The sequence below is a fragment of the Coprococcus sp. LG101-27 genome (genome assembly GCF_027695515.1).
Taxonomy (GTDB): Bacteria; Bacillota; Clostridia; order Lachnospirales; family Lachnospiraceae; genus Allocoprococcus; species Allocoprococcus comes.
Map to the genome: position 1 here is coordinate 58,987 of NZ_JAQEUJ010000002.1, position 57,671 is coordinate 116,657.

At 42.6% G+C, this 57,671-nt stretch carries 52 protein-coding genes and 5 pseudogenes (2 of these 57 only partly in view); 5 read left to right on the forward strand and 52 right to left on the reverse strand.

Going from position 1 to position 57,671, the window contains the following annotated elements:
* The 34 genes and pseudogenes from PG766_RS02795 to PG766_RS02960 form a co-directional block, all read right to left on the reverse strand.
* Positions 1-1,435, reverse strand: the 5' portion of a protein-coding gene (locus tag PG766_RS02795) for a relaxase/mobilization nuclease domain-containing protein (RefSeq protein WP_270590378.1). The gene continues 188 nt to the left of window position 1, outside the view; 1,435 of the gene's 1,623 nt are visible here — the first part of the coding sequence; it begins with the start codon at positions 1,433-1,435; its stop codon lies off the left edge, out of view.
* Positions 1,407-1,802, reverse strand: a complete 396-nt coding sequence (locus tag PG766_RS02800; protein ID WP_109056364.1) for a plasmid mobilization protein — start codon at positions 1,800-1,802, stop codon at positions 1,407-1,409. The genes PG766_RS02795 and PG766_RS02800 overlap by 29 nt, the downstream gene beginning before the upstream one ends.
* A gap of 418 nt (positions 1,803-2,220) precedes the next feature.
* Entirely contained in the window at positions 2,221-2,640 is a 420-nt protein-coding gene (locus PG766_RS02805; protein ID WP_173821045.1) for a winged helix-turn-helix domain-containing protein, read from the reverse strand.
* Positions 2,641-2,846: 206 nt separating this feature from the next.
* Positions 2,847-5,009, reverse strand: a complete 2,163-nt coding sequence (locus PG766_RS02810) for a HelD family protein (protein WP_117500820.1) — start codon at positions 5,007-5,009, stop codon at positions 2,847-2,849.
* Positions 5,010-5,695: 686 nt separating this feature from the next.
* On the reverse strand, positions 5,696-6,070 hold the full coding sequence (locus PG766_RS02815; protein WP_002591345.1) for a hypothetical protein: 375 nt from the start codon (positions 6,068-6,070) through the stop codon (positions 5,696-5,698).
* A 156-nt stretch (positions 6,071-6,226) separates the two neighbouring features.
* Positions 6,227-7,366, reverse strand: a pseudogene (locus PG766_RS02820) (ABC transporter transmembrane domain-containing protein); the annotation flags it as partial.
* A 10-nt stretch (positions 7,367-7,376) separates the two neighbouring features.
* Positions 7,377-7,715 (reverse strand): nitrous oxide-stimulated promoter family protein, encoded by a 339-nt coding sequence (locus PG766_RS02825; protein WP_117527746.1) that lies wholly within the window; start codon positions 7,713-7,715, stop codon positions 7,377-7,379.
* Position 7,716: 1 nt separating this feature from the next.
* Positions 7,717-8,121, reverse strand: a complete 405-nt coding sequence (locus PG766_RS02830; RefSeq protein ID WP_118198594.1) for a YbaN family protein — start codon at positions 8,119-8,121, stop codon at positions 7,717-7,719.
* A gap of 38 nt (positions 8,122-8,159) precedes the next feature.
* Positions 8,160-8,651 (reverse strand): annotated as a pseudogene (locus PG766_RS02835) (ABC transporter ATP-binding protein); the annotation flags it as partial.
* Positions 8,641-8,775 (reverse strand): annotated as a pseudogene (locus PG766_RS17045) (iron chelate uptake ABC transporter family permease subunit); the annotation flags it as partial. The pseudogenes PG766_RS02835 and PG766_RS17045, both read right to left, overlap by 11 nt.
* A gap of 102 nt (positions 8,776-8,877) precedes the next feature.
* Positions 8,878-9,045, reverse strand: a pseudogene (locus tag PG766_RS17050) (NEAT domain-containing protein); the annotation flags it as partial.
* A gap of 329 nt (positions 9,046-9,374) precedes the next feature.
* On the reverse strand, positions 9,375-10,211 hold the full coding sequence (locus PG766_RS02850) for a hypothetical protein (RefSeq protein ID WP_118198593.1): 837 nt from the start codon (positions 10,209-10,211) through the stop codon (positions 9,375-9,377).
* A gap of 19 nt (positions 10,212-10,230) precedes the next feature.
* Positions 10,231-11,049 (reverse strand): metal-dependent transcriptional regulator, encoded by an 819-nt coding sequence (locus tag PG766_RS02855; protein ID WP_118198592.1) that lies wholly within the window; start codon positions 11,047-11,049, stop codon positions 10,231-10,233.
* 38 nt (positions 11,050-11,087) lie between these two features.
* Positions 11,088-11,531: a hypothetical protein gene (locus tag PG766_RS02860; protein ID WP_118198581.1), complete on the reverse strand. Its 444-nt coding sequence runs from the start codon at positions 11,529-11,531 to the stop codon at positions 11,088-11,090.
* A 189-nt stretch (positions 11,532-11,720) separates the two neighbouring features.
* Positions 11,721-12,008, reverse strand: coding sequence for a class B sortase (locus tag PG766_RS02865; RefSeq protein WP_243014346.1), 288 nt, complete (start codon positions 12,006-12,008; stop codon positions 11,721-11,723).
* Positions 12,009-12,546: 538 nt separating this feature from the next.
* The gene (locus PG766_RS02870) at positions 12,547-12,846 is read right to left on the reverse strand and encodes a type II toxin-antitoxin system RelE/ParE family toxin (protein ID WP_243014344.1); all 300 of its coding nucleotides are present in this window, start codon (positions 12,844-12,846) and stop codon (positions 12,547-12,549) included.
* A 13-nt stretch (positions 12,847-12,859) separates the two neighbouring features.
* A pseudogene (locus PG766_RS02875) lies at positions 12,860-13,078 on the reverse strand (prevent-host-death protein).
* A gap of 36 nt (positions 13,079-13,114) precedes the next feature.
* Complete coding sequence (locus tag PG766_RS02880; protein ID WP_118198578.1) at positions 13,115-13,990, reverse strand: YitT family protein; 876 nt, start codon at positions 13,988-13,990, stop codon at positions 13,115-13,117.
* Between the two features lie 322 nt (positions 13,991-14,312).
* Positions 14,313-16,208 (reverse strand): ABC transporter ATP-binding protein, encoded by a 1,896-nt coding sequence (locus tag PG766_RS02885; protein ID WP_055157235.1) that lies wholly within the window; start codon positions 16,206-16,208, stop codon positions 14,313-14,315.
* Complete coding sequence (locus tag PG766_RS02890; protein WP_117835661.1) at positions 16,208-17,959, reverse strand: ABC transporter ATP-binding protein; 1,752 nt, start codon at positions 17,957-17,959, stop codon at positions 16,208-16,210. Before PG766_RS02890 ends, PG766_RS02885 begins: the two co-directional genes overlap by 1 nt.
* Positions 17,956-18,423 (reverse strand): MarR family winged helix-turn-helix transcriptional regulator, encoded by a 468-nt coding sequence (locus PG766_RS02895; RefSeq protein ID WP_022220303.1) that lies wholly within the window; start codon positions 18,421-18,423, stop codon positions 17,956-17,958. Before PG766_RS02895 ends, PG766_RS02890 begins: the two co-directional genes overlap by 4 nt.
* A gap of 125 nt (positions 18,424-18,548) precedes the next feature.
* Positions 18,549-19,319 (reverse strand): YibE/F family protein, encoded by a 771-nt coding sequence (locus tag PG766_RS02900; protein WP_055246697.1) that lies wholly within the window; start codon positions 19,317-19,319, stop codon positions 18,549-18,551.
* On the reverse strand, positions 19,313-20,395 hold the full coding sequence (locus PG766_RS02905) for a YibE/F family protein (RefSeq protein WP_118198591.1): 1,083 nt from the start codon (positions 20,393-20,395) through the stop codon (positions 19,313-19,315). The genes PG766_RS02900 and PG766_RS02905 overlap by 7 nt, the downstream gene beginning before the upstream one ends.
* Before the next feature lie 54 nt (positions 20,396-20,449).
* Positions 20,450-21,025, reverse strand: coding sequence for a hypothetical protein (locus tag PG766_RS02910; RefSeq protein ID WP_117556994.1), 576 nt, complete (start codon positions 21,023-21,025; stop codon positions 20,450-20,452).
* A gap of 1 nt (position 21,026) precedes the next feature.
* Positions 21,027-21,866, reverse strand: coding sequence for a metal ABC transporter permease (locus PG766_RS02915; RefSeq protein ID WP_118198576.1), 840 nt, complete (start codon positions 21,864-21,866; stop codon positions 21,027-21,029).
* On the reverse strand, positions 21,863-22,573 hold the full coding sequence (locus tag PG766_RS02920) for a metal ABC transporter ATP-binding protein (protein ID WP_270590381.1): 711 nt from the start codon (positions 22,571-22,573) through the stop codon (positions 21,863-21,865). Before PG766_RS02920 ends, PG766_RS02915 begins: the two co-directional genes overlap by 4 nt.
* An 8-nt stretch (positions 22,574-22,581) precedes the next feature.
* A complete protein-coding gene (locus tag PG766_RS02925; RefSeq protein WP_118198574.1) occupies positions 22,582-23,574 on the reverse strand; it encodes a metal ABC transporter substrate-binding protein in 993 nt (330 codons plus the stop codon).
* A gap of 95 nt (positions 23,575-23,669) precedes the next feature.
* Entirely contained in the window at positions 23,670-23,969 is a 300-nt protein-coding gene (locus PG766_RS02930; protein ID WP_117556986.1) for a hypothetical protein, read from the reverse strand.
* A gap of 42 nt (positions 23,970-24,011) precedes the next feature.
* On the reverse strand, positions 24,012-24,428 hold the full coding sequence (locus tag PG766_RS02935; RefSeq protein WP_118198573.1) for a Fur family transcriptional regulator: 417 nt from the start codon (positions 24,426-24,428) through the stop codon (positions 24,012-24,014).
* 430 nt (positions 24,429-24,858) lie between these two features.
* Entirely contained in the window at positions 24,859-26,100 is a 1,242-nt protein-coding gene (locus tag PG766_RS02940) for a M20 family metallo-hydrolase (RefSeq protein WP_182438584.1), read from the reverse strand.
* 217 nt (positions 26,101-26,317) lie between these two features.
* Positions 26,318-28,690 carry a trans-4-hydroxy-L-proline dehydratase gene (hypD, locus tag PG766_RS02945; protein ID WP_117556981.1) on the reverse strand — a complete coding sequence of 791 codons (2,373 nt, stop codon included), beginning with the start codon at positions 28,688-28,690 and terminating at the stop codon, positions 26,318-26,320.
* A 4-nt stretch (positions 28,691-28,694) separates the two neighbouring features.
* Complete coding sequence (locus PG766_RS02950; RefSeq protein WP_195250478.1) at positions 28,695-29,603, reverse strand: trans-4-hydroxy-L-proline dehydratase activase; 909 nt, start codon at positions 29,601-29,603, stop codon at positions 28,695-28,697.
* Between the two features lie 232 nt (positions 29,604-29,835).
* Entirely contained in the window at positions 29,836-30,675 is an 840-nt protein-coding gene (locus PG766_RS02955) for a C39 family peptidase (protein ID WP_118198570.1), read from the reverse strand.
* A gap of 226 nt (positions 30,676-30,901) precedes the next feature.
* Entirely contained in the window at positions 30,902-31,639 is a 738-nt protein-coding gene (locus PG766_RS02960) for a peptidylprolyl isomerase (protein WP_118198569.1), read from the reverse strand.
* Positions 31,640-31,815: 176 nt separating this feature from the next.
* On the opposite strand from PG766_RS02960, the gene PG766_RS02965 reads away from it, so the two are divergent.
* From PG766_RS02965 to fucO, 3 genes are all read left to right on the forward strand, one after another.
* Positions 31,816-33,165, forward strand: a complete 1,350-nt coding sequence (locus tag PG766_RS02965; RefSeq protein WP_118198568.1) for an MATE family efflux transporter — start codon at positions 31,816-31,818, stop codon at positions 33,163-33,165.
* A 12-nt stretch (positions 33,166-33,177) separates the two neighbouring features.
* Positions 33,178-33,738, forward strand: a complete 561-nt coding sequence (locus PG766_RS02970; RefSeq protein ID WP_008374533.1) for a TetR/AcrR family transcriptional regulator C-terminal domain-containing protein — start codon at positions 33,178-33,180, stop codon at positions 33,736-33,738.
* Between the two features lie 116 nt (positions 33,739-33,854).
* Positions 33,855-35,000 carry a lactaldehyde reductase gene (gene fucO, locus PG766_RS02975; RefSeq protein ID WP_117556971.1) on the forward strand — a complete coding sequence of 382 codons (1,146 nt, stop codon included), beginning with the start codon at positions 33,855-33,857 and terminating at the stop codon, positions 34,998-35,000.
* Positions 35,001-35,303: 303 nt separating this feature from the next.
* Here fucO and yihA read toward each other — a convergent pair whose 3' ends face one another.
* From yihA to PG766_RS03010, 7 genes are all read right to left on the reverse strand, one after another.
* A complete protein-coding gene (yihA, locus tag PG766_RS02980; protein ID WP_008374529.1) occupies positions 35,304-35,906 on the reverse strand; it encodes a ribosome biogenesis GTP-binding protein YihA/YsxC in 603 nt (200 codons plus the stop codon).
* Positions 35,896-38,235, reverse strand: coding sequence for an endopeptidase La (gene lon, locus PG766_RS02985; protein WP_118198567.1), 2,340 nt, complete (start codon positions 38,233-38,235; stop codon positions 35,896-35,898). The genes yihA and lon overlap by 11 nt, the downstream gene beginning before the upstream one ends.
* A 79-nt stretch (positions 38,236-38,314) precedes the next feature.
* Entirely contained in the window at positions 38,315-39,565 is a 1,251-nt protein-coding gene (gene clpX / locus PG766_RS02990; RefSeq protein WP_008374524.1) for an ATP-dependent Clp protease ATP-binding subunit ClpX, read from the reverse strand.
* A 64-nt stretch (positions 39,566-39,629) separates the two neighbouring features.
* Positions 39,630-40,214: an ATP-dependent Clp endopeptidase proteolytic subunit ClpP gene (gene clpP, locus PG766_RS02995; protein ID WP_008374523.1), complete on the reverse strand. Its 585-nt coding sequence runs from the start codon at positions 40,212-40,214 to the stop codon at positions 39,630-39,632.
* Positions 40,215-40,254: 40 nt separating this feature from the next.
* The gene (gene tig, locus PG766_RS03000; protein ID WP_055246719.1) at positions 40,255-41,541 is read right to left on the reverse strand and encodes a trigger factor; all 1,287 of its coding nucleotides are present in this window, start codon (positions 41,539-41,541) and stop codon (positions 40,255-40,257) included.
* Positions 41,542-41,624: 83 nt separating this feature from the next.
* Positions 41,625-42,305 (reverse strand): hypothetical protein, encoded by a 681-nt coding sequence (locus PG766_RS03005; RefSeq protein WP_195502343.1) that lies wholly within the window; start codon positions 42,303-42,305, stop codon positions 41,625-41,627.
* The gene (locus PG766_RS03010; protein WP_117557029.1) at positions 42,295-42,846 is read right to left on the reverse strand and encodes a DJ-1 family glyoxalase III; all 552 of its coding nucleotides are present in this window, start codon (positions 42,844-42,846) and stop codon (positions 42,295-42,297) included. The genes PG766_RS03005 and PG766_RS03010 overlap by 11 nt, the downstream gene beginning before the upstream one ends.
* A 132-nt stretch (positions 42,847-42,978) precedes the next feature.
* On the opposite strand from PG766_RS03010, the gene PG766_RS03015 reads away from it, so the two are divergent.
* Positions 42,979-43,428 carry a CYTH domain-containing protein gene (locus PG766_RS03015; RefSeq protein ID WP_117556965.1) on the forward strand — a complete coding sequence of 150 codons (450 nt, stop codon included), beginning with the start codon at positions 42,979-42,981 and terminating at the stop codon, positions 43,426-43,428.
* A gap of 68 nt (positions 43,429-43,496) precedes the next feature.
* Here PG766_RS03015 and PG766_RS03020 read toward each other — a convergent pair whose 3' ends face one another.
* From PG766_RS03020 to PG766_RS03070, 11 genes are all read right to left on the reverse strand, one after another.
* On the reverse strand, positions 43,497-44,705 hold the full coding sequence (locus PG766_RS03020; RefSeq protein ID WP_008374509.1) for an aspartate kinase: 1,209 nt from the start codon (positions 44,703-44,705) through the stop codon (positions 43,497-43,499).
* 26 nt (positions 44,706-44,731) lie between these two features.
* Positions 44,732-45,949 carry a homoserine dehydrogenase gene (locus PG766_RS03025; protein ID WP_118198566.1) on the reverse strand — a complete coding sequence of 406 codons (1,218 nt, stop codon included), beginning with the start codon at positions 45,947-45,949 and terminating at the stop codon, positions 44,732-44,734.
* An 8-nt stretch (positions 45,950-45,957) separates the two neighbouring features.
* Positions 45,958-46,398: an ACT domain-containing protein gene (locus PG766_RS03030; protein WP_008374505.1), complete on the reverse strand. Its 441-nt coding sequence runs from the start codon at positions 46,396-46,398 to the stop codon at positions 45,958-45,960.
* Positions 46,391-47,501, reverse strand: a protein-coding gene (gene prfB, locus PG766_RS03035; protein WP_118198565.1) for a peptide chain release factor 2 whose coding sequence is annotated in 2 segments (ribosomal slippage) — positions 46,391-47,425 and positions 47,427-47,501 — 1,110 coding nt in all. Because the reading frame shifts where the segments join, the coding sequence is not laid out codon by codon here. Before prfB ends, PG766_RS03030 begins: the two co-directional genes overlap by 8 nt.
* A 50-nt stretch (positions 47,502-47,551) precedes the next feature.
* The gene (gene secA, locus PG766_RS03040) at positions 47,552-50,119 is read right to left on the reverse strand and encodes a preprotein translocase subunit SecA (RefSeq protein ID WP_022220283.1); all 2,568 of its coding nucleotides are present in this window, start codon (positions 50,117-50,119) and stop codon (positions 47,552-47,554) included.
* A 115-nt stretch (positions 50,120-50,234) separates the two neighbouring features.
* On the reverse strand, positions 50,235-51,008 hold the full coding sequence (gene hisA, locus PG766_RS03045; RefSeq protein ID WP_118198564.1) for a phosphoribosylformimino-5-aminoimidazole carboxamide ribotide isomerase: 774 nt from the start codon (positions 51,006-51,008) through the stop codon (positions 50,235-50,237).
* 125 nt (positions 51,009-51,133) lie between these two features.
* Positions 51,134-51,406 carry a hypothetical protein gene (locus PG766_RS03050; protein ID WP_117556957.1) on the reverse strand — a complete coding sequence of 91 codons (273 nt, stop codon included), beginning with the start codon at positions 51,404-51,406 and terminating at the stop codon, positions 51,134-51,136.
* 162 nt (positions 51,407-51,568) lie between these two features.
* A complete protein-coding gene (locus PG766_RS03055) occupies positions 51,569-53,521 on the reverse strand; it encodes a fructose-1,6-bisphosphatase (protein ID WP_117824291.1) in 1,953 nt (650 codons plus the stop codon).
* 34 nt (positions 53,522-53,555) lie between these two features.
* A complete protein-coding gene (dapB, locus tag PG766_RS03060) occupies positions 53,556-54,314 on the reverse strand; it encodes a 4-hydroxy-tetrahydrodipicolinate reductase (RefSeq protein ID WP_022220287.1) in 759 nt (252 codons plus the stop codon).
* A 119-nt stretch (positions 54,315-54,433) separates the two neighbouring features.
* A complete protein-coding gene (dapA, locus tag PG766_RS03065) occupies positions 54,434-55,324 on the reverse strand; it encodes a 4-hydroxy-tetrahydrodipicolinate synthase (RefSeq protein ID WP_008374488.1) in 891 nt (296 codons plus the stop codon).
* A 56-nt stretch (positions 55,325-55,380) separates the two neighbouring features.
* The gene (locus PG766_RS03070) at positions 55,381-56,025 is read right to left on the reverse strand and encodes a single-stranded DNA-binding protein (protein ID WP_117556951.1); all 645 of its coding nucleotides are present in this window, start codon (positions 56,023-56,025) and stop codon (positions 55,381-55,383) included.
* A 218-nt stretch (positions 56,026-56,243) separates the two neighbouring features.
* Here PG766_RS03070 and typA point away from each other — a divergent pair, with 218 nt between their 5' ends.
* Positions 56,244-57,671, forward strand: partial view of a translational GTPase TypA gene (gene typA, locus PG766_RS03075; RefSeq protein ID WP_117556949.1) — the 5' portion only. The gene runs 399 nt beyond the window's last position; 1,428 of the gene's 1,827 nt are visible here — the first part of the coding sequence; it begins with the start codon at positions 56,244-56,246; the stop codon falls past the right edge of the window.

Here is a 57,671-nt window from a genome sequence, read left to right on the forward strand (position 1 = left end):
AAATGCCGTTCTCCCTGAAATAGCGGGCGGCTGCGTCTGCTATGATAAAGTCGCTTTCGTACTTCTGACGGTAGGCTGCTTTTGCTTTGGCGTTTTTCTGCTGTTTCAGCCCGTCCCGGACAGGGCGGGTCTTGGAATAGGCAAGCACCTGTCGTTGCAGCTCCTTTTTCCCGTTCAGCGTCTTTTCCACCTGCTTCAGCTCTGCAAGGCTTTCCTGCATGGCGGCATAGGCGGCAGAACAGGCTTCGTCCAGTTCCTCCGGGGAAGAAAAGCCGTACTGCTGGTAGGCGGTAACGGTAGCCGCCATTTGCTTTAGATTGTACTTTGCCGCCCAGCGGTCATAGCCCACGCCCTTGCCCTCGGCTCGCTTGGCTTCCCGGTCAACCATGCGCTGCAAGGTGTTGTCTGCCGGGGTGGTTTTTGTGGTTTTTTCCCCTTGTGACGGCTTTTTAACTGCGGCAGGGTATTCGGGTATGGCTTTGGTCTGTTCGGCGGCTCTGCGGGCGTTCTGTGTAAGCAGGGCAAGGACAGCAGCCTTGTCAAAATCGTCCCCCAGCTTCCGGGCTGTGATAGGCTTTGTCCTGTCCGGCGTGAGGTAGGAAAGCCGCCCTCGGCTCTCCTTGACGGTCACACCCTCACGCAGCAAAAGGGAAGAAAACTCGTCAAAGCTGGTAGCTTGAGAAAGTGTCTGCCGTATCGTCCGGCGCAGCTTCGCCTTGTCCGTTTCAAACTTGGTGGGCTTGGTCGGCTGTCCGGCGGCTTCTCTGGCGGCGTTCTCTTTATCAAGGGCAAGCTGCCCTTTCTTTGCCGCCCAGTATTCCCGTTCCGTTATCCGTTCCTTGCTGCCGCTTAGGAGGTCGATTTGGTAAAGCCCCTCCCGGTGGCACATCTCCATGACTTCACTCTTGAAATATTCCATAGCGGCGTTGGTGCAGCGGTGCTTGCAGCCCTCCCGTGTATCGGCTGGTCTGTCCATGTAGGGCAGAAGCGGGACTTCATAAATCCGCAGGGAGTTGATGACGATATGCACATGGATATTGCCGCTGTGGTTATGCCCGTCCGGGTGGGTGCATACAAGGGCTTGGTGTCCGGGGAAATGCTCTTTACAGAACTTCTCGCCCAGCTCCTGCGCCTGGTCTACGGTCAAGCCGTTGTCTGTCCCGTCCCGTGGGTCAAAGCTGATGATATAGTGGTGGCTTTTCACATCTTCCCGTTTTTGATTTTTCTCATAGCGGAGATTCGCCCGCATACAGGCAACAGCGAAATCCTCGCCCCCGCAGTTGAGGGAAGAAATGCGGTAATCCTCCCTCGGTATCAGCCGCCCGTTTCCATCAAGGGTGGGCTTCATGGTAAACTCGTCATGCTCAAATGTGAGGTAGGCTTCCGCTGCGCCATAGTCGGCATTTTTAGAGCTGATATGTTTGAATGTTGCCAACAGCGTCACCCACTTTCTGCAAGATTTCAAACTTTAGGGCAGCAAGGTCGGAAACCGCCGCCCGTACCTCCCCGGCAAGCTGCGGGTAGGGGCTGTGCCACTCGTTCAGCGTCCGGGCTATCTGGTTTAAGTTGCCGCCGATCCTGCCGTATTCGGCGGTCAGCTTCCCAACAGCGGCAAGCAGCTCATCATTGACGGGAGAAACGGTTATGATGGGGCGTATGGCTGCCCCGGTTATGGCTTGCCGGATAAACTCGGCTTGGCTCATGTTGTAGGCAGAAAGCCTTTCTGCAAACTCGGCGTATTCTTCCTCGGTCATGCGTGTTTTGACTACCCGGCTGCGGTGCGGTGTGTTGTATCGTTTCATGGTCGACAGACCTCCTTTCTGTGTATGGTGTCCTCTCACTAATAGGAGAAAAACAGGGTGTGAAGCGGAACTGTTTTTGAAAAATCCGAAAAAATATTTTGAGGGATTTTTAAGCGGCGTAAGCCGCATGGCAGGGTTTGGGGAAGGCACTCCCCAACAAGATTCCCGCAGGGGCAAAATGAGCGATAAGCGAATTTTGGTACTGCGGTAGAATCTTGCTCTAAGAAAACGGCGAAACTCCCCCTTTACTCCTTACTACGCAGAGAAATGCAAATATGGCAAAGTTTTGAAAAACTTTTTGATAAAACTTTTCGACAAAGCTGGAAAATCAGCGCGGTTTTTGGCGCAAAAAAACAGGAAACCTTTTCTGATTTCCTGTCATGGTATGCCGCTGTAACGGGCGGCGGTTATTCTGTTGTCATTCCCCGGAAGCAAACTTGTAGCCCATACCTAAAACGGTTTTTATGTAAATGGGCTTGCGGCTGTCCGGCTCTATTTTTTTCCGCAGGTTGTAAATCACATTTGCAACGCTTGACTGGCAGCTTTCACTTTCCATGTTCCAAACGGCTTCAAATATTTGTGTCCGTGTGAGGACAATGCCGGGGTTGGAAGCAAGATATACAAGGGTACTGTATTCAAGGCGGGTAAGGCTTACTTCCTCCCCGTCTTGAAATACCCGGCGTTGGTTCTGCTTTATTTCCAGTCCCGGAAAAGATAACACGGAAGCGGTTGTGATCTGCATGGGTTCAATCTGTATATAATCAGATATTGCCGATATGATTTTGTCAATCGCTGTTTCCTCTTGTTCGTTAAGTGTCAGCAGTAGTAATTTCCCCATGTTCATTACCTCTTTTATCCGTTGAATTTAAACTATATTTTTCTGTCGTGTTTTTGACAGTAAGCAACAAATATATATGATAGAGAGCGTAATGTCAATTTAATGCCATTAAAAGAGAAAGATGGTCTGTCTAATTATTATCATTTTGTTCATATGCACTTACGCTGCGTTTGGCATTTAGGCAATTCAATATATTGTAAATTTATCTATATCAGCGGGCTAACCTCATTTTCACAAAATAAGCTAAGTTTGTGAAGCGCTCTTGTGCAGGCAACATATAAGAGGTTTTTATCATCTTCATCATGGTAGTTTTGGCTATCTGCATCACAAATTAAGACAGTATCAAATTCTAATCCCTTTGACATATATACTGGTAAGATAAACACGCCTTGTAAATCTGATACGCTCCCATTTTTAATTAATTGAATATCAAGTTTGTGTTTAATTTTATTAAATAGATAGGTTGAATTTTTTTCGGTTTTACAAATTAAGCATATCGACTGAAACCCTTTCTCTTGGCATAATTTTATTTCCTTAACAATTTCATCAATGAAGATTTCGGAATTATCAGCAATATATACTTTTGGGCTATCGCCATTCCGATTAAAACTTTTTATCTGTGAACTTTGTTCAATGAACTTTAAACTAAAATTTAAAATTTCATTCGTACAACGGAAACTTTTATCCAACATAATAAGAGAAGATTTTTTCTTGTTCAATATTTTTTGAATTTGTTCGTAGAAAGAAATATCTTCTTTTTTGGCAAGAGTCTGTTTCATATCTCCTAAAATAGTAAATTTGGCATTAGAAAAAAGCAAATTAAATATTTCATATTGGAGAGGGTAGTAGTCCTGTGCTTCATCAATGACTACCTGCTTAATATTTTTATATTTATTTGTTCCGTATATTTTTAAATACAAATAAGCGATTGCTATTGCGTCATCATAATACAAGCTGTCTGCTTCCAAATTTTCCTTAGTATATTTCCAAATATTTTTTATGTTTTGTGACGGATTGCTATTTTGCAGCAGGCTATAAAAATAGGCTTCATTGCTAAATAATATTTTATATAATTCAACAATGTCAATTTTTATAAATTTCTGTATTTCCTGCTTGATTAGATTTTTTTCTTCTTTATGCCCCCGCCCTTTTCCTGTTCCAAATATTTGTTCTAAAATATAATCTTCTAATTGTTCTAATTTTATGCCTAATGGTGTTTCTGGTCTTCCTAATATCTTGTCTTTTAGAATTTGCCCGCTTACAACGCATTTTCCCTCATAATAAACATCTTCAAATTCTATCCACTGGCGGGGTATATCAATGAGAAATTGGTCTAAAATTTCCCTAAAAAAACTTGACGTTTTAAATTCTATACTATTTCTTGAAATTTCCTTGTATTTTGAATTGACAATCAAGTTTTCTAAAAAATCATTTCTTGACTGAATTTTCCTGCCATTTAATAACTCACTAAGTATATCTTCAAACACGGAAGAAATAACATTATCTTCTCCCAATTCGGGCAATACATTTGAAATATATTGCTCAAATATAGAATTTGGGGAAATAATCATAATGTTATTTGCGGACAGCTTTGTTTGTAAACCTTGATACATAAGATAAGCAGCCCGGTGGAGAGCAATAGAGGTTTTTCCACTTCCCGCTACACCCTGTACCATTAGCAGGTCATTTTCCATATCTCTAATAACCACGTCCTGTTCATGCTGAATTGTTTCAACAATAGCTTTCATTTTAGCAGTAGTGTTTTGTGACAGTAATTGCCTTAAAAATTCATCAACAATCTGAACATCTGAATCAAAAAAATATTCCAGTATTCCGTTTTTTATTTCATATTGGCGTTTCAAATTGAGTTCACCTGTTACTCGTCCACATGGAGCGTCATAAAACGCTTCGCCTGTCATAAAACGATAGAAAACACTGGCAATCGGCGATCTCCAATCATAAACATACATCTCTTGATAGCTGTTTTTTCGTAGAGAAGAACGTCCAATGTATATTTTTTCAAATTCGTCCTCATCATCAAATTTAAAATCAATTCGGGCAAAATAGGGCGATTTTATCATCTTTTCTAACAGAAGTATTTTATGTTCTTCTTCTTCATAATCTATAATTTTGTCTGTAACAGGATTGATATATTGGCTTAATTCAACAAGTGCCTCGAAACCGTCTGATGTGTACAGTGATGTAATGCCGTGTTCTGTATTTTCACGCACATCTTTTTTGGCTTCGATAATTTCTGATTTCTTTTTGTCTGCCGCTTCTTTTGCCTGCTTTAATTGTTCCTCGGCTAAAGAGATTGTTTGTGCTAATCTTTTTTCTTCAAACGCTTTTTCTGTCTGATTATTCCCCATAATGATTATGACCTCCTTGAAAAATGAAAGAAAGTTTTACTGAAACATTGCTAGGCTAGTTTAGCATGTGTCAGCTTATATAAACAGTCTTGTATTTATAAAATTTGTATGGTATTATTATAGTGGGAAGAAGTATGTTAGATATTTGATTTCTGCAAGCATATCAATTCTAATACGGACGTGTAATTTAAGCAATAAACAAATTGGGACAAAGCAGTTATACCGCTATGTCCCAATTTGCTATTACTCCATATCTTCAGCAGACAGAAACACAAGCCCGACAAATTCTTCCTCAATCAGTTTCTTCAACTTTTCCACTGTGCTCTATGCAGGCTCCCGTATCTCCATTCCAACCTATAATCTCTTTCTGTAAAAGCAAATCTTGTTCTGTGAAAAAATGAGTTGGATTCCGTAGTAGTCGGCATTGTGCGTAATGTGTATAACTGACTGTATCATGGAATTGTGGGTAACTCTGTTTGCAGGACGTGGGAAAGCTGCACTTTAGCTTTTCCATGTGCTGTGAATAGAGTTATCCATGATTCCATAGCCTGTTATGCACATTTCCACAATGTTTGTCTTTTGGTCGTTGGTTCGGAAAAGAAAAGCCCTGTATGTTATTATATACAGAGCCATTCTAATCTTTTTTTATCCACTACATAGAGCGTTTCCTTTCTGCAAAATTCATTTTACAGAGTGATACCCGCCTTTTTTGCAAAGTAGTCTTTTCTCCCGGTAAGCTCTGACTGTTTTTCCTTTGGAAGATTGTTGAATAAATCATCATAAAGAACATCAGCTAACTGCATTTCTCTCGCAAGCAAAAATACATTTAGACTAAGCCATTCCTCCCAAAGCCCCTCAAATAAGCTGTTACTGTCTGTATAGGTGTCAAGCTCCTCAAAGCCATGTGACGCTGTATAGCATTGCAGTTTAACAAAGCCATACCTACCAACATCAACCAACAAAATATCTTCGTCCTCTATTTCGTACAGTTCCTCAAACACATCAATCACTTTGCGACACTTTTCCCGTTCTTCCTCTGTGATATATACTGTTTTTTCCATGCTCAATTACCTCTATCCTTTCAAATTGTGGAATACTGTTTTCAGTTTTCTTCTACTTCTGAACCACATATTTGAAATGCCATATATGCCATTTTATACGGAATAGAGGTTGGCTGTCTGCATTTATCAGTGTGTTACTTTATGGCACATGAGCATTGCTGCAAGGATTCCTGCAATCGTACTCTTACCACATCCGGATTCACCAACCAGAGATACAAAACTTCCTGCCGGAAGATTCAGATTGATTCCTTTTAAAATCTCTCTGTCCTCTTCATAAGAAAAGTGCACATCTTTTAATGTAACATCTAACGCGACCTCCGGCAGTATTTTTTCTCCAGCCTGTGGTTCCGGTAAATCTAAAATCTTGAAAATCTTATCACTCGCTGCCATACCATTCATTGCGATATGGAAGAATGAACCAAGCAGTCTGAGCGGCAGGAAAAACTCGCTGGCAAGCAGAACGATACATAACGTTCCTGCCACGCTGATATTTCCTTTTAAGAATTCGGACACCGCGACTGCCATACCGATCGCTGCTCCACCATACGCCACAATATCCATCACGCTGGTTGAATTGAGCTGCATGGTCAGCACCTTCATCGTAATCTTACGGAAGTTCTGGGATTCCACATCCATCTCGTCTGCTTTCTGCTGGTCTGCCTGATAAATCTTCAGTGTGGTAAGTCCCTGTAAATTTTCAAGGAACGAATCTCCCAGTCCAGTATAGATGCTCCAATACTTATTCAGTAATTTCTTTGCAATCTTCTGTACCACCACGATAGAAATCGGGATCAGCGGTACACAGATCAGCAGGATCACACTCGCTTTCAGGCTCACTCTGCAAAGAATGATAAATAATGTCAGTGGTGCGATCAGGCTATAAAATAATTGTGGAAGATATTTTCCAAAGTATGTTTCCAACTGCTCCACACCCTCAGTTGACACCTGTACGACCTCCGAAGAGGATACCTGCTCACTGTAGGAAGCTCCCAGCTTTAACATTTTCTCATAAATCTTTTCACGTAGAATTCGCTTTACATCCACACATGCCAGATAGGAAGACCTTGCTCCCATCCGTTCACATACGAACCGGATCACCACAACCAGGACTAAAATCAGTATCGTCCGTTCAATGATCGGTACGGTTACTGCCCGGTACACGACCCGTTCCAGTAAATCTGCGATAGAAAAGACTGCCAATACCTGCGACAGGAGGGCTGCCCACTGCCACAAAATCGTATACACGATATACTTTTTTGCGTGGGACAACAGCCCCACCAGTCTTGTTTTAATCATAAGTAACTCCTTACTTTTTCTTCTCTTTGTTGCTACACACCAGATGCCAGATAGCAAGCACCGGATGATACAACAGCATCCTTGGTCCTGAAAACCGCATAACCTGCCTGATCTGTTCTCTCATCTCCGGCTTATAACAATGTACCTTACAATTCGCACAAAACGTCTTTTCTTCCATAAATGGACACTTTTGACTTCTTTGTTTTGCATAATCCGAAAGTTTTTGACAGTCAGGACACATCTGCCCTTCCTGTCTTTTTTCTTTCGGATGTTTTTTTCGGCAATACAGCCGGATCATCTCTTCCACGACATACTGTTCTTTCTGCCGTTTCTTTTCTACTTTGTCCATCTTACTCTACGCTTTCTGCCATTTCAGCTTCAGGCTTTTCTGTCTTAACTCTTAAGAAGAAGTAAAACAGGTGGCATACCCACACAACTGCGATACAGATTCTTCCGATTGGTACATTCTTCATACAGATAAAGCCGATTGCCATGACTACCGTTACCATTCCGATAATCTTGCATTTTGTTCCCATTGTCATGGCTCTTTTCTGAACAAAACTGTCCAGATGTTTCTTATAAAGATTCGTTCCTATGAACCAGTCGTGCAGTTTCTTAGAACTCTTTGCAAAACAAAACAGTGTTGCCATATAAAACGGAACGGTTGGCAGGATAGGAAGTACAATTCCTATCGTACCAAGTCCCAGACAAAGAAATCCAAGCACGATCCATACTACTTTTAAAGGATTTTTCATCTTCTTACACCGCCAATACAAATTTTCTGCCATCAACCCTTGTCACGATATTCTGTCAGATTGGTTACTTCCAATGCCCACTGGATCATACGCTCATCTTCGGCACTGTCTCCCTGCATCATTTTCTTATGAGGGGTTCTTCCGAATGCCACCAGATTCTCAACAGTGATATCGTCTGATGCACTGTTATACTGTTGAACAATCGCAACCTTTCTGGCAAATTCTTTTAAATTCAGGTTCTGGATGTTTTTACCCTTAAGGAAAATGTTCCCCTTTCTCGGATAGAGGTTCTTTGTCATCAGGGAAAACAGTGTGGATTTACAGCATCCGTTTGCTCCCATAATCGTTGTTATTTTACCTTCTTCAATCTTCAGGGATACGCCCTTTAAGACTTTATTTTTTCCATAGGAAAAATGCAGGTCTCTGACTTCCATCGCAGGCTTGTCTGCCCACTTATCCGCTTTTTTCACTTTCTTTACTGCTTCATTTTCTGTAGAAGTCAAATCCATATTCTTTTCTTTACTTCCCATACTTCTTAGACCTCCTTAACAGAATGATGAAGAATGGACCTCCGACCACACTCATAATGATGAATGCAGATACCTCATACGGAGCGGCTATCGTTCTTCCGATGGTATCTGCCAACAGGAATGTAACTGTAACATCAGCAAGTGTTCCATGCGGATTTCCATACTTATCAAGTGTATAACCTGTTGTGAAATATTTCAGCTGACTTAAATATCCAAGTTTCTGTCCCACCGTCAAACCATTGAAGTTCAAAGTAATATAATATTTACCATTCTTTACAGTCAATTTAATAGTATGATCAATCGCTGCATCCGACATAGAAGCTGTTGTTTTATCAACTTTCACCATATTTCCGGTAATAGAATATACACCATCTGCAAGATTGCTAATATTCAATCTACTATTATTTCCATTAGCTTTTTGCTAATAAATCTTTAGTTATGATGTTTAGAGTTCTACGAGAATATTTCCGGTTGCTCGTTCCTAACTCCTTGTCTGAAAGATACCATAATTTGCCATCTGATGTCAATACAATTTTCGCACAAGTTTGTTGTCTGAATTGCAACAAATGAGCCGTTATTTCCTTTGATTTTGTTGCTATTCAGACAACAACAGACGCAAAAGTGCTGTTATTGATAGCATTTTATCAACAACAGCACCTTATTGAAATTTTTTCTTATTTTGTTACATGATATGCGTAAATGAGAATTTTTCTCACTTCTTATTTATACCCAGAAATATAATAATGCAGTACTTTCCGGCATGTGAACCGGTCCTACACTACAGGTTACGGTAACTGGTACAATTCCCATTGTGCCGATTCCCGTCCATCGGTGGATTCTACACGCTTCCATCGGGATTTTCACAATATTATTCTCTATTCTTGCTTCTTCCAAAACTTCATTATGCTCATACTTTAATGTTTTCAGTTTTCCAGCCATCATTTCACCGTTCGCTCTGGAGTGTGCAGCCATCTCTTTCAGCTTTAATTCCAGATAGCTTTCTCCATTCTCCTGAACGATTTCGGCTATATCTTCAAATCCTCTCATCGCCATAGAGTCTCTTCCCTGCCCCTGCTTTTTATTCATCCGGTAAAGCCGGAACACTACCGGATGCCTTTCACATTTCTGCAAATTGTGCTGTATCTCCTGATCCAGTTCATTCTCTTTTTTCTTGTATACTGATTTTTTCTCTGCATAGGCGTTAATCATCAGTTCCAGCATGTGGATGTCGATATTCTCCACCATAACATCCAGTGATTCCCCGATTTCTTCCGGTTTTGCACCGATTTCTTCCAGATATTTTTCAAGATTCTCATACAGGTTGGAATATCGTTCCAGCCATTCTTCTCCTGCAGGAGTAAATTCCAGTGATTCTGTCAGAATTCCTCTTTCTATGCAGTTCTTAAAATAGCGGTTCACCGTTGAACGGTTCACGCCATAATATTCTGCGATACTTCCCTGAGCTCCACGTTTCTTTTCTACTTTTGACAGGCCTTGTAAATATTGCAGTTGCAGCATTGTAGGTCTGTTCTGTCTCTTTAGATGTTCACCTTTTTCCATTTTCTTTGTCCTCTCTTCGTCACCATACATGAATATTCAATTCCCGATAATCGATTGGCAATGGCTTCTGTTCAAAACGGGTAATCGCAATAATTGCCACTGCTTCTGTGACCGGAATTCCTGTATTCGCAGTATAGGTAAAGATGTCTGTCGGCAACTGATAAACACCTTTTTCTTCTTTCGCCTGTATCCATTCTTCATCTCTTCTATACCATACACATCCGATAGATTCATCTTTTTTTGTCTTGAGCCGGAAGCAGTTCTGGGACTTTTTCACTCTCAATATGACGGAGTGTTCCAGTTTCTCATACTCTGTTGCAAGGAATCTCGGATTGCGTCGCTCCGGTTCATACAGTCCGAATGCCATCGGGAAATCGCCATCCTCATAAAAGGTATACAAGTCCATATCGTCATAAATTCGATCGTATACATCACCGTACTGCAGAAAGTTTTCAATTCCTTTTAATCCTTCCGGACTGATATAATGTTCCACTCTACAGGCATCTTCCTGCGCCCTCTTCTGATCCATTCCGCTTACCATCTGGAAGAACTGTGTCAGTTTCTCATGACGTGCAAGGCACTCCATACCTTCCAGTTTTCCCTTATCGCTCAGTTCCAGATGTCCGTTTTCCGGCTCACACAAAAATCCTTTTTTCACCAGACTCCGCACCAGGCCTGCCGCTTCATATCCGGTTATGTTCACTTCTCTGGCATACTCTTTCGATGTGATCTGTCTGCCCTGCCTCCATGTCCGGTAGACATATTCCAGAAGATCTTCTTCTAATTCGCCTCTGGCTTTTGTTACATCAATATTTCTGTTTTCAATCTTCTTTACCATTTTACCTTTCCCACCTGTCTTTTTTATATATTTGTCCGTTACACGATATCCGGTATTTTCTGCAAAAGCCTTCCATCCAGTAAGCATATCGTTTTTTTCTTGGAGCCTTCCTTTTTCTCTGCGACAAACCCCAGATTACAGGTGAAATGTATTTCACCCAACCACTGCTGTTCGTACTCTATGTGAAATGCTGTGGCAGGTATTTTGATGCTGTGATCATTTACTTCTGCCTTCTTCCAGATTCCATGCATATCCTGATACCAGATCGTTCTGTCATCCTCATTTTCTGGATGCTCCGTTAGTTCCAACCAAATTTCCCAAGGTTCTATGTGCAGCCAGCCATCCCTTTCAAACCGCATATCTTCAATAGCTGCTTTTCTCTCTTTTCCGATCTCTGTGGTGTAAAAGGAATACCACATCTGAAAAATCGTCCGCAGAATATCCTTTTGCAGGTATTCTTTTGCCACTTTCTTTGTTTCCATTACTTTTTTCCTCTGTTTTGTTTACCGATTACGCTTTGGTTAGTTTGCTCAAACTATGCAATTTTAATTATATTGTCCTTTTTTCAGGTTTGTCAATGCATTTTCCGCTACAACATTATAATTCCATATAAAAATATCCAAAAATATGTTTTTATTTCTTTTTTCACATACTTTTGGATATTTTCACTCTTAATTTCCTGTTTCCTTTAATTTTGACTCATCCGTAGTCTGTACGTCAACGCAGACTGCATGGATGGCAAGCCGCTTGCTGTATCCGTTCCCTGTACAGGTAGAAAGTGTCAGTATCTTGTTACTGGTCTGCGGCTTTACTCCTGTATCAACAGAAGTATTGATTCTCTTTCCAGAAACCGTCATCCTTATATTTTTCAGGCTCCCGAACATGCTTCCGTCATTCATATTGTGACCGTAGATAATGTTGTAATAATCCGAAAAATCAGATTTGTTAAGGCCTTCCAAAAAGATACACTCTGCGATGTGGCTGTTGCCATGCAAGTCGGTTCTCAGATATTTCTGATTGTCACCTGAATACAGAATTGGATAGTTGATGCCAAGTTCATCCTGATTATCAAACCGTATCCATCCGATAACATCTGAATTTTCAGCTTTCAGTTTGTCAAATTCTACTTTTACATCTGTAGCCCACCAGTCTTTTTTCTTCTGTCGTACTGTCTGTTGCCTATCATGTCCGGCTCTGCCTAAACTTCCATGAAAGTTGTTCTTTCGGCTGGTTGGTAAAAGATGGCATACGGTGCGGCGGTTCTTGGGTTTTTAAAGATTGTGACGCTGTATCGGGATTTGGTGATGATGTCTTTTTTAGTATAAAAAATTACTACTTTTTGCAATATTCATAAATATTAAACGGTTCTTCTCTTTTTTCAAATAAGATATCAGCTTCTTTCCTTTGATGAAAATCTGATTTCTGACACTCTTGGTCTCCTTTTTCCTGCACTAAAAAACGCCACAAATTGTGACGTTTTTTAGTACCCTTTATATTTCAGTGAGATTTCTTGATTCTAAAACTCACTTTTCCATATTTTATAGTTACCACTGCAACAACTTTTTCATTCTCAAACACTTCATAAACGATAATATAGTTTTCTACAGTCAACTGCCTATATCCTTTAAAAGCATAAAATCCATATTTTCTTTCTGCCTCTCGATATGGCTGTTCTTCCAAACTTAAAATTGCTTTTTCAAGTTTTTCTGCCAGTGCAATTGCATTATCAGCATAATTACTAACAAGAAGTGCCTGCTCGTATATCTTATCAATATCTCTATATGCCTGTGGAAACATTTTTACGGTATATTTATCCCAAATGTTTCCTCCTGAGTTCTCCCAATGCCTCACGTGCATCTAATAATTCTGCACCTTCTGCGACTTCCCGTTCTGCTTTAAAAATTGCCTTATCAATCTGATTTGTGCTGAGTAATTCTTCATAAGTTTCCATACTCATAACTACTAAATCTCCATAACCATTTTTTGTAATAAATACTGGTTGCTATTGTTTGTGACATATTTCAGATATTTCATTTGTATTTCTTAAACCTGATGGAGTAGATCACTAACTTCTTTCTTCATTTTCCAAAACCTTCTGCTGATATCTCATGTCTGCCACCGTGTACACTGTGACGAAAGCCTTCGGATCAAGATTATTGATATAATTCATGAGTTTCTGATACTCATTTTTATCTACGATCGTAATGATCTCGTGTCTTTTATCTAAATTGTACGCTCCGATGGCATCATAAATGGTTGCTCCACTATGAAGCTCATGCAGAATAAAATTCCGAAGTTCTTCTTCATACTTTGTAATAATACATACTCTTCGTTTCAGATTCTGCCCGAAGATAAAATGGTCTACCACCATCCCATTAAAATAAGTACCAAGAACGCTTAAAACCACCGTCTTCTTATCATATACAAGTGCTGCCGAAAGCGCCACACACATACCGGCTAAAGACATGGCTTTCCCCAATTCGATGTGCAGATATTTATTCATGATCTTAGCCACAATATCAAGTCCGCCGGAAGAAGCATTCATATTAAAGAGAATACTGAGTCCTACACTGACTACCAGAACATAACAGAGGACATCCAGTTCCTGGGTTTTTGTCAGGGAACCGATATTCGGGAAAATCCGTTCAAAAATACCGATAAATACCGGCAGTAAGATACTGGTATACACGGTTTTCGTACCAAATTCCCGTCCACATGTTATGAATCCGATGATCAAAAGAACAACATTCAGGACCATCGTGATCACTGAAAGCGGTAAAGGTATAAAATTCGTAAGAATAATTCCAAGACCGGAAATACTGCTGACCGATGCATGGCTCGGCACCAGAAAGAAATAAACCGCTGCAGCGATAATTGCCACTGCAGCGGTAAGTGTAAATAGTTCCCATGCAACTTCTTTGCAATTGATTTGTTTTTTCATCCCCAAACCTACCCTATCATGACATTTTTATAGAACTGCTATTTTACTTCTCTGCTCGGAAGGACTTGCAGTGCTATATATACAAGTATAGCGTATGCACAAAAAAATTGATAGTATTTTTTAATTTATGTAAATTTTTATGTAAATTTTGTTGAATCCTGCTGTTACTGTTCACTCCCGTGTCAATCACTACGCTGATTGGCACGGAGGATGCACGTTTTATCTTGAACGGCATCTCGCCCATCGCCAAAGGCGATTTAAAATGGCGAGATGCGTTGCTGGTCACAGGTACTGTGAACAGTAACATCCTGTCTTTTGAATCTTATTCAGCAATTGCATTCCCGGTGTACAACTGATAATATTTTCCCTTTTCTGAAATCAGTTGGTCATGGGTACCTCTTTCGATAATGCGTCCCTGTTCCAGAACCATGATACAGTCGGAATTCCGAACCGTAGACAGACGGTGTGCGATCACAAACGTAGTACGTCCATGCATCAGTCTGTCCATGCTTTCCTGAATAATACGTTCAGTACGCGTATCAATAGAGCTTGTAGCCTCATCCAGGATCAGTACCGGCGGATCTGCAACTGCTGCTCTGGCAATTGCAAGAAGCTGTCTCTGTCCCTGGCTTAAGTTTGCTCCATCCCCGGTGATGACCGTATCATATCCTTCCGGAAGTCTGCGGATAAATCCATCTGCATTTGCCAATTCTGCTGCTGCAAAAATTTCTTCATCTGTTGCATCCAGTTTTCCAAAACGGATATTGTCTTTTACCGTTCCTGTGAACAGATGTGTATCCTGCAGTACAATTCCAAGGGAACGTCGCAGATCCGCTTTCCGAATCTTGTTTATATTAATTCCATCGTAGCGGATTTTTCCATCCTGAATATCATAAAACCGGTTGATCAGATTTGTAATAGTTGTTTTTCCTGCTCCTGTCGAACCTACAAAGGCAATTTTCTGTCCTGGCTCTGCATACAATTTCACATCATGAAGCACGATCTTGTCATTATTGTACCCGAAATCCACACCATCAAATACTACATTTCCCTTAAGCTCAATATAATCTACCGAACCATCTGCCTGATGTGTATGCTTCCATGCCCAGCATCGGGTATGTTCCTTACATTCTATAAGTTTTCCATTTTCTTTTTTCACATTGACCAGAGTCACATACCCGTCATCTACTTCCACTTTCTCATCCAGAAGGGTAAAGATACGCTCTGCTCCTGCAAGTGCCATTACAATAGCATTCATCTGCTGGCTGACCTGGTTGATCGGCATACTGAAGCTTTTATTGAATGTCAGAAAGCTTGCCAGTGCACCCAGTGTAAATCCTCCCACACCATTCAGCGCAAGGGCACCTCCGACAATCGCACAGACTACATAACTGATATTTCCGATCTGCGCATTCAAAGGTCCGAGGTAGTTTGCATAGGTATTCGCACGGTCTGCGCTTACAAAAAGTGCCTCATTCAGCTCTTTAAATTCTGCCTTACTTTCTTCCTCATGGCAGAAGACCTTGACAACCTTCTGTCCATTCATCATTTCTTCAATATAACCATTGACTTTTCCAAGATTTTTCTGCTGTTCCAGGAAATATTTCCCGCTCTGTCCGGCGGCTTTCTTGGTACCAAATATCATAATTGCAACCATGATCATCGTCACAACCGTAAGTGGAATATTTAAGATCAACATACTGACAAATACACTGATGATCGTAAATCCGCTGTTGATGATCTGCGGAATACTCTGGCTGACCATCTGCCGCAGGGTATCGATATCGTTCGTGTAAATTGACATGATATCACCATGTGCATGGGTATCAAAATATTTGATTGGCAGCTTTTCCATATGTTCAAACAGCTCATTACGCATATTCATCATCATTCCCTGTGTCACATTGATCATGATACGGTTATATGCGTAAGTCGCAACGATTCCGATTCCGTAAAATACCGCAACCCTTTCAATTGCATGTGCAAGCGGTGAAAAGTTCGGTGTACCGTCAGACAGCAAGAACGGTGTAATATATTTGTCGATCAGATCTCTTGTAAACATCGTTCCCTGCACATTTGCGATAACTCCTACAAATATAAGGATAAATACTGCAATACAATGAACTTTATAATCACGGAAAATGTAGTTTATCAGACGCATCAAAAGTTTCCCCGGATATTTCACTTTATTCTGTGGTCTTCCCATCGGTCTTGGCATTATGCTTCACCTCCGTTTTCATCAAAATCTCCTCCGCCCTGAGTCTGCGATTCGTATACTTCGCGGTAAATTTCATCGGTCTTCAGCAATTCTTCGTGTGTACCAAATCCATGAACCTGCCCTTCATCCATAACGATGATACGGTCTGCATCCTGCACACTGGATACACGCTGTGCAATGATCAGCTTTGTTGTATCCGGGATTTCTTCACGGAATGCACGGCGGATCTTCGCATCTGTAGCAGTATCTACCGCACTGGTACTGTCATCCAGGATCAGGATCTTCGGTTTCTTAAGCAGTGCTCTTGCAATACACAGTCTCTGCTTCTGACCACCGGATACGTTATTTCCTCCCTGCTCAATGTGGGTATTATATTTATCCGGGAAACGCTCAATGAATTCATCTGCACATGCAAGCCGACATGCTTCCATACATTCTTCGTCGGTCGCCTCTTTGTTTCCCCAGCGCAGGTTATCCAGAATACTTCCGGTAAACAGTACATTTTTCTGCAATACAACAGATACCTGGTTTCTCAGTACTTCCAGATCATAATCCTTAACATTCTTTCCGCCAACCAGGATTTCTCCGCCTGTCACGTCATACAGACGACTGATCAGATTCACCAGACTCGTCTTCGCACTTCCGGTTCCTCCAATAATGCCAATCGTCTCACCGGAATGGATGTCCAGATTGATATTCTTCAGGACTTTCTCTGCACTGTCTTTTTTGTAAGCAAAATCTACATTCTTAAATGAAATACTTCCATCTTCCACTTCATAAAGCGGATGTTCCGGATTATGGATATCGCTGGTTTCACCCAGTACTTCTGCTATACGCCGCATACTTGCCATACTCATGGAAATCATGACAAATACCATAGACAGCATCATCAGACTCATCAGAATGTTCATACAGTATGCAAGAAGACTCATCAACTCTCCTGTTGTCAACGATTTCACTACGATCATCTTTGCACCAAACCAGCTGATCAGGATGATGCAGGTATAAACAGTGAACATCATGATCGGTGAGTTCCATATAACATTTTTCTCTGCTCTTACAAAAATATCGTAAATATTCTTACTTGCATACTGAAATTTACTTGTTTCCTGTTCTTCTCTTACATATGCTTTTACTACACGGATCGCAGATACATTTTCCTGAACGGATGCATTTAAAGCATCATATTTTGGAAATGCCTGCTGGAAATAAGCCGTTGCATGACGAATGATAAAGAAGAGAATCACTCCCAGGATCACAACTGCCACAAGGTAAATACTTGCCAGTCTGGCATTGATCATAAATGCCATCACCATTGCACAGATCATACTTGCCGGTGCTCTCATCATCATACGCAGCATCATCTGGTACGCATTCTGCACATTGGTCACATCTGTTGTCAGACGTGTAACCAGACCTGCTGTACTGAAATGATCAATATTTGCAAACGAATAGGTCTGGATCTGATCGAACATCTTATTTCTCAAATTCTTCGCGAACCCGGTCGAAGCCTTTGCTCCGTATCGTCCTCCTGCCATTCCGGCAAGCAGGCCACAAAATGCAGCCACGATCATAATTCCACCAACTTTGTAAATATGGTGAATATCTCCGGTATTGACACCCTTATCGATAATAGATGCCATCAGAAATGGAATCAATGTCTCAAACAATACTTCCAGAATCATAAAAAACGGTGTTGCGATCGATGCCGCTTTATATTCTTTTACTTCTTTTAATAAAGTCCGAATCATGAATTCTCTCCTTTCATTTTTTCCATATTGTAATAAACTTTATCGATCACATGCATAAATGCATGTAATTCTTCTTCTGTAATGCCTTCTTCCAACTGCGCATCCATTTTCTGAAAAATTTCTCCCAGTTTTTCATGGTTTTCCCGTCCTTTTTCTGTCAGCATTACTTTTTTCAGACGCGCATCATTTGCAACCGATGCACGGCAGATGTACCCTTTTTTCTCCAGAGTCTGGATAATATTTGTTACCGCTGAACGGCAGATACCAAAATACTTTTCTATATCTTTCTGATAAATTTCCTTATCCTGATGTTCATATAGATAACGTAAGATCCAGCCATGCATCAGGGCAATCTCATCCAGTCCTTCTTCTTTTACACGCATTTCCAGCAGTTTTGAAATCGAACGGTCTATCCGGTGCACCTGATGTCCTACGTGGATTCGCTCTTCACATCCTTCACACAAATGACTTTCCTCCTTCCACTTTTTGCTTCTTCAAAAAAAGAAAACTGTTCACGAATAAATTGTTCATTCGTAAACAGTTTAATCTTAAACAAGTTTATCACAGATATTTCCCTGCTGTCAACCTGCTATTTACTATTTTCCATCCAATCAAAAAGCTCACAGTTTTTTGCGATCAAAACCGCTGAAACCGGCATTATCATTGTGCAGGAAATTGCTCCAAAAATCATGGAAATACAGTTCTGAAAAAGAATTTTGGAGTTGAGCAACAGCTCAATGGAGTAATTCTGCATTCTCAAATACGCGAATAACAACAGCGATTCTCCCAGATATGCAAACAATAACGTATTAACCGTTGTTCCGATCACATCTTTTCCAATCTTCATTCCACTTTGAACCAGTTTGTTCATTTTGATATCCGGCTTATGACATTTCACCTCATATACGGAAGTTGTTACTGTCAGTGCCATATCGATCACAGCTCCTAATGTGCTGAGTACAATTACGGCTGTTGCAACCTTGGGCATACTGATATCCAGGTTCATATTATAATAGAAAACATCTTCTCCGGCTGCCTGGATCTCATTCAAGCCTCCCGCCCCACTTTTCCATACGACCAGATAAATAAATGCAAATAACACACACATTGTAATTGCAACCGCAAGAAATGCACTCCAGGTTTTAATATTCGTCCCATTTTGATAAAACAAAGTGATACAGGAAATTAAAATTCCTGCACCGGCAGTAACCAAAAACACGGGTGCTCCGACGGCATAAAGCCAGATTGCAAGACTCAGGCACAAAATATTTCCAGCCAGAGCGATCAGAGACATGGCGCCTCTGTCCCCTCCAACAAGCACTATTACTATCATTAGAATCAGTCCCAATATGATCAACATCTTTTTTCCCTCTTTTTCACAGATAGTTTCATCATAACTGCTGTTATGAAAATAGACACTGGGATCGCCAGTACAATTCCGATACTTTCTACAAAGAAACGGCATAATTCACATGGAATATGCAATTTTACAATGGTAACAAAACGCACCTCATTGTTCATCCGGATCAAACATGTAGGGATCAGACCGCAGCCAAACACAAACAACAGCACATTGATCATTGTTCCCATAATGTCATATCCGATCTCTCTGCCCGAACGGAAAAGTTCCACAAATTTTACTTCCGGTTTCTGCTCAACAATCTCGCTTAAAGCCACCGATATGGCAACCGCCACATCCATGATGGCACCGAGTCCTGACAACAGGATCTCTGCATGGAAAATTTCATCCGGATTATCAATACTGCCCAGATATTCCATCGTCGAATAATCCAGTTCTTCCATATGCTGCATAACAAGATCAAATATCCCCATGATCATAAGCAGGACACATAGTGTTGTCAATAGTGCGGCAAAAGTTTTCCTGTGGATTCCATTTAATCCAACAAGCGTTACCACTGCGAAAAAAAGAATCAGTCTGCTACATACACTCAGAATTTCCGATGTGTCATCCGCCGTCCAGAAACCGATCACAAAAATCAGAATATTCAACATTGCTGTTATGATCGTCAAACCGCCCTGCCGTCCGGCAATCCCAAGGAGCAGAAGTGCAAGGAAGCCAAGCATAACAACCAGCATCGTATCCCGCTTTACTCCAATGATCGATGATCCCTTATAAAACACCCGGTCACCTTTATGGTATTTTTGGTCAACCATTTCTGTTGTTGTGTATTCATTGGCAATCCGGACTTCTTTTCCTTTGTCTTTTCCGTTTAGGATCTTACCATAAAGACTCTGCTTATATTTCGTTTCTTCTGTTCCACGGGTACTTTTGCTTTTCCCTTCTACAATTGTCACTACTTTTGTCACTTTCACGATCGGTGTCTGATACAGCCAGGCATCATTCATGACAAACAAAATTGCCAGCAGATACAACACACCTGCCACACAATAAAATCTTCCTTTTTTGTTTTTCATCAAATATCTGCTAATCTTTTTCCCGTATTCCTTCATGATCCATCTTTTCTCTTCTTATTTTTTTATCTGCATATCCGCATCTGTGATCCTGCAATACAAAGTCTCATCATTTGGTTCTTTATATGTCTCGAACGTTCCCTGAACGATAATTTCTGTTTCCTGTTCCGGATAATCTTCATCCGACAATTCTTCCTCATTTTTCCGGACAAATTCCAGTCCCTGCGCGCAGCACGCCAGCGCATCTTTGATCACGCAAAAATGATAGGTATTCCCTGTCGCTTCATCCTTACTTATATAATAATTCCCGTCGATCCGGATTGTTTTTCCTTCATACTGCTCCGGTTCCATCATCATCTGGTAAACTGTCGCGTAAACCATATCACTGTTCATTTCTGTAAGATCATAATCTACATCTTCTGTCTCCGTATTTTCTGAAGTGTCTGTACTTTCTTTTTTCTTGTCCTTTTCCTCTGTCTGTTCCTTCTGTTCTTCCGCTTTTGTCTGTTTCTCTAATACATCATTAACAGATTTCCCGTTATTCACTTTCTTGTTGCTGCTTGCATTATCTCTGCATCCGGTTATCAAAAGAATTCCCACAAACAATATCAGCCATTTCTGTAATTTTTTCACTTTATTTCCCTCCCGCGATTTTTTCGATCATGCAGCAGATCAAAAAGGCCACAATATCGGCTGCCACGATCGTTGAACCAACCGGTGTTCCTGCCAGGATTGACAAAAGCATCCCACTGATCGCACAGCACACAGATAATACAACCGAACATACCGTTACACTGAAAAATGTTTTAAAGATACGCATCGCGGATAGTGCTGGAAAGATGACCAGTGCCGAGATCAGTAACGAGCCTACCAGGTTCATTGCAAGTACGATGATCAGCGCTGTGATCACGGCGATCAGCAAATTATAACGGTCTGCCCGGATGCCTGTTGCCTTTGCGAACGTTTCATCAAAGGTCACGCAGAAAATTTTATGATAAAATACGATAAATAACATAACAACCACAACCGACAATACCACACACAGCCACACCTGTTCAATCTTCAATGTCAAAATAGAAGTAGATCCAAATAATGTAGTACATACATCTCCTGAAAGATTAGGACCTGTCGCAAATACATTCATAAGCAGATAACCGATTGCAAGTGCTCCAACTGAGATCATTGCAATCGCCGCATCTCCTTTTATTTTTGTATTTTGTCCTGTCCGTAATAATAAAATCGCACATACGACCGTTACCGGAAGGATAAACAGCATATTGTTTGTAATATTTAAAACCGATGCCACCGCCATCGCTCCAAATGCAACATGGGATAAGCCGTCTCCGATAAACGAAAATCTTTTCAATACCAGTGTCACTCCAAGCAAGGAGGAACAAAGTGCGATCAGTACGCCAACGATCAATGCATACCGCACAAAAGGATATCCCATATAAAATATCAGCTTTTCTATCATTTTTTCCCTCCTGTATTTCCTAGAACACTTCTCTTCGTATGCGCCCGCAGATAATTTTCTTTCGATTCAAAAATAACTTCCTGACCAATCTGCAGGATATGACTTGCATATTCCATTGCCCCACGGATATCATGTGATATCATAATGATCGTTATCTTGTCTTCCCGGTTGATCTTCTCAATTAACCGATACATTTCTTCTGTCATTTGTGGATCCAGCCCGGAAACCGGTTCATCCAGAAGCAGAATTTTCCTGGTCGCACAAAGTGCTCTTGCAAGCAGAACTCTCTGCTGTTGCCCTCCGGACAATTCTCTGTAGCAACGTTTTGACAGATGAGTGATCTGCAGTTTTTTCATCATCTCTTCTGCGTATTTTTTCTCTTTTGTACGGTAAAACGGCCAGAAGCCAAGGTGATTCTGACATCCGGAGAGAACAATTTCTCTCACGGATGCCGGAAAATCTTTTTGCACCTCTGTCTGCTGTGGCAAATATCCGATTTCATTCTTCTTCAGTCCATCATGGAATTCTATTTTCCCGCTCACCGGTGGTAAAAGTCCCAGTAAAGTCTTCATAAAAGTAGATTTCCCAGCCCCATTTTCCCCGATCACACACAGATAATCCCCTTTCTTTACCGAAAGGTTTATATTCTGCACGACTGTTTTTCCTTCATATCCGATTGCCAGATCCCGACATATAATTTGTGCCATATTCCCTCCTACTGCAAAGCTTCTTTTAATACTTCAAGATTCTTTTCCATCACTGACAGGTAGGTTGTGCCATTCTTCACATCATCCGATGTTGTAGACTGCATAGTATCCAGTGTCAGGATCTTCTGATTTTTCTCTTTGGTGTTCTCAATGATCGTCTTTGCAATTTTCTGATTGGAATTTTCAATCGCCATGATATCCTTTAGTCCCAACTCATCTACTTTATTCGCCAGGAATGAAATTGTATCAAAGCTTGCTTCACTTTCTGCCGAGCATCCGACAAATGCAGCATAATAGCTTAATCCATAATCATCTACCAGATAACGGAATGGAAAACGATCACCAAACAGCAGTGTTTTCTGTGACGCGCCATCAACAACTTCCTGGTACTTAGCATCCAGGTCTTTCAGCTTTTCACTGTATGCAGATGCATTCTCCTGATAAATATCCTTATGATCCGGATCTGCTTTTTCCAGCGCGTCTGCAATTGCCTTACTCAGCACTTCTGCATTTTTTACAGACAGCCATACATGCTCATCATATTCCGGTTCTTCTTCCTCTCCGCCTTCTTTCTCTTCTTCAGGCTCCATTCCTTCGATCACTTCTTCCTCTTTCGCATTGTTTCCAAGTACATCGAGCAGATTGACCACCTGCATATCTTTATTCTTCGCCTGTTTTAACGCATCATCCACCCATGCATCCGATTCGCCGCCGACATATACGAACAGATCACAATCCGATACTTTCATGATGTCCTCTGCAGTCGGCTGATAACTGTGCAGATCCACACCATTGTCAAGAAGCATGGTGATATCCATCTGATCCGCTTCTTCTCCCGCAATCTGACGTACCCAGTCATATTCCGGGAAAATGGTTGTCACAACTTTAATATCAGAATCTTTCTGAACTTTTGTTTCTTTATTGGAATTTTCCTTCCGGCAGGCAGAAATGCCCAGAGTCGCCATCGCAGCGGCCAGTAGAATTGCTATATACTTTTTCATGAATAAAACCTCCATTATCTACACTTATTAAAAAATGGTACACCAAAGGAAAGGTATGACTTTTCATACCCTTTCTGCTTTATAAAAAGTTTTATTCAATCATTTAATCTTACCTTTTGATGAACTAACGAAATGGACAAAATGATCCAGAGCCCCGGTAAAGCAACAGTTTCTGCGATAAAGATCACCGGACTGGCGAAAAATCCTACTGCAGGTGTTGTTCCCAGATTCCGAAGGACCTGCTTTGCCTGATGAACGCAGGCACAGATTGGGCAGTCCTTTCCCGTACAGTTATGATTTTCCTCTCTGGCAACATAAAAAAGAGAAGCAAAGGTTACAAATATAAGAAAAATACATATAACCGCTGCCATACTTTTTTTCTTTCCTGTATCCATCTCCTTCTCCTTTCCCAGATTTCATCTGTTAATAAATTTTATCTATTCTTTCTTACTGCATTCACCGCAGATTCCGTAAAACACGGTACGATGCGGATCCATCTGAAAATCATGATGCTGCTGCATATGCTGTTTTAAGCTTTCTACCTCATTGCACTGTAAATGGATCAGCTTTCCACATTTCTCACATTTACAATGATAGCAGTTTTCATGTTCTTCCCCATGATCTCCGATATATTCAAAACAGGCACTGCTCGAACCGTCTACTACATACTTCGCGACCAGACCTTCTTTCACCATCTTCTCCAGATGACGGTAAATGGTCGTGGTTCCGACGGAAATCCCTTTTTCCCTGAAAAAATCGCAGATTTCATTCACAGTAACATGTCTTCCCTGTACCGATTTCAGGAAGGTAAGTATTTCGGTCATTTGTTTTGTTTTATATGGTGCTTTTGCCATACTGACCTCCTCCCTTCAATTTGGAAATCGTTTTCATTTTATCACATTATTTTTGTATGTCAATGGAATTTGAAAATGTTTTTCATTTTTGTTTTTCATTTTACAATAAAATTTCCCGCATAAACTTTCGTCTATACGGGAAATTTTTCTTTCTGTTATCTTCTTTTTCTTCTGACCACCCTGGTTGTTCCGTACACCTTTGCTGCCTTGTCCACCACCTGACTCTGCATACGACAATGTGTCCTTCTCCCCTTCGTACTTGGATTTTACTTTCTGACTCTTATTGATGTTCTTATACTTAACAGCATCAGAGCAGGCAACCAAATCTTTGATTCCTAAGTCTATGCCGATTCCATCATCATTAAGCGTTTTGTTGCATAAAGGAGCTGGCTTCTTTTATCCTCCGGATTCGCTTCTCTGATCAGATAGCTTAACCGACAAGATTTTCCATAGTATCTGCCAGCACCTGCGCTCCTGCAAATATGTCGTCCCATGCCGTATCTTCATATGGTGAATGACTTACGCCTCCGATACTTGGCACGAAAATCATTCCCACATCGCAGATATGTGCCATCGATAAGGTATCATGAAACGGACCACTTGGCATACGCATATATGTATATCCCCGCTTTTTGCACACATCTTCGATTGTGTCTACGATTGCTTCATTCATCATCTCTGCCTTTGCATCTTTCAGACACTTCTGGGTACTCTCTACATGAAATCTGTCCGAAATTTTCACTGCCGCTTCTTTTATTTCCCGGATTCCCTGTGCCCTGCGCTCCATATCTGTATCTCTGATGTCGATCGTATAGTCTACTCTTCCCGGAATTGTATTGATTCCACCCGGATGTACTTTGAGTGTTCCTACTGTTGCCACAAACATATCTCCCAGACGGGATGCTATTTTTTCTACTTCTGCAATATAATTTGCAGCAGCCGTCATTGCATCTTTCCGCATATTCATCGGTGTGCCGCCTGCATGATTTGCTTCCCCCTCAAAGCTTCCTTCAATCCAGTATGGACCTTTGATCCCGGTTACAATCCCTATCTGCCTGCTTTCCTGTTCCAGCACAATTCCCTGTTCAATATGAAGTTCAACAAATTTTTCATATTTATCTGCGTGCGCTGCCTCTTCCAGTTTTTCCGGATGATATCCGCACTTTTGCATTGCCGCCTCTTCACTGATGCCCTCATTGTCTGTATATTCACTAAGCGGTCGTTCCATTCCAAGACCGGCAATTACCTTACTTCCGACCATACCTGCATTAAATCTGGCACCTTCTTCATCTGTAAAAAGAATTACTTCAAACGGGCTTTTTAATTTTACATGATTTTCTTTCAGGCACTGTGCCACTTCAATCCCTGCTATACTTCCGAGTAATCCGTCAAATTTTCCTCCATTTCGTACCGTATCGATGTGGGAACCTGTTGCGATCACACCATGCAGCTCCTTTTCATTCCAGTTATCCGGATACAGGCGTCCCATAAGATTTCCAGCTGCATCGATTTCTACCTCCAGTCCTGCTTCCAGCATCATCTCTTTTGCCATCATCCGCGCTTTCGTCTCTTTTTCGCCGAACGCCAGACGTGTATAACCGCCTGTCTCATCCCGGCTCATCTCATTGATCCGCTCTATCCTTTCCTTTAATCGCTCCTGCTTGATCTGCATATCCATTACTCCTTCCTACTGTAATTTTCATTCTGCTCCCACTCTCTTTTCTATCTTGATAGTACATCAAATAGCTCTCAGAATCCACGATATTCTTACCAAAATTTTTCTTCCCGGTTCAAAAAATAACAGAAGCACCACACACAGATTACTCTCTGCATTGCGGTGCTCCTGCCTCTTCCTTTATTTAACCTTTTTCAATTTCTCTGGTTATTTTCTATTCGAATGACTGCTCTGTACGGTTGATGATCTCATCCTGAAGCGGTTTGCTTAAGTTACGGAAGAAATCACTGTATCCTGCAACACGCACGATCAGATCTCTGTAATCTTCCGGATGCTTCTGCGCTTCCTGCAGAGTCTTTCTGTCGATAACATTGAACTGTACATGATGTCCATCCATTGCAAAGTAGCTGCGGATCAGACTTGCCATATTGTCAAGACCTTTCTCTCCTGCTACGACGTCCGGTGTGAACTTCTGATTCAGAAGTGTTCCTGCTGTAGCAAGATGATCCATCTTAGCACATGATTTGATAACTGCTGTCGGTCCGTTCACATCTGCGGATTTCTCCGGTGAAATACCTTCTGAAACCGGGATATGTGCTTTACGTCCGTTAGCTGTTGCTCCGATCACATCTCCGAAGTAAACATGGCAGGTTGTAGGAAGCATATCGACTCCGTACTTTCCGCCTCTCATAGTCGGACGTCCTGTGATCAGGTCATGATACAGATAAAATACGTCCTGCATCAGATCATCTGCGTAGTCATCATCGTTACCATATTTTGGTGTCTTGTCATGAACCATACGGTAGATTGCATCGTATCCTTCAAAGTTGTGATCCATTGCTTCGATCAGTTCTTCCATTGTGAAGTTCTTCTTGTCAAATACATTGTATTTAACAGCTGCAATACAGTCTGTAACGGTTCCAATACCAACACCCTGAATGTAGTTCGTGTTGTATCTTGCTCCACCTGCATTGTAATCTTTTGCATTACTGATGCAGTCGTTTGTTACAACGGAAAGACACGGTGCCGGCATATTTTCTGCATATAATCTCTCGATTACATTGTTTCCACGGATCTTAATATCGATAAAATGCTTCATCTGTTTCTTGAATGCATCCCACAGTTCATCAAATGTCTTAAAGTCTTTTGCATAACCAAGCTTCAGTCCGAGCTGTTTGCCTGACATTGCATCATAACCGTTGTAAAGAGTCAGCTGGAAAATCTTCGGAATATTCATATAACCGGTCAGGATATATGCTTCACTTCCCCATGCTCCTGTCTCTACACAACCTGAAGATCCACCACGACGGGCATCTTCCAGAGTCTTTCCTGCATTAACAAGCTCCATGATCTGTGCTTCTGTATTGTAGAATGCCGGCTGTCCCCATCCTTTTCTTGAAATATCGCATGCTCTCTTGAGGAAACGTGCCGGTGTCTTCTTGCTGATGGTTACATTGGAGTTCGGCTGTACAAGCTTCATCTCATCCATACAGTCAAGGATCAGGTAGCTGACTGCGTTTACACCGTCTTTACCATCTGGTGTAACTCCACCTGTATTGATATTCGCAAAGTCTACATAAGTAGCACTTTCTTTTAAGGTAATACCAACCTTAACCGGTGCCGGCTGGTTGTAGAATTTGATCCATAAGCATTCAAGCAGTTCTTTTGCTTTCTCGTCATCAAGGATTCCTGCTTCTGTATCTGCTTCATAATAAGAAATCAGATGCTGATCCAGACGTCCCGGACTGAATGCATCCCATGGGTTCAGTTCTGTTGTAACCGCAAGATGTGTAAACCAGTATAACTGGATTGCCTGCCAGAAGGTCTGCGGTTTGTGAGCCGGAACAACTTCCAGGTTGGCTGCGATCTGCTCTAATTCTTTCTTACGTGTAGGATCTGCTTCTTTTTCTGCCATTTCAAGGGCAAGCTTGTGATATCTTTCTCCAAGAATGATAACCGCATCACATGCAATATCCATCGCTTTGAGTTCTTCCATTTTATCGGTAGCTTCCGGATCATTCATGAAATCCAGCGCATCCATAGTCTTTTTGATCTTTTCTTTGTATTCCAGATATCCAACTTTAAAGTTCTGTTCACCACCGCATGTATGTCCAGGTCCTCTCTGCTCCATAAACTCTGTGAACATACCTGCTGAATAGCAGTCATTCCATTCCGGAGTCATAGCTGCAAGGATCTTCTCTCTCATGCTTCGTCCTGACCAGTAAGGAATAATTTCCTTCTCCTGGATCTCACGATCTTCTTCTGTTGTATGGAAAGATACGAGGTCACGTTCACTCATAACTACCATATCTTCTTTGCTGTGGCAGCAAAGTTCCGGGAATGTAGGAGAAGCCTGTGGATCTTTTCCTTTTTCACCAACGATCAGCTCACCGTCTCCCAGATAAAGTGTCTTCTTTGAAAAATATTCTTTTAATACCATGGCTCTCATAACCGGAATCGAATATTTTCCATCATTTTTTCTGTAAAAATCTGTCTCGATTCTTGCTCTTTCGAGATCAATGTGAACCGGTGTTGTAACACTCAGTTCTCTCAGCTTCTGAATTCTTTCATTCATGCCTCTTGCCATTTTCTTATCCTCCTATTTTTGTGTTGGTATACCCTGCATCCTGAAAAAGCTTTACAAAACTTTCCATCTCTTCTTTTTCCGGTGCATGTAAATCAGTTCCCTTGTATTCCATACCCAGCTTCGGATATTTACTGCTTCCTGTATTATGGTAAGGCAGCAGATTAACCTGTGCTGGGTGAATGCCGTGTTTCTTCAGAAAATGAATGGTATCTTCCATGTTCTGCACATTGCCGTTCACTTCTTTGATCGTCGGAATTCGGATGTAAATCCTTGCCCCTGCATCTGAAAGCTTCACCAGATTATCCAGAATCAGCTTATTGTCAACTCCGATATACTTTTTATGTAATTCCGGATCCATCACTTTTACGTCATATAAAAACGTATCTACATACGGTAAAATTGCTTCAAATTTATCATACGAAACATATCCGCAGGTATCAATGGTAAGCGAAATTTCTTCTTTTTTAAGTGCTTTCGCGATCTGTAAAATATAATCCGTTGACATCACCATCACTTCCCCGCCGGAAAGTGTGACTCCACCGCCGGACTGTTCATAAAACATCCGGTCTTTCATCAGCTCTTTTACCAGTTCCTTTACCGGATACTCCTGCCCGACAATCTCCCGAATGCCTTGCGGACAGAAATTATCACATTTTCCGCAAAGCTGGCATTTCTCTTTGTCAAGCTCCGGCTTTCCATCTACCATAGTGATGGCACCGTTCGGACAGACCTTCGCACAGGTTCCACATCCGACGCACTTTTCTTTATCACACTGAAGCTCTCTCTCAAAACGCTGTGTCTCAGGGTTGTGACACCACTCGCACTTTAATGGACATCCTTTAAAAAATACAGTAGTACGGATTCCATCTCCGTCATGGATCGAATACTTCTGAATATTCGTTACTAAATTCATGGTAGCTCTCCTTCTTGTCATTTTTCTTTTTAGACTAACGTTTGTACCATAGTCTAAAGATACCAAAAAAACAAAAAATTGTCAATCCTTTGGCAAACTTCTTCTCAAATATTTTTACAATCCTGATCTTCTTTCCTTAAGTAGACGAAACTCTGCACTCAGCTCATCACATATATAAAAAAGAAGAGATACTTCACAGACTGTTTTTATCTGCAAAGTACCTCTCACTTCTCTATTGTACATTCTTCAAAATCACACACTGATTACCTCTGGAACGAAAAGCCGATTCAAACTGTGCTCTGTCATAGCTCACAATCCCTTCGATCGGGTCTGCAACAGTCACACTGTCTGCACTGTATCCGATCAGTACAACACAATGATCGTTCATCGCCCAGCTGGCTTCTCTTCCATCTTCCGTATTCCAGCTTTCCATTATCTGACGTTCTTCCATACCAATTGTTCCCCATACAACCACGGGGGTTCCTTCACTTACAAAACGATACAGCTGTTCCGGCTCTGATCCTGTCTCGTCCTCTGCTTTCATTGCATTTCCATTATCTGCAAGATAGCCATCTGCTGCCGTCACGATTGCTCCCGCTCCGCAGCTTAATCCATCCGTCTCTGACTGTGGATTTCCTATAAAATAATTGTAAATATCATTTCCATATAAAGTTTCATTGTCTCCGTAATAAGTGTTGGTCCATCCAACTGTCGGTAAATATTTGAGTGCCATTGCCATCTTATCTGCAGAATATCCATAATAATTCAAAGCCATTGTAAGAGATGTGATCTCACATCCGGTAGGAAGCTCCGGCATCTGTCCTGTAAATGCAAAATCAGAAATACTGCTACTCTCCGGAAGGGGTGTCTTTTTCACCATTTCCGCATTTTTTATCTTCTGCGTCTTTGCTGTCGTTTTCTCCACTGCTGTAACAGACTGTCTTGCTCCTTTGATCTGTTCTAATTTTGCTTCTATATATGTAGTATCTTTTAATGTAAATCCTACGATAACGGCGCCAACCAGTATCCCTGCTGCCGCTGCGATCCATTTTGCTGCACTGCGAATCTGCATTCGTATCTCCGTTTCTTAACACTTCTGTAACAATTCCGTCATATATACTACAACTTTTTTCGTGTTTCGTCAAATCTGCGGGGGAGTTTTCACAAATATTTCATAAATGAGAGTTGGCAGCACAAGTGATTCCAGATAGAAGGATTGCCTGCGCAATGGGTGCAGATCCGATAAAAATTAATCTGTCCTGCTGTTTTTTATCAATCGAATGAAATCCTGGCAAATACTATGCCATATATTTCTTCTTCAGTTCTTCCACCTTCGCGGTATAAGCCTCCTGCTGCTTTTTCTGCATGATCTCACTCTTAATCTGCTCTTTTACATCATCAAGCTTCGCATCTTCGGCTTTTTTCTTATCTTCCACTTTGATCAGATGGTATCCAAACTGTGTCTTGACCGGTCCAACCACATGTCCGATTTCTGCTGCAAATGCGGCATCTTCGAATTCTTTGACCATCTGTCCTTTTCCGAATTCGCCAAGATCTCCACCGTTTGCTCCTGACGGGCAGGTAGAAGATTCTTTTGCAACATCCTCAAATGCTTTCCCACCACTTACGATGGATTCAAGTAGTTCGTTACATTTGTCTTCGGAATCAACCAGAATATGTTTTGCATGAACAGATGCTCCTTTTGCAAATCTTGCTTTGTTTGCTTCAAAATATTCTCTGACCTCTTCATCTGAAATTGTGATTCCCTCAAAGATCTTGCCGATCGCCATCTGTGCAAGGATATCTTTTCTTGCATTTTCCAGAATTGCTTTAAACTTTTCTGTCTCGTCTAACTTTTCTTCTTCACCATATTTTGCAAGTGCATAAACTGCGATCAGCTGATCAACACACTGTTTGCGGAAATCCGGATGGGATGCGTATACCTGCTGTTCTCTCGGAAGGCTTGCGATAAATGCATCTACCTCTGCTGATGTAATTTCATGTCCGCAGATTACTGCTTCAACTGTTTTTTCCATAATTTCTTTGTACTCCTTTTTTCTCGTAGTGTTTCAATTGTACCATTTCATACGGTGTTAGTCAAAGTTGGTTTTATTTCTATGAAACTTCTCTTCATCTGATATCTTTTCTTCCAACTTCATGTTATACTTCGTTTAGGTATGTTTTTTTAGTTTTTTCATTGGAGGTTATTAACATGTCAAACGAAAGTACAAAAACCAATCAGATTACCGAAGGAGTTATCTGGAAGCAATTATTGATTTTTTTCTTTCCTATTGTGGTTGGAACTTTATTTCAACAGCTTTATAACACCGTAGATGCTGTCATCGTCGGTCGTTTTGTCGGAAAGGGCGCACTTGCCGCAGTCGGGGGATCTTCTGCCGTTCTTTCCAATCTGATCATCGGATGTTTTACGGGACTTGCAAGCGGTGCATCTGTAATTGTTTCTCAGTTTTATGGAGCAAAGGATGAGCGGAATCTGCAAAAGAGTCTGCATACCGCCTATGCTTTTTCCGTTATTCTCAGTATTGTATTTACAATACTCGGATGGGCCTTAACACCATTTCTTTTGAAGCTCATCGATACACCTGCAGATACACTTGCCGATTCTATTCTTTATCTGCGGATTTACTTTTTAGGTATTTTCGGTACCTTGATCTTTAATATAGGCTCAGCAATCATGCGCTCCATCGGTGATTCCCGCAGACCACTATATTACCTGATCGTCTGTTGTTTTCTAAACATCATCCTCGATCTGGTACTGGTAATCGTATTTGATATGGGAATTGTCGGAGCCGCTATCGCGACCATTATTTCACAGGCAGTAAGTGCAATCCTTGTTACCAATGCACTGATGAAAAAATATGATGACTGCAAGCTTTATCTGAGCAAACTGCACATAGACCTTTTGAAGCTGCGTCTGGAATTCCGCATCGGTATTCCAAGTGCACTGCAGGCATTTATGTACAGTATTACCAATATCATTATTCAGGCAGCGATCAATGGTTTCGGAACCGATACTGCCGCTGCATGGGCTTCTTTTGGTAAACTGGATGCGCTTTTCTGGACAGTCAACGGAGCATTCGGAATTGCAATCACAACCTTTGCCGGACAAAATTATGGAGCAGGTAAAAAAGAACGTATTTTCAAAAGTGTACGTATCTGCCTTGCCATGGCAGTGGCTGTATGCGGAGGGATCGTGCTGTTTTTAGCCATCTTCTGCCGCCCACTGTTCTCAATTTTTACGACAGATCAAAATGTGATCAATATCGGTATTGATATGCTGCGTTTTATGGCACCGTGCTACACTATTTATGTATTTATTGAAGTTCTCTCCGGTGCACTTCGCGGAACCGGCGATGTCCTGCTGCCGACACTGATCACACTTGGCGGCGTATGTCTGATCCGTATTCCGTGGATTATGTTTGTCTTACCGGCACACCATACCACAACCTGTGTAATGCTTAGTTATCCGATTTCCTGGATCACTACCACAGCTTTGATCATACCGTACTATTTATATAGAAAAAAACATGCCTACGATTAAGGAGAATTGAACATGGCCAAATCCGAATCTACCAAATACCGGCTCGCCGAAGCAATGAAAACCTGCATGAAGACCACTTCTGTCGATGATATCACCATCCGCCAGATTGTGGAAGTCTGCGGCGTCACACGCCAGACCTTTTACCGCAATTTTCTTGATAAATACGATCTGATCAACTGGTATTTTGACAAACTTCTTCTTAAATCATTTGAACATATGGGCGAAGGTACCACTGTTTATGACGGACTGGTCAAAAAATTTGAATATTTAAAGGAAGAGCACCTGTTTTTCGCTGCAGCATTCCGCTCTGACGATCAGAACTCTTTAAAAGAACATGATTTTGAACTGATTCTGGAATTCTATTCAAACCTTATTTTCCAGAAAACCGGAAGACGCCCGGATGCAGAAACTTCATTTCTTTTAGAGATGTACTGCCGTGGCTCGATTTACATGACTGTCAAATGGCTGCTTGGCGGAATGAAATTTCCGCCTGCGCAGCTTGCAAAACAACTGGTACTTGGCATGCCGGAAAAACTTGTGCAACTCTTCACTGATTTGCATATTTTGTCTTAATTTTTTGTATAAATGTTACACTTTTCATATTCTGTAACTTTTTTTACCACCTTCTTATTGTTAAAATAGTATCAGAAACAAGTGATTTTATCATAAACGAAAAGGAGATATGTATCATGGCAAACAGAATTATGTTAAATCAGACATCTTATCATGGAGCAGGTGCAATCGCAGAGATTGCAACAGAAGCAAAAGCTCACGGTTTCAAAAAAGCTCTTGTATGTTCTGACCCGGATCTGATCAAATTCAATGTTACTTCCAAAGTAACAGATATCTTAGACAAAGAAGGACTTGCTTACGAAATCTACTCTGATATCAAAGCAAACCCGACTATCGAGAACGTACAGCACGGTGTACAGGCTTTCAAAAATTCAGGTGCTGATTACATCATCGCAATCGGCGGCGGATCTTCTATGGATACTTCCAAAGCAATCGGTATCATCATCGCAAACCCGGAATTTGAAGATGTAAGAAGCCTGGAGGGTGTGGCTCCGACAAAGAAACCTTGCGTTCCGATCATTGCCGTTCCGACAACAGCCGGTACTGCTGCAGAAGTTACGATCAACTATGTAGTAACAGATGTAGAAAAGAAACGTAAATTCGTCTGTGTAGACCCACATGATATGCCGATCATCGCTGTTGTAGACCCGGAAATGATGTCTTCTATGCCAAAAGGACTGACCGCTTCAACCGGTATGGATGCATTAACTCATGCAATCGAAGGCTACACCACAAAAGCCGCATGGGAAATGACAGATATGTTCCACTTAAAAGCAATCGAGATTATCTCCAAATCTCTCCGCGGTGCTGTTGAAAACACCAAAGAAGGAAGAGAAGGAATGGCTCTTGGACAGTACATCGCCGGAATGGGCTTCTCAAACGTAGGTCTTGGAATCGCTCACTCAATGGCTCATACCCTTGGAGCAGTCTATGACACACCACACGGTGTTGCATGCGCAATGATGCTTCCGATCGTAATGGAATACAACGCAGACTGCACAGGAGAAAAATACCGTGAAATCGCCCGCGCAATGGGAGTTGAAGGCGTAGATAATATGTCTCAGGAAGAATACAGAAAAGCAGCTGTAGATGCAGTCCGCAAACTCTCTGAAGACGTAGGAATCCCATCCAAACTCGAATCCCTCAAAGAAGAAGATCTCCAGTTCCTCGCAGAATCCGCCCACGCCGATGCCTGCGCACCTGGAAATCCAAAAGACGCATCCGTAGAAGATCTGAAAGATCTGTTTAGAAAACTGATGTAATCAAAAATTTATATAATCTGGCAAGAAATCTAAAATGATATCCACATTCTAAAAATTGGTATCCCACTTGCTTTTCTTACCAACCAACTAGAAAAAGCAACCCCCACAAATCCCGCCCAAAGTGGAATTTGTGGGGGTGAACTTTTTCTCCCCGTATCTTAGTTAATGCAACCCACTTGAGGTATCAGCGCCCGAATCGACATACATCTTGTTTGGATGCATTGAGAAAGCTGCTCGCATTCTGCATGAACGTCGGTCCACAATCATAATCCGAAAACTGATAATGCAGTGGATTTTTCAAGGTTATTCCTCCGTTCCTTTTCCCAGGAATTCTGTGTCTACAAGATTCCAGATCTCATCCCGTCCCTGCTTTGTCTCTGCTGAGAAAGGAATCACAACAGTTCCCGGAAGCAGCTTCAGTCCGGTCTTAATTGCCTTTACCTGCTTCTGTACCTGACTTCTCTTCAGCTTATCAAGCTTTGTCGCGATAATGATCGGATTGAATCCCTGATCCACGATCCAGTCATACATCATTTTATCATTCGCAGATGGATCATGACGGATATCGATCAGAAGGAAGACAGCTCGCAGCTGTTTAGAGCCATGAAGATAACGCTCGATCAGCTTTCCCCACTGTGCCTTCTCCTGCTCGGAAACCTTTGCATAACCGTATCCCGGAAGGTCCACCAGATACATTTCTTCGTTGATATTGTAAAAGTTGATGGTCTGTGTTTTCCCAGGTTTTGCCGAAGTTCTGGCAAGCGCCTTCCGGTTCATCAGTGCATTGATCAGAGAGGATTTACCGACATTGGATTTTCCGGCAAATGCGATCTCCGGCAAAGTGTGATCCGGCAATTTACTTGTAATTCCACAGACTGTTTCCAGATTTACATTCTTAATTACCATCTTTTTTCCTCCGTGTGCGCATAAGTGCGATTTTCAGAACCTCTTCCATCTGCGATACCGGAATAATCTCCAGTCCCTTTGTGATCTCAGAAGAAAGTTCATCCACATCTTTTTTGTTCTCCCTCGGTACAAGTACCGTCCTGATTCCGGCATTCTTTGCCGCCAGGAGCTTCTCTTTCAGTCCTCCGATCGGAAGTACTCTTCCCCGCAGCGTAATCTCACCCGTCATGGCAAGATCGGCACGCACTTTCTTGTCTGTAATTGCAGAGAGCATCGCAGTCGCCATCGTAATACCGGCTGAAGGTCCATCTTTTGGAACTGCCCCTTCCGGAATATGGATATGGATATCATGTTTTTCAAAGAAATCTTCAGCAACCTTATATTTACTGCTGATTGATCGGATATAACTGATTCCTGCCTGCGCAGATTCTTTCATCACATCGCCAAGCTGTCCCGTCAGAATAATCTCACCCTTTCCTGGCATTACATTCACTTCAATCTGCAGGGTATCTCCTCCTACACTGGTCCATGCCAGACCACGGACGATTCCCACCTCATCCTCGGCATTTGCCATCTGATAGGTGTACTTTTCTTTTCCAAGATACTTTTCAATATTCCGCTCTGTTACCTGAACTCTCTTTTTATCATGTTCATAGATCTCTCTGGCAGCCTTCCTGCAGATATTACCGATTTCACGCTCCATCTGACGCACACCGGCTTCCTTGGTGTAGTTCTGCGCAATTTTCCAGATCACGCCCTTACTGATCGTAAGCTGTTCTTTTGTTAGTCCATGTCTTTCCAACTGCTTTGGAATCAGATGTTCTGTCGCAATATGCAGCTTTTCGTTCTCCGTATAACTGCTGACCTCAATTACTTCCATACGGTCAAGAAGTGGTCGGGGGATTGTCTGCAGCGAGTTAGCCGTCGTTACAAATGTCACCTCAGACAGATCGACCGGGACTTCCAGATAATGATCACGGAAACGATTGTTCTGTTCACTGTCCAACACCTCCAGAAGCGCAGAAAAAGTATCTCCCTTATAGTCTGTGCTGACTTTATCAATCTCATCCAGAAGGAGCAGTGGGTTCTTTACCCCGGCGCTCTTAATACCGTTTGCGATCCGTCCCGGCATTGCACCAACATAAGTTTTTCTGTGTCCACGGATTTCAGCCTCATCACGGACACCGCCAAGAGAAATTCTCACATACGGTTTTTTCAGTGCTTTTGCAAGTGATCTTGCAATGGATGTCTTTCCAGTTCCCGGAGGACCTACCAGACACAGGATCGGGCTGTCACCCTTTTTCGTAAGAGCACGTACTGCCAGAAATTCCAGCACACGTTCTTTAACCTCTTCCAGTCCGTAATGTTCTGCTTCCAGAAGCTCTTTCGCATATGCAATGTCTGTAAAATCCTCAGCCCGCTTATTCCATGGCATTTCCAGCATGGTTTCAATATATGTACGGATCACGCCCGCTTCTGCCGGACTCTGCATGGAATTTTTAAATCTGCTGATCTCTTTTTTCAGCTTTTCTTTTACCTCATCCGGTGCATCCAGCGCTTCTGTCTTCTGTGCAAATTCCTCCGCATCGGAAATTGTAGTATCCTCACCAAGCTCTTCTCGGATCAGCTTCAACTGTTCGCGCAGGATATATTCTCTCTGATGCTTATCCACACGCTCTTTCACCTTCATCTGGATCTCATCGCGGATGTTCATGATCTGCATCTCATTGACCAACTTAAAGGAAATAAGCTCATAACGTCTGTCAAAATCAAGTTCTTCCAGGATTTCCTGCAATTCCCGGTAATCCAGAGGCATATTCGCTGCCACCTGATTCACCATCTTTTTCAATTCCGTGATCTCTTTGATCTGGTTTACCATATCTTTTGTGATCTTCGGCATTCTCGCCGCATAATCCAGATACAGATCCCGAAGTCCCCGCATCATCGCTTCCCGGTTGATCTCGCCTGCAATATCCGGATCACTCTCTTCCGGGATCGTAATATTTGCCCGAAGATACGGATCTGCAAATTCTATTGTATTTAAAACCGCCCGCTCTTCTGCAGATACAAGCACCCGCAGAATCTGCTTTGGCAGTTTGATGATCTGTTTTACTGTCGCAACTGTTCCCACACGGTAGAGATCTGCTTCTCCCGGATTTTCCACTTCCACATCTTTCTGTGTCAGCAAAAAAATCTTCTGGTCGCTTGCCATCGCTTCCTGAACCGCTTCAATCGAGCGTTCCCGGCTGATGTCAAAATGTGCCACCATCTCCGGCAGAATTGTCATTCCCCGCAGGGCAACCATTGGCAGACTTCCTGTTCTGTTCATATAGTTTTTTCTCCTGTTAAATAAAAATGGATGCTTCTGGCCTTAACCGTCAGCACCCATTTCCATACGTCTGATTTTCTTATGCACTTTCCGGTCTTGCTTCGATCTTTTCTGTACTCGGTGCTTTCTCCCCAAGTACTGCCTCTTTTGTCACAAGACAGTATTTCAGATTCTCATCAGACGGTGCTTTATACATGATATCCATCATTACATTTTCCATGATCGCACGGAGTCCTCTGGCTCCTGTCTTACGCTTCAGGGAAGTCTCAGCAATCGCCTCCAGCGCCTCTTTGTCGAATTCCAGTTCCACATCATCCAGCTCCAGAAGCTTCTGGTACTGTTTTACAATCGCATTCTTTGGTTCCGTCAGAATGCGGATCAGATCTTCCTTATCCAGAAGTTCCAGGGATACAGTTACCGGCACACGTCCTACAAGTTCCGGGATCAGTCCAAACTTCACAAGATCCTGTGGAAGGATCTGCTGCAGAAGCCGGTCGATATCTTCCTCATGCCGCTGCGCGATCTGTGCCTCAAATCCAATGGATTTCTTATCTATTCTGTTCTCTATAATCTTATCTATTCCCTCAAACGCTCCACCGCAGATAAATAAAATATTGGTGGTATCGATCTGGATCATCTCCTGCTGCGGATGCTTACGTCCACCCTGTGGCGGTACATTTGCGATTGTACCTTCCAGGATCTTCAGAAGTGCTTGCTGAACACCTTCTCCTGATACATCACGGGTAATCGACGGATTTTCAGATTTTCTTGTGATTTTGTCAATCTCATCGATATAAATGATTCCGTGCTCTGCACGTTCAATATCACCATCTGCTGCCTGAATGATCTTAAGAAGAATATTCTCTACATCTTCTCCGACATATCCTGCTTCTGTAAGCGCAGTTGCATCTGCAATTGCAAACGGTACATTCAGAATTTTTGCGAGAGACTGTGCCAGAAAAGTCTTACCGCATCCTGTCGGTCCTACCATCAGGATGTTACTCTTCTGAAGCTCCACGCCCAGATCTTTTTCTGCCATAATACGCTTATAGTGATTATATACCGCAACAGAAAGTACTTTCTTTGCTTCGTCCTGTCCGATCACATAATCATCCAGAAATGCCTTGATTTCTTCCGGTTTCAGAAGATTGATATCATCATATGCATTTTCTTCTTCATAACCAAGTTCATCTTCAATGATCTCAGTACATACATCCACACACTGGTCACAGATAAACACCCCATTTGGTCCGGCGATCATCTTGCGTACCTGACTCTGTGGTTTATTGCAAAAAGAACATCTTACGATTTCTTCATATTTTCCTGCCATATTCTTACCTCGCACTTTTTTACACGTAAAGGGAATGTCCCAATAAGGACATTCCCTTTTCCCGTTAACGGCTTGTAATAACCTTATCAATCAATCCATATGCCAAAGCTTCTTCGGCAGTCTTCCAGTTATCTCTTTCCGTATCTGCACAAATTGTCTCATAACTCTGACCTGTATTTGCAGCCATCAATCTGTTCATTCTTTCTCTGATCTTCAGAATATGCTGTGCATTGATCTCAATCTCGGTTGCCTGACCCTGTGCACCGCCTGAAGGCTGGTGAATCATGATCTCTGCATTCGGAAGGGCATATCTCTTTCCCTTTGCTCCGCCTGCGAGAAGGAAGGCTCCCATACTTGCAGCCATTCCCATACACATCGTAGAGACGTCACATTTGATGTAATTCATAGTGTCGTAGATCGACATACCTGCTGAAATCGATCCGCCAGGACTGTTAATATAAAACTGGATATCCTTTTCCGGATCTTCTGCTTCCAGAAACAGCAGCTGCGCTACGATCAGGCTCGCTGATGCATCATTCACTTCGGTATCCAGGAAAATGATTCTGTCTTTTAAAAGTCTTGAATAAATGTCGTAAGAGCGTTCTCCACGGCTTGTCTGTTCAACGACATAAGGTACTAAACTACTCATGTAACACTCCTCCTGCTATATTAAAGTATGAAACAGATACTTATTTTTCTACGGCATTGTCAACTACAAATGTAATTGCTTCCTGAACTGCCATATCCTGCTTCATCTGTTCTTTTTCTTTGTCGCCCATAAAGCTCTTAAGCTTGTCAGCTTCCATCTGGTAAGCTTCTGCCATCTTAGCGATCTCTTCGTCTAATTTTTCATCTGTGATTTCGATGTTTTCTGCTTTTGCAATTGCTTCAAGAACAAGTCTTGTCTTGATTCTCTTCTCAGCCTGCGGACGAAGTTCATCCATCATCTTGTCAGCTGTCATGCCTGTGAACTGCATGTACTGGTCAAGAGTCAGTCCCTGCTGCTGCATTCTCTGAGCGAATTCATCAAGCATCTGTCTTGCCTGTGTATCAACCATAGCTTCCGGAAGATCCATCTTAGCTGATTCGATGATCGCATCTACAGCTGCATCTTCCTGTGCTCTCTTGCCATCGTTTACTTTCTGCTCTTTAATCTTAGCTTTGATATCAGCTTTTAATTCATCAAGAGTATCGAATTCTGATACTTCTGAAGCAAATTCATCATCAAGCTCCGGAAGTTCTTTTGCTTTGATCTCATGAACTGTGCATTTGAATACAGCTTCTTTTCCTTTGAGGTCTTCTGCATGGTAATCTTCCGGGAATGTAACCTTAACTTCAACTTCTTTTTCCGGTTCTGCACCGATCAGCTGTTCTTCAAATCCTGGAATGAAAGATCCTGAACCGATTGTCAGCGGATAGTTTTCTCCTTTTCCACCTTCAAAAGCTTCTCCGTCTACAAATCCTTCAAAATCAAGGACAACTTCGTCTTTATCCTGTACCGGACGTCCTTCTACTGTGATTGTTCTTGCGTTCTTAAGCTGTTCTTCCTCAAGCTTAGCGTCGATTTCTTTCTGTGTTACGCGGTTAGAATATTTCGGAACTTCGATTCCTTTGTATTCGCCAAGTTCTACTTCCGGCTTTGTAGCTACTTCAGCTGTGAAGATGAACGGTTTTCCTTTTTCGATCTGTGTTACATCGATCTTCGGCTGAGATACGATCTCAAGTCCGCTTTCATCGTATGCTTTTGAATATGCTTCCGGAATCAGAGCGTTTGCTGCATCATCATAGAAGATTTCCGGTCCGTACATCTTTTCGATGAGCTGGCGCGGAACTTTTCCTTTACGGAATCCAGGAACATTAATTCTGCTTTTCTGTTTCTGGTATGCTTTCTGAAGTGCTCCTTCTAATTCTTCTGCTGAAACTTCGATTGTGAGTTTCGCCATATTGTGTTCTAACTGTTCAACTTGTAAACTCATTACCATTTCCTCCTAAATTTACATATGCAAAAAGTCGACAGACTTATCTACATTACAATCATTTTACAAGTATAGCACAACTTCTACAGTTTATCAAGCTCTAAAATTCGTTCTATAAAGTCATTTAATTCCTCATCACCGATCGACCAGGTATTCCGCCCTTTTTGCGTCACGGTAAAGGTATATTCCTGCTTCTCTCCATACTGCATATCAAGATAAGAACTTCTTAAAAGGCTGTATGCACCGGTCATGTAATCCAACACCATTGCCTCTTTGATTTCTTCATCTGTTCCGCTGTACTTTCCTGCATCTTTGTCTGCCTGGATCTTCTCGGACTCTTCCTTCAGCTTCGGCATGAAGCGGGTAAATACATCCACCGGCTGGTACTTTACCGTCACCTCACAGGTCTTACTCCCTGTCTTTTTTACACCACTTACCTGATAACGGACAGAACTAAAGATCTCTTTGATCAATACACCATATGTCTCAGAAAAGTCATTTTCCGTCTCCACACCATTTAGCAGACAGTCCTGGACAAAAGCATTGATCCCGTTCTCATAGACCTTTTTCAGATCACTGTCTGATGCTCCGAGGATTTCTTTTGCTTCCTGGGTTTGTCCCTGAAAAGTCAGATCCAGGTTCGCCTGCACATATTTTTCCGCCTTTCCTTCATTGATCCCACATCCGGCAAGCAGTGTAGTCAAAAGCAACACTGCCAGAAACACACTGCCTGCTTTTCTCTTTTTCCAGAAACTACCGTTCATAGACTACCTGCTTTGAAATGGTATCTGCGCTTTCTTTATCCCGCAGCTCGCTGATCAGCGCAAGTGCAAAATCGATCGCGGTTCCAAGTCCCCGGCTGGTTGTGATATGTCCATCTGTCACTGCCGGCTGACAGGTAACTTCCGCTCCGGTAAGTCCTTCTTCCATTCCCGGATAGCAGATTGCCTTCTTTCCTTTCAGGATTCCCATTCCGCCAAATACGGTCGGTGCCGCACAGATTGCAGCCAGATATTTTTTTTCTTCATTATGTTTTAAGATCAGCTTTTCAAGACCTTTGTGTTCTTTTAAATGGATTGTTCCCGGCATCCCCCCCGGAAGCACCAGCATCTTCACCTCTGAAAAATCTGTATTTTCAAACAAGCTGTCTGCTTTTACTATAATTCCGTGTGCCCCCTGGATCTCTTCCTGTCCCATGATGGAAACGGTTCTGGTCTCGATCCCGGCTCTTCTTAAAAGATCAACGACCGTAAGACCTTCAATTTCTTCAAATCCATCTGCAAGAAATACACATACTTCACTCATAATCTTGTCCATCCTTTCTTTTTCCTGATGTTCCCCATTGTAACAGAAGCCTGCAAAAATGGCAACTTTCTGCCTTGTCTCCCCCGAAAAACTCCGCTATACTGTTAATGAATATATAAGGAGGGCTTTCCCATGGAAATAGAACGCAAATATCTGATTCATAAGCTTCCGGATCACCTTGAAGCTTATCCGCACCGCACACTTGAGCAGGCTTATCTATGCACCGAACCGGTTGTCCGTGTCCGCAGGGATGCTGATGACTACATCCTGACCTACAAATCCAAAGGTCTGATGATTCGTGAAGAACATAATCTTCCTCTTACCGAGGAAGCCTACTGCCATCTGCGCGAAAAGGCAGACGGGCGCATTATCACAAAAGAACGCTACTGCATCCCTTACGGAGATCATCTCACGATCGAGCTTGATGTCTTCGCCGGTGATCTCGCCCCACTTCTCCTTGCCGAAGTCGAATTCTCTTCCGAAGAAGAGGCAAATTCCTTTACCCCGCCGGATTGGTTTGGTGAGGATGTCACCTTTTCCAGCAAATATCATAACAGTACACTGAGTCAGAAAAAGGATTGAGAAATTTCCCAATCCTTTTTTCTTCCGCAAATGCGCCATCCGGTACATTTGCGACCACATTCTTTTTATTAGTCTTCCAGACCAAATCCGTCATGGATTGCAACCAGTGCACGGTCTGCATCTTTTTCATCGATCAGAACCGTGATACGGATCTCTGATGTAGAAATCATATTGATATTGATATTGGAATTGCTAAGTGACTCAAACATGGTCGCAGCAACGCCCGGATTGCTGAGCATTCCAGCTCCTACGATCGATACCTTTGCAACTTTTTCGTTATAATTCATCTCTTTGATCGTAAGGGCTTCTTTTCTGGCTTCCATAACTTCCATTGCCTCTTTAAGATCATCCTGTGATACAGTAAACGTAATGTCTTTTGTTCCGTCACGTCCAACTGACTGAAGAATAATATCTACGTTAATATTATGCTTTGCAAGTGTATTGAAAATCTTAAATGCAGTACCTGGTTTGTCTTCTACACCCATTACTGAAATTCTCGCTGTATTTTTATCTGCCGCAACGCCGGTAATTAACATTTTTTCCACCTTTGCTACCTCCTTGACCAGGGTTCCTTCTTCTGTATTCAGGCTGGAACGTACAACCAGCTCAACCCCGTATTTTTTCGCCATCTCTACAGAACGATTATGTAAAACCTTTGCCCCTGATGTTGCAAGCTCCAGCATCTCATCGTAGGTGATCTCTTCGATTTTGCGTGCATTCGGTACCACTCTCGGGTCTGCAGTGTAAACACCGTCTACGTCTGTATAAATCTCGCATTTGTCTGCATGCATTGCAGCCGCAAGTGCCACAGCTGTCGTATCGGATCCACCTCTTCCAAGTGTGGTATAGTCTCCATAATGGTTGACTCCCTGGAATCCGGTTACGATCACGACCTTACGGTTCTCCAGTTCATGGGTGATACGGTCTGTATCCACTCTTTTAAATCTTGCATTTCCGTTCCGCGCCGTAGAATGCATCTTTACCTGGAATGCATTCAGCGAGATTGCCGGAACATTCAAAAACTGAAGTGCCATTGCCATCAGTGCCACAGATACCTGCTCTCCCGTGGTAAGGAGCATATCAAGTTCTCGTTTTGATGGATACGGATTGATCTCGGCTGCCTTCTCAAGCAGTTCATCTGTTGTATCTCCCATTGCGGAAAGAACAACGATCACATCATTCCCCATCTGATACTCTTCTGCGCAGCGTCTTGCCACATTAAAGATTCTCTCTTTATCTGCAACCGAACTGCCGCCAAATTTCTTAACTACCAGCATAATTTCCTCCTACAGTTCCTGCATTTTTAGACTTCTTCTTCTACTCTTATCATATGCAGGATTTCCGGATAAGCTTTTGCTTTTTCCTCGTATTCTCCCTCGGTCATCACCGGTGTGACAAAACCGAATTCTCCATTGACTCCTGCCTCTACAAATCTTACTTCACCAAAATCATTGCCGATTCGTTCTTTGAGCGCATCCTCATTTCCACGGATTCGCACCAGGAACTTCTTGCTGGTCTTGCTTCTGTCTTCCAATGTAAGCTTTTCTTCGCTCCAGAAATTCATGATATCTCTGCCCTGATTCTGTACAACTGCCACAATGTCAGCCACAACCGCACTTGCAGTCGGAAGCTTTCCTGCCCCACTTCCGTAGAACATCGCATCTCCCAGCATATTCCCCTTTACAAATACGGCATTAAATACACCATTCACACTGTAAAGCGGATGTTCTGCATGAAGAAGCACCGGTGCAACTCCCGCATAAAGAGTTCCGTCCACATGCTTACACTCAGCAAGAAGTTTGATATTCATTCCCAGAGTCTTTGCATACTGCATATCTTCTGTTGTGATCTTTGTAATACCTTCGGTATAAATTTCTTCAAAATCCACATATTTTCCTGAGATGATCGATGCAAGGATCGCGATCTTCCGGCATGCATCCTGTCCTTCCACATCAGCAGTCGGATCTGCCTCTGCAAATCCATTCTTCTGTGCTTCACGGAGAACCTCTTCATAGTTCGCTCCCTCGTAGAACATCCTGGTCATCATGTAATTGGTTGTTCCGTTCAGGATTCCTGCAATTTCTTCGATCTCATCACCTGTCAGGGATGATCCAAGTGCCCGGAGGATTGGAATTCCCCCTCCCACACTTGCTTCAAAAAGGAAATTCACATTCTTTTCCCGTGCTGTTTTAAGAAGTGCGGATCCATGCTTGGCAACCAACGCCTTATTGGATGTCACGACACTTTTTCCTGCTTCCAGCGCTTTTCTGACAAAGGTATTCGCCGGTTCCACACCGCCCATCACTTCTACTACAATTCCAATCTCCGGATCATTCAGGATAATCTCATAATCATGAACAATCTTTTCCTGGATCTTATCTCCCGGAAAATCCCTCAGATCCAGCACATATTTAACTTCAATTTTTTCTTTTGCCCGTGACGCGATCAGCTTCTGATTTACATCCAGAACTTCTACCACACCAGAACCTACGGTACCATAACCCAATACTGCAATCTTCATCTTTTTGTCTACTCCCTGCCTACGATTTTCAAATAATGCACACCTGAATGCTGTTCAATCTCTTCCACCATCTCCGACAGATTCTTCGTTGTCTGCAACACCTCCACACTGAGTGTCAGTGTTGCCACCCCGTTGATCGGAATACTCTGGTGAATAGTCAGGATATTCGCCTGATACCTTGCCACCGCGTTTAAAAGCTCTGCCATAACCCCCGGTGTATCATCAAGCTGAATAACCATCGTAACAGTCCTTCCTTTTTCATTTTCGTGAAATGGGAAAATATCATCCTTATATTTATAGAAAGAACTTCTGCTGATACCGATCTCTTCTGTCGCTTCCTGAATAGTCATTCCACGTCTGGTTGCGAGCAGTCTCTTTGTCTCGACAACCTTTATGAGCACCTCCGGCACTGCTTTTTTCTTTACCACATAGTACTTTGTATTATCCATTGTTACTCCTCTGTTTCAGATAAGCATTGATAAATGGATCCAGCTCCCCATCCAGAACTGCACTTACATTTCCGGTCTCTTCACCGGTACGGTGATCCTTGACCAGATTGTAAGGATGTAAAATATAGGATCGGATCTGGCTTCCAAAATTGATATCCTGAATTTCCCCCCGGATACCGGATACCTTTTCTTCCTGCTCCTGCTTTTTCAAAAGATACAGCTTGGCTTTCAACATCTGCATCGCTTTGTCCTTATTAAAAAGCTGCGAACGTTCATTCTGGCACTGCACTACGATTCCTGTCGGAAGATGCGTGATCCGCACCGCAGACGAAGTCTTGTTGATATGCTGTCCTCCGGCTCCGCTCGAACGGTAGGTGTCGATCCGCAGGTCGTCGTCATTCAGCTCAATGTCAATATCATCTTCAATATCCGGTATCACATCACAGGATGCAAAAGATGTCTGCCTCTTGCCTGCTGAATTGAACGGAGAAATACGCACCAGACGGTGCACTCCCTTTTCTGACTGAAAATAGCCATATGCATTATCTCCCGTTACTTCAAACGTGATTCCTTTCAGTCCGGTAATATCTCCGTCCTGATAGTCCAGCACGGTTATCTGAAATCCTTTTGACTGTGCATATCTTGTATACATACGATACAGCATATTTGCCCAGTCACAGCTGTCTGTTCCTCCGGCTCCTGCATGCAGTGTCACGATTGCATTGCAGGAATCATATTCTCCCGAAAGAAGCGTCCGGATCCTGAGATCTTCAAATTCTTTTTCAAATTTAGCGATCTCACGCTGGATCTCTTTGATCATCTCCCGGTCTTCTTCCTCTTCCGTAAGTTCGATCAGTGCATTGATATCTTCATATGAACTTTCCAGATCCCGGACCTCCTTCACACAGTCCTGCATTTTCCGGAGTTCTTTCATGATCCTCTGCGAAAGCTCTGTCTTGTCCCAGAACCCCGGTTCTTCTATCTTTCTTTCCAGCTCTTCAATCCGTTTTTCTTTGCCTGCCAGGTCAAAGTGAATCCCTCATTTCCTTCAGGGGTTCTTCATACGCATTTAATGTCTGCTTAAATCCGTCTAATTCAACCACTGTATCACCTCAAATCTCATAAAATTATATAAAAATCCAAACAGTCGTATTTATTTTCTTCCACAGCATTGTTTGTATTTCTTGCCGCTTCCACACGGGCATGGATCATTTGGATATATCTTTTTCTCGGCACGTACCTTTGGTCCCTTCGCAACGCTGTCATCTTTATTGGTACCGGTTACCTTTGCAACCTGTTCTCTTTCAACCTTCTGTTCTACATTGACATGGAAGAGAAGTCTGACTGTATCCACTTCGATTGCACGTGTCATTTCACCGAACATATCATATCCGATCATCTTGTATTCAACCAAAGGATCTCTCTGTCCGTAAGCCTGCAGACCGATTCCCTGACGTAACTGATCCATATCATCAATGTGATCCATCCATTTTGCATCGATCACACGCAGAAGGAACACACGCTCCACCTCACGCAGATGCTCTGCTTCCGGGAACTGTGCTTCTTTTTCTTCGTATGCTTTTGCAGCACGTTCTTTCAGGAGATGCTTGATCTCTTTTGGCTCTTTATCCTTTGCATCCTCCTCCGTAACCGGCGGAAGCGTTGGAATCACATCCAGAAGGTCACGGTTCATTGCTCCAAGATCCCATTCTTCAAAATCCTGTTCCTCAGAAAGATTGGCATCGACAGTATTTTCCACAAAGTCTGTGATCATATGGAAGATAGAATCTCTCATATTCTCACCGTCAAGGACTCTGCGTCTTTCATCGTAGATGATCTCTCTCTGTTCGTTCATTACCTGGTCATATTCAAGCAGGTTCTTACGAATACCAAAGTTATTGCTCTCAATCTTCTTCTGAGCCTTCTCAATCGCACTTGAAAGCATCTTGTGCTCGATCTGTTCTCCTTCTTCTACTCCAAGCTTGGTAAATACATCCATCAGTCTCTCGGAACCGAACAGACGCATCAGGTCATCCTCCAGAGAAATATAGAATCTGGATTCTCCCGGATCGCCCTGACGTCCGGCACGTCCACGCAACTGGTTGTCAATACGACGGGACTCATGACGTTCTGTACCGATGATCTTCAGTCCGCCGGCTGCTCTTGATTCTTCATCAAGCTTGATATCCGTACCACGGCCTGCCATGTTGGTTGCGATCGTAACAGCCCCATGCTGTCCTGCCTGTGCAACGATCTCAGCCTCCAATTCATGGAACTTGGCATTCAGTACATTATGTTTTACGCCGCGTTTACTGAGCATCTTACTGAGGAGCTCGGAAGTTTCGATCGTGATCGTACCAACCAGAACCGGCTGTTCTTTTTCATGCGCTTCACAGATTGCATCAATAACTGCGTTAAATTTCTCTTTCTTTGATTTGTAAACGGCATCCTCCAGGTCAATTCTCTGTACCGGAACATTCGTCGGAATCTCAATAACGTCCATTCCGTAAATATCACGGAACTCCTGTTCCTCTGTGAGGGCTGTACCTGTCATACCGGATTTCTTCTCATATTTATTAAACAAATTCTGGAATGTAATGGTAGCCAGAGTCTTGCTTTCTCTCTTGACCTTTACATGCTCTTTTGCTTCGATTGCCTGATGAAGTCCGTCAGAATAACGGCGTCCCGGCATGATACGTCCGGTAAATTCATCAACGATCAGGACCTCATCATCTTTTACTACATAATCTTGGTCACGGAACATCAGATTATGTGCACGCAGTGCCAGAATGATGTTGTGCTGGATCTCCAGGTTCTCCGGGTCAGCAAGGTTCTCAATATGGAAGAACTTCTCAACCTTCTTCACACCCTCTTCGGTCAGGTTGATATTCTTTTCTTTTTCATTGACAATGAAGTCTCCGGTCTCTTCGATCTCTTCTCCCATAATGGCATTCATCTTAGAGAATTCCCCGCTTGCTTCACCTCTCTCCAGCTGTCTTGCCAGAACATCACATGCTTCGTAAAGTCTGGTTGACTTTCCGCTCTGTCCGGAAATGATAAGCGGTGTTCTCGCTTCATCGATCAGAACTGAGTCAACCTCATCGATAAGTGCATATTTCATACCGCGCTGTACCAGCTGTTCTTTATAGATAACCATGTTATCACGGAGGTAATCGAAACCAAGTTCATTATTCGTCACATAAGTGATATCGCAATTATACGCTGCACGTCGTTCATCATTATCCATCTGGTTCAGAACAACTCCAACAGTCAGTCCCAGGAATTCATGAACCTTTCCCATCCACTCAGCATCACGCTTTGCCAGATAGTCGTTGACTGTTACAATATGCACCCCTTCTCCGGTCAGTGCATTTAAGTATGCCGGCAGTGTAGATACAAGTGTTTTACCTTCACCGGTCTTCATCTCGGCAATACGGCCCTGATGCAGGATGATACCACCGATCATCTGTACACGGTAGTGGCGCATTCCAAGTACACGGACAGCTGCCTCTCTTACAACAGCAAACGCTTCCGGAAGAAGATCGTCCAGTGTCTCTCCTTTTGCAAGCCTCTCCTTGAATTCTTTCGTCTTTTCTTTCAATTCCTCATCGGAGAGCTTCTGCATCTCCGGCTCCAGCGCATCAATATGATCCACGATCGGGTAGATTCGCTTCAATTCATGTTCGCTGTGCGTTCCAAATATCTTTTCAATAATTCCCATTTTATTAAGCTCCTTATATTCCTTGCTTATCACTTCTGTCTGAAGTGTTTTGCTTTTTTCCGCTATAGATAGACAGTATCCATTGTAGCACCATTTCTTTTATTCTTCAATCAGTTTATTTCACCGGTTCTGTCAGCTCGGCATACGGAATCTTACCGCCAAAAAGATCCAGTGCACTGCCGATCGTATAGTCCAGCTTTTCCCCGCTGATCCGTGCAAACTCCCGCAGATCCTCCATGCTTCCAATTCCACCGGCATAGGTGATCGGAAGTCCGTCCCACGCCGCAAGCATCCTGACCAGCTCCTCCTCTGTACCAGATGCTTTTCCTTCTACATCAACCCCGTGAACCAGAAATTCATCACACCATCCGGACAGTTCTTCCAGGACCTCCGGTATCAGTCTGAGCTCAGTAAATGTCTGCCATCTGTTGGTTACAATATAATAACTGTTCTCGCGCCTCCGGCAGCTGAGATCCAGTACCAGATGCTCTTTCCCTACTGCCTTTTTCAGCCGCTCCAGCCGGTCATACCGCACCTGTCCATTCTGAAATACATAGGATGTAACGATCACATGACTTGCCCCTTCTTCCAGATACTCTGCAGCATTTTCTGCAGTAATTCCTCCGCCGATCTGCATTCCGCCCGGATAGGCATGTAGTGCTTTCAGTGCCTGTGCCTTTGTCGCATCATAGTATTCCGATGCCGGCGGATTCAGCAAAATAATGTGTCCTCCGGTAAGTCCATCTTTCTTATACATTGTCGCATAATAATCTGCATCCTGTCTGGATATGTAATTTTCTACCGCTGCATTTCCCGCATCTTTCAGGCTACCACCCACAATCTGCTTGACTGCACCGTTATGAATATCTATACATGGTCGAAATTTCATGAAGTCCTCCGCTTTTTCTGTTGATCTCGTCTTTGCATACCGTCATATTGTATCACACCCACGGACATTTTACTACCTTTTGTCTGTAAAAAGGCAAGACTTTTCCGCAAAGTCTTGCCTTTTCCCTATTCCTGACCATCTATTGTATGATTATCATTTACATTCCGGTCCTCTGTCCTGTTTCTGGTCATATCATCGACTCCGTCTTTCACATCATCTACTGCATCCTCAACGCCATCTCCGATATCGTTTGTGACATCATTTACCGTTCCATTCTGATTCGTCCCACCGGTATTCGTATCCGGATTTGCAGCGTTATCACCATTTCCACACGCCGTAATTCCTCCCATCAGCATCACACAGGTAAAAACCAGAACCATTCTTCTTAGATATTGCATGTTGTAATTCTCCTTTTTCTGTAAAATACTTGTACTATTACTATCCGCAGAAAAAGGATTTTTATACTTATTTTTAATTTTTTTCGTAACTGTTCAGAGCCAACCTCCAAAATGCTACGCATTTTACACCTGTTTTATGAAATTTTGCTTGGCTCTGAACAGTTACATTTTTTCGATGATCTGACCACTTCTGTAAGCGTCCAGCAATGCCTCCAGATCCGCGATCCGTTCCTTCAGTACTTTTCCAACATCAGTATCTCCTACCGTCTTGCGTTCGAGTGTCCGTTTTACGATCACACTGTCCGAATGGATATCTCTTTCTTTTTCAATAGCTGCCTCCGTCGATTCAAACGGATCATGCGCCGCAAGGATCAGTCCATAGGAATTATAGATCAGCGTGTATCCTGCAATTCCGGTTTCTTTCTGGTACGCTTTTGAAAATCCGCCATCAATAACAAGCACTTTTCCACCACATTTGACCGGATTCTCTCCATTTTTCGTTTTCACCGGAACATGTCCGTTGATGATATGGGAAATTTCTCTGTCCAGACCAAATTCATCCAGAATTCCGTTCATCACATTTTCATCTTCAAGAAGAAGATAATACGCATTCTTTTTCTCTTTCCACAGCTCCTTTTCTGCAAGGAAATAACGCTCAAAGGTCGCCATTTTATCTTTGCCGAAAAGAGGAGAATTCGCACCCTGCCAGATATACCACATCAGGTCACGCCCTTTTTTCTTTTCATCCGGATCTACCGCAAAAAATCCTTTTCTCACATAGGACTCCATCACATCATAAAGTGTCCTTCCCTGATAGCTTTTACCGTATATCTTTACCTTTCTGAGTGATCCGTCATCATTCAGTGGAACACAGCCGTGATACAGCAGATTGGAATTATAAATCTTGTAAAGACTTCCTTTGTTCAAAAGAAAACGCATATGCCTCTGCAATTTTTCACAGCTCTGGAACGCTTTCACCAGGCGGTTCATGATCTCTTCTTCTTCAGCTGAAAGCTGATATGGATTCTTCGGATCTATGGTCGGAAAATAATCATCCAGAAGCTGATAGATTTTTCCTCCTATCGTTATAGTCCCTTCCTCGTAGTTGATCTTATCCAGAAAGTTTCTTCTCTGGAAACCAAATTCCGGATAAAGCTCTGCTGCCTGTCCTTCTACTTTGAACTGGATAACAGAAATTGCCTTGTGCATTTTCATATTCAGTTCCAGCTCCTGTGGTTTGCAATTGTCCTGCCCTTTTAATAAAAAGCATTCACAGGGATCTTTTGCATACTGTTTCCATGCGAAAGTTGCAAGCGGAAGCAGATTGATCCCATATCCATCCTCCAGAATATCCAGATTCCCATAGCGGGCACAGATACGGATTACATTCGCAATACAGCATTTCTGCCCCGCTGCCGCTCCCATCCACAGGATATCATGATTCCCCCACTGGATGTCCACCGAATGATACTCCATCAGCTTGTCCATAATCAGATGCGGTCCCGGACCTCTGTCGTAAATATCACCGACAATATGCAGGTGATCCACAACCAGACGCTGGATCAGTTCACACAAGGCTACAATAAATTCCTCCGCTCTTCCGATCTGGATAATTGTACTGATGATCGAATTATAATATGATTCCTTATCTGTCATTCCTGACTTTTCTGTGATCAGTTCCTCGATCACATATGCAAAATCCTTCGGGAGTGCTTTTCTGACCTTCGATCTGGTATATTTGCTCGCCGAACGTTTTGCTACCTCGATCAGACGGTACAGCATGATCTTGTACCAGTCATCCATATTCTGTTCTTCTTCCCGGATCCGCTCCATCTTCTCCCGCGGATAGTAGATCAAGGTTGCCAGTGTCTGCTTGTCCCGGCTGCTCATTGTGTTTGCAAATACATCATCGACCTTGCGCTTTACCGAACCCGATCCGTTCTTCAGCACATGTGCAAACGCTTCATATTCTCCGTGAATATCCGTCAGAAAATGTTCCGTTCCTTTTGGAAGATTCACGATTGCCTGTAAGTTAATAATTTCTGTGGACGCAGCTGCGATTGATGGAAATAATTCCGACAGCCCTTCCAGATATTTCTCCTCTAATGCTTTCATAACTTCCTCCCTCTTGTATAAAAGCTTTTTCTGCTTACAGTCCGATCACATCACTCATATCGTACATTCCTGCCGGTTTTCCAGCCAGGAATTTGGCAGCTTCAACTGCACCTTTTCCAAAAATTGCTTTTGAATATGCAGTGTGGTGGAATTCGATCACTTCATCTGCCCCCGCAAAGATGACGTCATGCTGTCCAACGATCGTACCTCCACGTACTGCAACGATCCCGATTTCGTTTTTCTCACGTTTTTTTCGTTCATGACTGCGGTCATAATTGTATACATACTGGTCAGCCATCGCTTCATTAATCGAATCTGCAAGTGCGATCGCTGTTCCACTTGGAGCATCAACTTTCTGATTATGATGTTTTTCTACAATTTCAATATCAAAGCCTGCCGGAGCAAGAACCTTTGCTGCATCCTTTAAAAGCTTCATCAGAAGATTGACTCCCAGTGACATGTTTGCAGAACGGAGAACCGCAACTTTTTCTCCTGCTTCTTTCACCTTTGCAAGCTGTTCCTCAGAAAGCCCTGTTGTGCAAAGAACAACAGGAAGAGTTTTCTCCACACATACATCCAGAAGCTCATCAACTGCTGCTGCGTTTGAGAAATCAATCACAACATCTGCCTGCACATCACACTCTGCAAGGCTTGTAAATACCGGGTACGGATTCTCGATTCCGGTGAATTTATCAATACCTGCCACGATTTCGATCACATCATCTTCCTTTACAAGCCCCGAGATCACCTGTCCCATTTTTCCGTTACATCCATGCATAATTGCCTTAACCATTTTGTATTCCTCCTTGTTATCTCCATTTTCTTGTGTATCTTTTCACAAATTCCTGTATAGCACAAAAGGAACTGATGGATACTCCAGTCAGTCCCTTTTCTCTATAATCTGACCCTTTATTATGCCAGTTTAATTCCAAATGCTTCCAGTTCTTTTGCAAGCTGTGCTGTATGTGCTTCTGTCATCTCTGTCAAAGGCATACGCAGAGGACCTGCCTGCCATCCCATCAGATTTAAAGCCTTTTTAACCGGAATCGGATTCACTTCACAGAATAACTTCTCGATCAGCGGAATCGCATCCAGCTGCATCTTACAGCTTCCCTTGACATCTCCTTCAAAGAACTTTGCACAGATGTCATGTGTATACTGCGGAGCCACGTTCGCAAGAACTGAGATGACACCCTTTCCTCCAACAGAAAGGAGCGGTACGATCTGGTCATCATTGCCTGAATACAGATCGATCTTGCCATCTGTCAGCTGCATGATCTTTGAAATCTGGGAAATATTGCCTGATGCTTCTTTTACCGCAACAATATTCTCTATATTTTTATGTAAAGCTGCAACTGTCTCCGGAGCAATATTCACACCGGTACGGCTCGCCACACTGTAAAGGATGATTGGTGCTTTTGCTTCTTTTGCAACAGCGGTATAATGTGCGATCAGTCCGTCCTGTGTACATTTGTTATAATATGGTGTTACAAGCAGCAGTCCGTCTGCACCGTCTTCTACTGCCTCTTTTGACATCTGGATTGTTGTGTAGGTACTGTTGGAACCGGTACCTGCGATCACCGGGATTCTTCCCTTGACACGCTCGATTGCAAATTTGATGCATTCCATGTGCTCTTCTTCTGATAAAGTAGAGGATTCACCTGTTGTTCCGCAGATGATAATACTGTCGGTTCCATGTGTACAATGGTAGTCCAGCATTTCATCCAGTTTGTCATAATTTATACTCTCGTCTTCATGAAACGGCGTTACAAGTGCCACTCCTGATCCTGTAAATATAGCCATAATATTCCTCCTGACATGTTGCTTTATGATACTAAACAATCAAATTAAGTTTAGCATTAAATACAGGCACTGTCAATCAGAGTCTTTTCCAGCTTACTGACCGAAACTTCATAGGCAATCCTCTTTTCTGTCTCGGTATCTGAGATCCGTTTTACATATTCCCTGCTCTGGATCCTTCCCAAAAGCTGTACATGCTCTCCCACTTCAAAGCCGGAGGCATATCTTGCATTTCTCCCCCAGCAGATGCATGGAATATAATCAGATTTTCCATACGGGCGGTTAACCGCAAGCAAAAGATCTGCGATTTCCCTTCCAAGCGGTGTCTTTCGGTAGATCGGTTCCTTGCAGATATAGCCATCCAGCCAGATACTGTTGGTCTTTGTCCCGTCAGGTTCTTCTTCCATAAAGGAAATCTCCCGTACAAACACGGATAATACCAGACGGTTTTTCTGCTCTTCATGCCGGTTGTAAGAGCGGAACTGCCCGTGCACCATAATATACTCTCCGGTATAATCCTGTGTCACATCGATCAGTCTCTCTGAGATCATCAGCGGAATACGGTCTTCTGAATTGCTCAGTCTTTTCACTTCTACCTCTACCATATAAAAGCCTTCTCCGAAGACCTCATGGCTGAATGAAAATTCAGTTGCTACCTTTCCCATGATCGTTACCTGGTTATTTTCAATAATCTTATCTGACATAATAATGTAAATCTCCTTCCTCTTCGCAGGCGTATTTTACCGCGTTCTTACTCTTGATCACTATCTAATCTATGAAGCTTTTCCAGTTTTTAGAACAAAAAGTAAACTCTTTTTTTGCAGAAAGTCAAATTTTTTTCTTTCTACTTGTAAATTTTTCAAAATGTGATAAACTATACGGGTTGTAACTTTAAATAGGTAATAAGAAGGGTTTTGAGAATATGAAGACAAAACGTGAAGACATTAGAAATATCGCTATCATCGCCCATGTTGACCATGGTAAAACAACATTAGTAGATGAACTTTTAAAACAGAGCGGTGTTTTCCGTGAAAATCAGGAAGTAGCCGAACGAGTAATGGATTCCAACGATATCGAACGTGAACGTGGAATTACCATTCTTTCCAAAAACACTGCAGTTGTTTATAAAAATACAAAGATCAATATCATTGACACTCCTGGACATGCCGATTTCGGCGGAGAAGTAGAACGTGTCCTTAAGATGGTCAATGGAGTGGTTCTTCTGGTTGACGCTTTTGAAGGTGCCATGCCACAGACCAAATTCGTTTTGAAAAAAGCTCTTGCACTGAAGCTCCCGGTTATTGTATGTATCAACAAGATCGACCGTCCGGAAGCACGTCCGGATGAAGTTATCGATGAAGTTCTTGAACTTCTCATCGATCTGGGCGCATCTGACGAACAGCTTGACTGCCCGTTCCTTTTTGCTTCTGCAAGAGACGGATATGCAACTTACAATATCGACGATGAACCGAAAGACATGGTTCCTCTGTTTGAGACCATCCTGGATTACATCCCGGCTCCGGAAGGAGATCCTGATGCAGGTACACAGATGCTGATCAGCACCATCGATTACAATGAATACGTTGGCCGTATCGGTGTTGGAAAAGTCGATAACGGAACGATTTCTGTCAACCAGGATGTAGTTGTTGTAAACCATCATGATCCGGACAAACAGAAAAAAGTAAAGATCAGCAAATTATATGAATTTGACGGTCTGAATAAAGTAGAAGTAAAAGAAGCAGGCATCGGTTCTATCGTTGCAATCTCCGGTATTGCAGATATTTCCATCGGTGATACGATCTGTTCGCCGGACAATCCGGTTCCGATCGAATTCCAGAAGATTTCCGAGCCTACGATCGCAATGCAGTTCGTTGTCAACGACAGTCCGTTTGCAGGACAGGAGGGTAAATTCGTCACTTCCCGTCACCTCCGTGACCGTCTGTTCCGTGAACTGAATACAGACGTCAGCCTTCGTGTTGAAGAGACAGACAACACAGACAGCTTCAAGGTATCCGGACGTGGAGAGCTTCATCTTTCCGTCCTCGTTGAAAACATGCGTCGTGAAGGTTATGAATTCGCAGTCAGCAAAGCCGAAGTTCTTTACAAAAAAGACGAAAACGGCAAGCAGCTCGAGCCAATGGAAACCGTATACATTGATGTACCGGATGAATTTACAGGTACAGTTATTGATAAATTAAGCCAGAGAAAAGGCGAACTCCGCAACATGGGAATGTCTAATGGCGGATACACCCGTCTTGAATTCTCCATCCCGTCAAGAGGTCTGATCGGTTATCGTGGAGAATTCCTGACCGATACAAAAGGTAACGGTATCATGAACACAGCCTTTGAC

Excerpts from the sequence above, each read along its gene's own strand:
- PG766_RS02800 (WP_109056364.1), bottom strand. The coding sequence starts at position 1,802 with ATGAAACGATACAACACACCGCACCGCAGCCGGGTAGTCAAAACACGC.
- PG766_RS02805 (WP_173821045.1), bottom strand. The coding sequence starts at position 2,640 with ATGGGGAAATTACTACTGCTGACACTTAACGAACAAGAGGAAACAGCG.
- PG766_RS02810 (WP_117500820.1), bottom strand. The coding sequence starts at position 5,009 with ATGGGGAATAATCAGACAGAAAAAGCGTTTGAAGAAAAAAGATTAGCA.
- PG766_RS02815 (WP_002591345.1), bottom strand. The coding sequence starts at position 6,070 with ATGGAAAAAACAGTATATATCACAGAGGAAGAACGGGAAAAGTGTCGC.
- PG766_RS02825 (WP_117527746.1), bottom strand. The coding sequence starts at position 7,715 with ATGGACAAAGTAGAAAAGAAACGGCAGAAAGAACAGTATGTCGTGGAA.
- PG766_RS02830 (WP_118198594.1), bottom strand. The coding sequence starts at position 8,121 with ATGAAAAATCCTTTAAAAGTAGTATGGATCGTGCTTGGATTTCTTTGT.
- PG766_RS02850 (WP_118198593.1), bottom strand. The coding sequence starts at position 10,211 with ATGGAAAAAGGTGAACATCTAAAGAGACAGAACAGACCTACAATGCTG.
- PG766_RS02855 (WP_118198592.1), bottom strand. The coding sequence starts at position 11,049 with ATGGTAAAGAAGATTGAAAACAGAAATATTGATGTAACAAAAGCCAGA.
- PG766_RS02860 (WP_118198581.1), bottom strand. The coding sequence starts at position 11,531 with ATGGAAACAAAGAAAGTGGCAAAAGAATACCTGCAAAAGGATATTCTG.
- PG766_RS02870 (WP_243014344.1), bottom strand. The coding sequence starts at position 12,846 with ATGTTTCCACAGGCATATAGAGATATTGATAAGATATACGAGCAGGCA.
- PG766_RS02880 (WP_118198578.1), bottom strand. The coding sequence starts at position 13,990 with ATGAAAAAACAAATCAATTGCAAAGAAGTTGCATGGGAACTATTTACA.
- PG766_RS02885 (WP_055157235.1), bottom strand. The coding sequence starts at position 16,208 with ATGCCAAGACCGATGGGAAGACCACAGAATAAAGTGAAATATCCGGGG.
- PG766_RS02890 (WP_117835661.1), bottom strand. The coding sequence starts at position 17,959 with ATGATTCGGACTTTATTAAAAGAAGTAAAAGAATATAAAGCGGCATCG.
- PG766_RS02900 (WP_055246697.1), bottom strand. The coding sequence starts at position 19,319 with ATGTTGATCATATTGGGACTGATTCTAATGATAGTAATAGTGCTTGTT.
- PG766_RS02905 (WP_118198591.1), bottom strand. The coding sequence starts at position 20,395 with ATGAAAAACAAAAAAGGAAGATTTTATTGTGTGGCAGGTGTGTTGTAT.
- PG766_RS02915 (WP_118198576.1), bottom strand. The coding sequence starts at position 21,866 with ATGATAGAAAAGCTGATATTTTATATGGGATATCCTTTTGTGCGGTAT.
- PG766_RS02920 (WP_270590381.1), bottom strand. The coding sequence starts at position 22,573 with ATGGCACAAATTATATGTCGGGATCTGGCAATCGGATATGAAGGAAAA.
- PG766_RS02925 (WP_118198574.1), bottom strand. The coding sequence starts at position 23,574 with ATGAAAAAGTATATAGCAATTCTACTGGCCGCTGCGATGGCGACTCTG.
- PG766_RS02930 (WP_117556986.1), bottom strand. The coding sequence starts at position 23,969 with ATGGATACAGGAAAGAAAAAAAGTATGGCAGCGGTTATATGTATTTTT.
- PG766_RS02935 (WP_118198573.1), bottom strand. The coding sequence starts at position 24,428 with ATGGCAAAAGCACCATATAAAACAAAACAAATGACCGAAATACTTACC.
- PG766_RS02940 (WP_182438584.1), bottom strand. The coding sequence starts at position 26,100 with ATGCAGATCAAGCAGGAGCGATTAAAGGAAAGGATAGAGCGGATCAAT.
- hypD (WP_117556981.1), bottom strand. The coding sequence starts at position 28,690 with ATGGCAAGAGGCATGAATGAAAGAATTCAGAAGCTGAGAGAACTGAGT.
- PG766_RS02950 (WP_195250478.1), bottom strand. The coding sequence starts at position 29,603 with ATGAATTTAGTAACGAATATTCAGAAGTATTCGATCCATGACGGAGAT.
- PG766_RS02955 (WP_118198570.1), bottom strand. The coding sequence starts at position 30,675 with ATGCAGATTCGCAGTGCAGCAAAATGGATCGCAGCGGCAGCAGGGATA.
- PG766_RS02960 (WP_118198569.1), bottom strand. The coding sequence starts at position 31,639 with ATGGAAAAAACAGTTGAAGCAGTAATCTGCGGACATGAAATTACATCA.
- PG766_RS02965 (WP_118198568.1), top strand. The coding sequence starts at position 31,816 with ATGTCAAACGAAAGTACAAAAACCAATCAGATTACCGAAGGAGTTATC.
- PG766_RS02970 (WP_008374533.1), top strand. The coding sequence starts at position 33,178 with ATGGCCAAATCCGAATCTACCAAATACCGGCTCGCCGAAGCAATGAAA.
- fucO (WP_117556971.1), top strand. The coding sequence starts at position 33,855 with ATGGCAAACAGAATTATGTTAAATCAGACATCTTATCATGGAGCAGGT.
- yihA (WP_008374529.1), bottom strand. The coding sequence starts at position 35,906 with ATGGTAATTAAGAATGTAAATCTGGAAACAGTCTGTGGAATTACAAGT.
- lon (WP_118198567.1), bottom strand. The coding sequence starts at position 38,235 with ATGAACAGAACAGGAAGTCTGCCAATGGTTGCCCTGCGGGGAATGACA.
- clpX (WP_008374524.1), bottom strand. The coding sequence starts at position 39,565 with ATGGCAGGAAAATATGAAGAAATCGTAAGATGTTCTTTTTGCAATAAA.
- clpP (WP_008374523.1), bottom strand. The coding sequence starts at position 40,214 with ATGAGTAGTTTAGTACCTTATGTCGTTGAACAGACAAGCCGTGGAGAA.
- tig (WP_055246719.1), bottom strand. The coding sequence starts at position 41,541 with ATGAGTTTACAAGTTGAACAGTTAGAACACAATATGGCGAAACTCACA.
- PG766_RS03005 (WP_195502343.1), bottom strand. The coding sequence starts at position 42,305 with ATGAACGGTAGTTTCTGGAAAAAGAGAAAAGCAGGCAGTGTGTTTCTG.
- PG766_RS03010 (WP_117557029.1), bottom strand. The coding sequence starts at position 42,846 with ATGAGTGAAGTATGTGTATTTCTTGCAGATGGATTTGAAGAAATTGAA.
- PG766_RS03015 (WP_117556965.1), top strand. The coding sequence starts at position 42,979 with ATGGAAATAGAACGCAAATATCTGATTCATAAGCTTCCGGATCACCTT.
- PG766_RS03020 (WP_008374509.1), bottom strand. The coding sequence starts at position 44,705 with ATGCTGGTAGTTAAGAAATTTGGCGGCAGTTCGGTTGCAGATAAAGAG.
- PG766_RS03025 (WP_118198566.1), bottom strand. The coding sequence starts at position 45,949 with ATGAAGATTGCAGTATTGGGTTATGGTACCGTAGGTTCTGGTGTGGTA.
- PG766_RS03030 (WP_008374505.1), bottom strand. The coding sequence starts at position 46,398 with ATGGATAATACAAAGTACTATGTGGTAAAGAAAAAAGCAGTGCCGGAG.
- secA (WP_022220283.1), bottom strand. The coding sequence starts at position 50,119 with ATGGGAATTATTGAAAAGATATTTGGAACGCACAGCGAACATGAATTG.
- hisA (WP_118198564.1), bottom strand. The coding sequence starts at position 51,008 with ATGAAATTTCGACCATGTATAGATATTCATAACGGTGCAGTCAAGCAG.
- PG766_RS03050 (WP_117556957.1), bottom strand. The coding sequence starts at position 51,406 with ATGCAATATCTAAGAAGAATGGTTCTGGTTTTTACCTGTGTGATGCTG.
- PG766_RS03055 (WP_117824291.1), bottom strand. The coding sequence starts at position 53,521 with ATGAAAGCATTAGAGGAGAAATATCTGGAAGGGCTGTCGGAATTATTT.
- dapB (WP_022220287.1), bottom strand. The coding sequence starts at position 54,314 with ATGGTTAAGGCAATTATGCATGGATGTAACGGAAAAATGGGACAGGTG.
- dapA (WP_008374488.1), bottom strand. The coding sequence starts at position 55,324 with ATGGCTATATTTACAGGATCAGGAGTGGCACTTGTAACGCCGTTTCAT.
- PG766_RS03070 (WP_117556951.1), bottom strand. The coding sequence starts at position 56,025 with ATGTCAGATAAGATTATTGAAAATAACCAGGTAACGATCATGGGAAAG.